This is a genomic window from Diaphorobacter oryzae DSM 22780 (genome assembly GCF_059568935.1).
The window spans coordinates 300,500-356,685 of record NZ_JCANUL010000002.1 but is presented as its reverse complement, the minus strand read 5'-3'; the positions used below and the strand labels follow the sequence as shown (position 1 = coordinate 356,685).

General features: G+C 70.0%; 50 protein-coding genes (2 of these 50 running past the window's edge). 24 read left to right on the top strand and 26 right to left on the bottom strand.

Translation table 11 applies throughout. The features are described from left to right. Together BP68_RS04855 and BP68_RS04850 are read left to right on the top strand one after the other, a co-directional pair. On the top strand, positions 1 to 426 hold the 3' portion of the coding sequence (locus tag BP68_RS04855) for a chalcone isomerase family protein (RefSeq protein ID WP_496369488.1). The gene continues 177 nt to the left of window position 1, outside the view; the window shows 426 of its 603 coding nt (coding positions 178-603); the start codon falls outside the window, past its left edge; it ends in the stop codon at positions 424 to 426. Between the two features lie 126 nt (positions 427 to 552). Then, positions 553 to 2,313 (top strand): methyl-accepting chemotaxis protein, encoded by a 1,761-nt coding sequence (locus tag BP68_RS04850; RefSeq protein ID WP_496369487.1) that lies wholly within the window; start codon positions 553 to 555, stop codon positions 2,311 to 2,313. 28 nt (positions 2,314 to 2,341) lie between these two features. Here the strand turns inward: BP68_RS04850 and gph are convergent, their stop codons facing one another. After that, positions 2,342 to 3,067, bottom strand: a complete 726-nt coding sequence (gene gph, locus BP68_RS04845) for a phosphoglycolate phosphatase (protein WP_496369486.1) — start codon at positions 3,065 to 3,067, stop codon at positions 2,342 to 2,344. Between the two features lie 198 nt (positions 3,068 to 3,265). Here gph and BP68_RS04840 point away from each other — a divergent pair, with 198 nt between their 5' ends. Then, positions 3,266 to 3,610, top strand: coding sequence for a hypothetical protein (locus tag BP68_RS04840; RefSeq protein ID WP_496369485.1), 345 nt, complete (start codon positions 3,266 to 3,268; stop codon positions 3,608 to 3,610). Positions 3,611 to 3,629: 19 nt separating this feature from the next. Here the strand turns inward: BP68_RS04840 and rpe are convergent, their stop codons facing one another. Then, complete coding sequence (rpe, locus tag BP68_RS04835; protein ID WP_496369484.1) at positions 3,630 to 4,310, bottom strand: ribulose-phosphate 3-epimerase; 681 nt, start codon at positions 4,308 to 4,310, stop codon at positions 3,630 to 3,632. Positions 4,311 to 4,355: 45 nt separating this feature from the next. Here rpe and apaG point away from each other — a divergent pair, with 45 nt between their 5' ends. The 5 genes from apaG (at position 4,356) to thiL (ending at position 10,300) form a co-directional block, all read left to right on the top strand. Continuing rightward, the gene (gene apaG / locus BP68_RS04830; protein ID WP_496369483.1) at positions 4,356 to 4,763 is read left to right on the top strand and encodes a Co2+/Mg2+ efflux facilitator ApaG/CorD; all 408 of its coding nucleotides are present in this window, start codon (positions 4,356 to 4,358) and stop codon (positions 4,761 to 4,763) included. Then, complete coding sequence (gene tlpB / locus BP68_RS04825; RefSeq protein ID WP_496369482.1) at positions 4,760 to 6,742, top strand: transporter-like protein TlpB; 1,983 nt, start codon at positions 4,760 to 4,762, stop codon at positions 6,740 to 6,742. The genes apaG and tlpB overlap by 4 nt, the downstream gene beginning before the upstream one ends. Positions 6,743 to 6,910: 168 nt before the next feature. Then, positions 6,911 to 8,176 carry a cation:proton antiporter gene (locus BP68_RS04820; RefSeq protein WP_496369481.1) on the top strand — a complete coding sequence of 422 codons (1,266 nt, stop codon included), beginning with the start codon at positions 6,911 to 6,913 and terminating at the stop codon, positions 8,174 to 8,176. After that, positions 8,166 to 9,290: a YbdK family carboxylate-amine ligase gene (locus tag BP68_RS04815; protein WP_496369480.1), complete on the top strand. Its 1,125-nt coding sequence runs from the start codon at positions 8,166 to 8,168 to the stop codon at positions 9,288 to 9,290. The genes BP68_RS04820 and BP68_RS04815 overlap by 11 nt, the downstream gene beginning before the upstream one ends. Before the next feature lie 23 nt (positions 9,291 to 9,313). Beyond that, positions 9,314 to 10,300, top strand: a complete 987-nt coding sequence (gene thiL / locus BP68_RS04810) for a thiamine-phosphate kinase (RefSeq protein ID WP_496369479.1) — start codon at positions 9,314 to 9,316, stop codon at positions 10,298 to 10,300. A 14-nt stretch (positions 10,301 to 10,314) separates the two neighbouring features. Here the strand turns inward: thiL and BP68_RS04805 are convergent, their stop codons facing one another. Then, entirely contained in the window at positions 10,315 to 11,721 is a 1,407-nt protein-coding gene (locus BP68_RS04805; RefSeq protein ID WP_496369478.1) for an esterase-like activity of phytase family protein, read from the bottom strand. Between the two features lie 59 nt (positions 11,722 to 11,780). Between BP68_RS04805 and BP68_RS04800 the strand changes: the two genes are divergently transcribed. From BP68_RS04800 to BP68_RS04785, 4 genes are all read left to right on the top strand, one after another. After that, positions 11,781 to 13,526: a DUF4139 domain-containing protein gene (locus BP68_RS04800; protein ID WP_496369477.1), complete on the top strand. Its 1,746-nt coding sequence runs from the start codon at positions 11,781 to 11,783 to the stop codon at positions 13,524 to 13,526. Positions 13,527 to 13,597: 71 nt separating this feature from the next. Beyond that, a complete protein-coding gene (locus tag BP68_RS04795; RefSeq protein WP_496369476.1) occupies positions 13,598 to 14,125 on the top strand; it encodes a phosphatidylglycerophosphatase A family protein in 528 nt (175 codons plus the stop codon). A 5-nt stretch (positions 14,126 to 14,130) separates the two neighbouring features. After that, on the top strand, positions 14,131 to 14,646 hold the full coding sequence (locus BP68_RS04790; protein WP_496369475.1) for a CinA family protein: 516 nt from the start codon (positions 14,131 to 14,133) through the stop codon (positions 14,644 to 14,646). A 254-nt stretch (positions 14,647 to 14,900) separates the two neighbouring features. Next, a complete protein-coding gene (locus BP68_RS04785; protein ID WP_496369474.1) occupies positions 14,901 to 17,075 on the top strand; it encodes an IPTL-CTERM sorting domain-containing protein in 2,175 nt (724 codons plus the stop codon). Between the two features lie 333 nt (positions 17,076 to 17,408). Here the strand turns inward: BP68_RS04785 and BP68_RS04780 are convergent, their stop codons facing one another. Further along, complete coding sequence (locus BP68_RS04780) at positions 17,409 to 18,242, bottom strand: YecA/YgfB family protein (RefSeq protein ID WP_496369473.1); 834 nt, start codon at positions 18,240 to 18,242, stop codon at positions 17,409 to 17,411. A gap of 443 nt (positions 18,243 to 18,685) precedes the next feature. Beyond that, positions 18,686 to 19,987: a UDP-N-acetylglucosamine 1-carboxyvinyltransferase gene (locus BP68_RS04775; RefSeq protein WP_496369472.1), complete on the bottom strand. Its 1,302-nt coding sequence runs from the start codon at positions 19,985 to 19,987 to the stop codon at positions 18,686 to 18,688. A gap of 95 nt (positions 19,988 to 20,082) precedes the next feature. On the opposite strand from BP68_RS04775, the gene BP68_RS04770 reads away from it, so the two are divergent. Continuing rightward, a complete protein-coding gene (locus BP68_RS04770; RefSeq protein WP_496369471.1) occupies positions 20,083 to 21,012 on the top strand; it encodes a nitrilase-related carbon-nitrogen hydrolase in 930 nt (309 codons plus the stop codon). Positions 21,013 to 21,090: 78 nt separating this feature from the next. Continuing rightward, positions 21,091 to 21,588 (top strand): GNAT family N-acetyltransferase, encoded by a 498-nt coding sequence (locus BP68_RS04765; RefSeq protein ID WP_496369470.1) that lies wholly within the window; start codon positions 21,091 to 21,093, stop codon positions 21,586 to 21,588. A gap of 13 nt (positions 21,589 to 21,601) precedes the next feature. On the opposite strand, the gene BP68_RS04760 is transcribed toward BP68_RS04765, so the two are convergent. From BP68_RS04760 to BP68_RS04750, 3 genes are read right to left on the bottom strand one after another with little or no spacing between them, the layout of a single operon-like run. Then, entirely contained in the window at positions 21,602 to 22,300 is a 699-nt protein-coding gene (locus tag BP68_RS04760) for an amino acid ABC transporter permease (RefSeq protein ID WP_496369469.1), read from the bottom strand. Beyond that, positions 22,275 to 23,042: an amino acid ABC transporter permease gene (locus BP68_RS04755; protein WP_496369468.1), complete on the bottom strand. Its 768-nt coding sequence runs from the start codon at positions 23,040 to 23,042 to the stop codon at positions 22,275 to 22,277. The genes BP68_RS04760 and BP68_RS04755 overlap by 26 nt, the downstream gene beginning before the upstream one ends. 9 nt (positions 23,043 to 23,051) lie before the next feature. Continuing rightward, the gene (locus tag BP68_RS04750; RefSeq protein WP_496369467.1) at positions 23,052 to 23,888 is read right to left on the bottom strand and encodes an ABC transporter substrate-binding protein; all 837 of its coding nucleotides are present in this window, start codon (positions 23,886 to 23,888) and stop codon (positions 23,052 to 23,054) included. Between the two features lie 145 nt (positions 23,889 to 24,033). Here BP68_RS04750 and solA point away from each other — a divergent pair, with 145 nt between their 5' ends. Beyond that, positions 24,034 to 25,290 carry an N-methyl-L-tryptophan oxidase gene (gene solA, locus BP68_RS04745; RefSeq protein WP_496369466.1) on the top strand — a complete coding sequence of 419 codons (1,257 nt, stop codon included), beginning with the start codon at positions 24,034 to 24,036 and terminating at the stop codon, positions 25,288 to 25,290. A gap of 6 nt (positions 25,291 to 25,296) precedes the next feature. Here solA and BP68_RS04740 read toward each other — a convergent pair whose 3' ends face one another. Together BP68_RS04740 and BP68_RS04735 are read right to left on the bottom strand one after the other, a co-directional pair. Further along, a complete protein-coding gene (locus tag BP68_RS04740) occupies positions 25,297 to 25,815 on the bottom strand; it encodes a putative toxin-antitoxin system toxin component, PIN family (protein ID WP_496369465.1) in 519 nt (172 codons plus the stop codon). Beyond that, the gene (locus tag BP68_RS04735; RefSeq protein WP_496369464.1) at positions 25,812 to 27,083 is read right to left on the bottom strand and encodes a THUMP domain-containing class I SAM-dependent RNA methyltransferase; all 1,272 of its coding nucleotides are present in this window, start codon (positions 27,081 to 27,083) and stop codon (positions 25,812 to 25,814) included. The genes BP68_RS04740 and BP68_RS04735 overlap by 4 nt, the downstream gene beginning before the upstream one ends. Positions 27,084 to 27,251: 168 nt before the next feature. Here BP68_RS04735 and BP68_RS04730 point away from each other — a divergent pair, with 168 nt between their 5' ends. Further along, positions 27,252 to 29,075: a methyl-accepting chemotaxis protein gene (locus BP68_RS04730; protein ID WP_496369463.1), complete on the top strand. Its 1,824-nt coding sequence runs from the start codon at positions 27,252 to 27,254 to the stop codon at positions 29,073 to 29,075. 85 nt (positions 29,076 to 29,160) lie between these two features. On the opposite strand, the gene BP68_RS04725 is transcribed toward BP68_RS04730, so the two are convergent. From BP68_RS04725 to argS, 7 genes are all read right to left on the bottom strand, one after another. Next, entirely contained in the window at positions 29,161 to 33,558 is a 4,398-nt protein-coding gene (locus BP68_RS04725) for an IPTL-CTERM sorting domain-containing protein (protein WP_496369462.1), read from the bottom strand. Positions 33,559 to 33,780: 222 nt separating this feature from the next. Further along, on the bottom strand, positions 33,781 to 35,355 hold the full coding sequence (locus BP68_RS04720; protein ID WP_496369461.1) for an RNA polymerase factor sigma-54: 1,575 nt from the start codon (positions 35,353 to 35,355) through the stop codon (positions 33,781 to 33,783). 52 nt (positions 35,356 to 35,407) lie between these two features. After that, on the bottom strand, positions 35,408 to 36,196 hold the full coding sequence (gene lptB / locus BP68_RS04715) for an LPS export ABC transporter ATP-binding protein (RefSeq protein ID WP_496369460.1): 789 nt from the start codon (positions 36,194 to 36,196) through the stop codon (positions 35,408 to 35,410). Between the two features lie 8 nt (positions 36,197 to 36,204). Continuing rightward, the gene (gene lptA, locus BP68_RS04710; protein ID WP_496369459.1) at positions 36,205 to 36,852 is read right to left on the bottom strand and encodes a lipopolysaccharide transport periplasmic protein LptA; all 648 of its coding nucleotides are present in this window, start codon (positions 36,850 to 36,852) and stop codon (positions 36,205 to 36,207) included. Between the two features lie 155 nt (positions 36,853 to 37,007). Beyond that, on the bottom strand, positions 37,008 to 37,664 hold the full coding sequence (locus BP68_RS04705; RefSeq protein ID WP_496369458.1) for a thiol:disulfide interchange protein DsbA/DsbL: 657 nt from the start codon (positions 37,662 to 37,664) through the stop codon (positions 37,008 to 37,010). A 57-nt stretch (positions 37,665 to 37,721) separates the two neighbouring features. After that, complete coding sequence (locus tag BP68_RS04700) at positions 37,722 to 38,381, bottom strand: SPOR domain-containing protein (RefSeq protein WP_496369457.1); 660 nt, start codon at positions 38,379 to 38,381, stop codon at positions 37,722 to 37,724. Between the two features lie 12 nt (positions 38,382 to 38,393). Next, the gene (gene argS, locus BP68_RS04695) at positions 38,394 to 40,097 is read right to left on the bottom strand and encodes an arginine--tRNA ligase (protein ID WP_496369456.1); all 1,704 of its coding nucleotides are present in this window, start codon (positions 40,095 to 40,097) and stop codon (positions 38,394 to 38,396) included. 121 nt (positions 40,098 to 40,218) lie between these two features. Here argS and BP68_RS04690 point away from each other — a divergent pair, with 121 nt between their 5' ends. Next, entirely contained in the window at positions 40,219 to 40,548 is a 330-nt protein-coding gene (locus BP68_RS04690) for a PsiF family protein (RefSeq protein WP_496369455.1), read from the top strand. Positions 40,549 to 40,626: 78 nt separating this feature from the next. Here the strand turns inward: BP68_RS04690 and BP68_RS04685 are convergent, their stop codons facing one another. Both BP68_RS04685 and BP68_RS04680 read right to left on the bottom strand, forming a co-directional pair. Next, positions 40,627 to 41,082 carry a DUF2214 family protein gene (locus BP68_RS04685; RefSeq protein ID WP_496369454.1) on the bottom strand — a complete coding sequence of 152 codons (456 nt, stop codon included), beginning with the start codon at positions 41,080 to 41,082 and terminating at the stop codon, positions 40,627 to 40,629. Positions 41,083 to 41,141: 59 nt separating this feature from the next. Continuing rightward, on the bottom strand, positions 41,142 to 42,080 hold the full coding sequence (locus BP68_RS04680) for a LysR family transcriptional regulator (RefSeq protein WP_496369453.1): 939 nt from the start codon (positions 42,078 to 42,080) through the stop codon (positions 41,142 to 41,144). Between the two features lie 229 nt (positions 42,081 to 42,309). Here BP68_RS04680 and BP68_RS04675 point away from each other — a divergent pair, with 229 nt between their 5' ends. From BP68_RS04675 to BP68_RS04655, 5 genes are all read left to right on the top strand, one after another. Next, positions 42,310 to 44,502: a malate synthase G gene (locus BP68_RS04675; protein ID WP_496369452.1), complete on the top strand. Its 2,193-nt coding sequence runs from the start codon at positions 42,310 to 42,312 to the stop codon at positions 44,500 to 44,502. Between the two features lie 103 nt (positions 44,503 to 44,605). After that, positions 44,606 to 44,881, top strand: a complete 276-nt coding sequence (locus BP68_RS04670) for a cysteine-rich CWC family protein (protein WP_496369451.1) — start codon at positions 44,606 to 44,608, stop codon at positions 44,879 to 44,881. Further along, positions 44,857 to 45,045, top strand: coding sequence for a 4-oxalocrotonate tautomerase (locus BP68_RS04665; RefSeq protein ID WP_496369450.1), 189 nt, complete (start codon positions 44,857 to 44,859; stop codon positions 45,043 to 45,045). The genes BP68_RS04670 and BP68_RS04665 overlap by 25 nt, the downstream gene beginning before the upstream one ends. Positions 45,046 to 45,127: 82 nt before the next feature. After that, positions 45,128 to 46,594, top strand: coding sequence for a DHA2 family efflux MFS transporter permease subunit (locus tag BP68_RS04660; RefSeq protein WP_496369449.1), 1,467 nt, complete (start codon positions 45,128 to 45,130; stop codon positions 46,592 to 46,594). 22 nt (positions 46,595 to 46,616) lie between these two features. Further along, positions 46,617 to 47,384 carry a class II glutamine amidotransferase gene (locus tag BP68_RS04655; RefSeq protein ID WP_496369448.1) on the top strand — a complete coding sequence of 256 codons (768 nt, stop codon included), beginning with the start codon at positions 46,617 to 46,619 and terminating at the stop codon, positions 47,382 to 47,384. A gap of 24 nt (positions 47,385 to 47,408) precedes the next feature. Here BP68_RS04655 and holA read toward each other — a convergent pair whose 3' ends face one another. The 3 genes from holA to leuS form a co-directional block, all read right to left on the bottom strand. Beyond that, a complete protein-coding gene (gene holA / locus BP68_RS04650) occupies positions 47,409 to 48,461 on the bottom strand; it encodes a DNA polymerase III subunit delta (protein ID WP_496369447.1) in 1,053 nt (350 codons plus the stop codon). 78 nt (positions 48,462 to 48,539) lie between these two features. Next, a complete protein-coding gene (locus BP68_RS04645) occupies positions 48,540 to 49,052 on the bottom strand; it encodes an LPS-assembly lipoprotein LptE (protein WP_496369446.1) in 513 nt (170 codons plus the stop codon). Positions 49,053 to 49,090: 38 nt separating this feature from the next. Continuing rightward, positions 49,091 to 51,796 carry a leucine--tRNA ligase gene (leuS, locus tag BP68_RS04640; protein WP_496369445.1) on the bottom strand — a complete coding sequence of 902 codons (2,706 nt, stop codon included), beginning with the start codon at positions 51,794 to 51,796 and terminating at the stop codon, positions 49,091 to 49,093. Positions 51,797 to 51,939: 143 nt separating this feature from the next. Between leuS and BP68_RS04635 the strand changes: the two genes are divergently transcribed. Continuing rightward, on the top strand, positions 51,940 to 53,205 hold the full coding sequence (locus BP68_RS04635) for a mechanosensitive ion channel family protein (protein WP_496369444.1): 1,266 nt from the start codon (positions 51,940 to 51,942) through the stop codon (positions 53,203 to 53,205). Positions 53,206 to 53,289: 84 nt separating this feature from the next. Here the strand turns inward: BP68_RS04635 and BP68_RS04630 are convergent, their stop codons facing one another. From BP68_RS04630 to BP68_RS04615, 4 genes are all read right to left on the bottom strand, one after another. Then, the gene (locus BP68_RS04630; protein ID WP_496369443.1) at positions 53,290 to 53,721 is read right to left on the bottom strand and encodes an ExbD/TolR family protein; all 432 of its coding nucleotides are present in this window, start codon (positions 53,719 to 53,721) and stop codon (positions 53,290 to 53,292) included. Positions 53,722 to 53,727: 6 nt separating this feature from the next. Then, positions 53,728 to 54,390 (bottom strand): MotA/TolQ/ExbB proton channel family protein, encoded by a 663-nt coding sequence (locus tag BP68_RS04625; RefSeq protein ID WP_496369442.1) that lies wholly within the window; start codon positions 54,388 to 54,390, stop codon positions 53,728 to 53,730. A 7-nt stretch (positions 54,391 to 54,397) separates the two neighbouring features. Continuing rightward, complete coding sequence (gene dapB, locus BP68_RS04620) at positions 54,398 to 55,219, bottom strand: 4-hydroxy-tetrahydrodipicolinate reductase (RefSeq protein WP_496369441.1); 822 nt, start codon at positions 55,217 to 55,219, stop codon at positions 54,398 to 54,400. Positions 55,220 to 55,283: 64 nt separating this feature from the next. Next, a complete protein-coding gene (locus BP68_RS04615) occupies positions 55,284 to 55,823 on the bottom strand; it encodes an outer membrane protein assembly factor BamE (RefSeq protein ID WP_496369440.1) in 540 nt (179 codons plus the stop codon). A gap of 119 nt (positions 55,824 to 55,942) precedes the next feature. Here BP68_RS04615 and fur point away from each other — a divergent pair, with 119 nt between their 5' ends. Continuing rightward, positions 55,943 to 56,186: the 5' portion of a ferric iron uptake transcriptional regulator gene (fur, locus tag BP68_RS04610; RefSeq protein WP_496369439.1), read on the top strand. The gene runs 176 nt beyond the window's last position; 244 of the gene's 420 nt are visible here — the first part of the coding sequence; the start codon lies at positions 55,943 to 55,945; the stop codon falls past the right edge of the window.

Genomic DNA, 56,186 nt, shown 5'->3' with positions numbered 1-56,186 from the left:
GCCGTCTTCAAGGTGTACGCCGCCGGCCTGTACCTGGAAAAGAAGGCCGCGACCACGGCCGAGGTCTACGCCCTGCGCGGCCCCAAGCGCATCAGCGTGACCATGCTGCGCGACATCGACTCGGCCGAGCTTGGCCGGCTGTTCTCGCGCGGCATGGAGGACAACATGGACAAGGCCGCCTTCTCCAAGCTGATCCCCGGCGTGCTGCGCATGAGCCAGATCTTTTCGGACCACAAGAAGCTGCTGACCGGCGAGGTCTTCACCGTGGACTGGCTCCCCGGCACGGGCACGCAGGTCTCCGTGAAGGGCGTGCCGCAGGGCGAGCCCTTCAAGGAGCCCGAGTTCTTCAACGCCCTGCTGGGCATCTGGCTGGGCCAACAGCCGGCGGACTGGAAGCTCAAGGACGCGCTGCTCGGCAAGGAGTGAGCGCCGCGCGCCTCTGAATGCCGGGAACAGGCCGCCATATCCCTCGCTCACCGCCGCATCGCGCCGTATTCCGCACGGCCGCGCTGGAGATACACTTTCTTGCAATCCGCACAGCAAGGGGCACGCATGAGTCTCAGCAACATCAAGGTGGGCACGCGCCTGGCCTTGTCCTTCGGTCTGGTCTTGCTCATCACGGTGGTCATCGCCGGCGTGGGCATTTGGCGGTTGCAGGAGCTGGCGGACGCCACCGAGCAGCTCACGAGCACCGACAACGAGCGGCTGCGTGCCACGGTGCAATGGCGCCAGGGCATTGACCAGAACTGGGTGCGGACACGCGCCGCCATCCTGGACGCGAACACCGACCACCTGGCCAGCTGGCAGACCGAAATGGCCCAGACCTCGCGCGTGGTCGATGACGCCCGCAAGGTGGTGGAAAGCCTGGTGCGCACCGACGTGGGCCGCGGGCTGCTGGCCGACATCGACAAGGCCCGCGAGGCCTACCGGGCGCCGCGCGCCGAACTCCTCAAGCGCAAGGCAGCGGGCGAGGACGTGACGGCCCAACTCAACAGCCAGCTCAAGCCCCTGGCCGATGCCTATGTCCAGTCCATCCAGGCGCTGGAGCAGCGCCAGCAGACGCTGTATGAGCGCGCCCGCCAGGAGGCCGACGCCGATGCAGCCCTGGGCCGCACGATCCTGCTGGGCGCCACGGTGGTGGCGCTGCTGGTCGGCATCGGCTCGGCCTTCTTGCTGACCCGCTCCGTCACCGCGCCGCTGCAGCTGGCCGTGCGCCGGGCCGGCCAGATCGCCGAGGGCGACCTGACCCAGCCCATCGAGAGCCGCGGCCGCGACGAGGCGGCGGCCCTGCTGGACGCGCTGCGCCACATGCAGGACAACCTGGCCCGCGTGGTCGCCGACGTGCGCACCAATGCCGAAAGCGTGGCCACGGCCAGCGCCCAGATCTCGCAGGGCAACAACGACCTGTCCGCGCGCACCGAGCAGCAGGCCAGCGCGCTGGAGGAGACCGCCGCCTCCATGGAACAGCTCGGCGCCACGGTGCGCCAGAACGCCGACAACGCCCGCCAGGCCAACCAGCTCGCCATGAACGCCAGCACCGTCGCCGCCCAGGGCGGCAGCGTGGTGGCCGAGGTGGTGGGCACGATGCGAGGCATCAATGCGTCCAGCCACAAGATCGCCGACATCATCGGCGTGATCGACGGCATCGCTTTCCAGACCAACATCCTGGCGCTCAATGCGGCCGTGGAGGCCGCGCGCGCCGGCGAGCAGGGCCGCGGCTTTGCCGTGGTGGCCGGCGAGGTGCGCAACCTGGCGCAGCGCTCGGCCGCCGCCGCCAAGGAAATCAAGGACCTGATCACCGCCAGCGTGGAGCGCGTGGAACAGGGCACGCAACTGGTGGACAAGGCCGGCACCACCATGACCGAGGTGGTGAACTCCATCCGCCGCGTGACGAACATCATGGGCGAGATCAGCGCCGCCAGCAGCCAGCAGAGCGCGGGCGTGGGCCAGGTCGGCGAAGCCATCACGCAGATGGACCAGGCCACGCAGCAAAACGCCGCGCTGGTCGAGGAAAGCGCCGCCGCGGCGGACAGCCTCAAGGCGCAGGCCGCGCAGCTTGTGCATGCCGTGGCCGTGTTCCGCCTGGCACAGCACAGCGCGGCCGCACCGGTGCAGCGCACCGCAGCCACCGCGCCCCCCAAGGCCGCCGCGGCCGCAAAACCGGCCGCAAAATCGGCACAACCACCGGCCGCCGCCCGCAAGCCCGCCGGCTCCAGCGCCGCGGTGCTGGCCGCACCCGCGCACAAGAGCACGCGCGCCGGCTTGAACGGCAACGGCGCGGCGCACGACGGCGACGACTGGGAAAGCTTCTGACCCCGGCCGTCCCGCCGGGGCGGCAGCCTCAGGCCGGCAGGAGTTCGGTCAGCGCGTCCACATAGGCATCGGCATCCACCGAGCGCGCGGGCTGGCCGTGGTTGTAGCCATAGGTCACCAGCACCACGGGGCAACCCGCGGCCCGCGCGGCCTGGGCGTCGTTGCTCGAATCGCCGATCATCAACGTGCGCGCGGGCGCCGTGCCCAGCGCCTCGCAGGTCTTCTGCAGCGGCAGCGGGTCGGGCTTCTTGCGCGCGAAGGCGTCGCCGCCGAAGACATGCTCGAAAAAGCCGTCCAACCCCTTGGCGCGCAGCAGCGGCAGGGCGAAGTCCGTGGGCTTGTTGGTCAGGCAGGCCAAGCGCAGGCCGGCGCCGCGCAGCGCCGCCAGGCCTTCGGCCACGCCCGGATAGGTGGCTGCGTACTGGCCGTTGATGGCCAGGTAATGGTGCTGGTAGCGCTCCCAGGCACGCGGGTACAGCGCCTCCACGCGCGCTTCCATTTCGATAGCTGCAAGCACTTGTCCATCAAGCGCCAGCACATGTTTCAGCACTGAGCGCAGCAGGTGCTCGGAGCCCTTGCCCACCATGCGCTCGATCTGCGCGGGCGCGATGGCCGGCAGCTCCAGGTCGCGCAGCATGCGGTTGATGGCCTCGGCAAAGTCCCCCAGCGTATCGACCATGGTGCCGTCCAGGTCCACGATCGCGGCATCCGCGCGCGCCAGCAGCGCGGCCAGGGAGTCTTGCAGCATTACCATCGGTCATCCTTGTTTTCTTGCTTGGTGCGTGCCCGGCGGGCACGCGGCGCGCGCAGTGTACCTGCGGGCTGTCCGCCCTGTCCGACAGGCTGGGGCGCGGCCTGCGGACAGACGGGACCGGGGCCGCGCCCTACGCTGGACCGTCCAGCCCACACCCCATCCAGGAGGTAATACGACATGGTTGCACGCCATCCCACCATGCTTTTGACCGCGGCGCTGCTGCTGTGCGCCGCCACCGCACAGGCGGCCACCGACGCCCGCAGCCAGTACCACGAGGACCGCGCCGCCTGCGCCGGCGTGGCGCAGGAAAGCCGCATGGCCTGCATGCGCGAGGCCGGCGCCGCCGCGCAGGCCGCGCGCACCGGCCAGCTCACCAGCGGCGATGCCGGCGCCTATGAGCGCAACGCCCTGGCGCGCTGCGAGGTGTTCAAGACCGACGAGGACCGCTCGGACTGCGAGGCCCGCGTGCGCAGCGGCGCCACGGTTTCGGGCTCGGTGGAGGGTGGCGGCCTGCTGCGCGAGGCCGTCACACCGGTCCGGTAAGCGACCGGGCAGCCGGCGCTCAGCCCAGCTCGGCGCGCATGGCGCCGATCACGGCCGCGTAGTCACGCTGGCCGAAGATGGCGCTGCCGGCCACGAAGGTGTCGGCGCCGGCATCGGCCACGCGGCGGATGTTGTCGGCCTTGATGCCGCCGTCAACCTCCAGGCGGATGTCCTTGCCCGAGGCCTCGATGCGCTTGCGGGCCACCTCGATCTTGCGCAGCGTGCTGTCGATGAAGCTCTGGCCGCCGAAGCCGGGGTTCACGCTCATCAATAGGATCAGGTCGATGTCCTCGATCACCCAGTCCAGCACGTCCAGCGGCGCGGCGGGATTGAAGGTCAGCCCGGCCTTGCAGCCCTGGGCCTTGATGTTCTGGATGCTGCGGTGCACATGGGTCGAGGCATCGGGGTGGAAGCTGATGAGATCGGCGCCCGCCTTGGCGAACGCGGTGGCCAGCTCGTCGACGGGCTGGACCATCAGGTGCACGTCGATGGGCACGGGCTGGCCGTCCGGCGTCACGGCATGGGGCTTCAAGGCCTGGCACACCATGGGGCCGAACGTGAGGTTGGGCACATAGTGGTTGTCCATGACGTCGAAGTGGATCCAGTCGGCGCCGGCGGCGATCACGTTGTGCACTTCCTCGCCCAGGCGGGCGAAGTCTGCGGACAGGATGGAGGGGGCGATACGGTAGGTGCGGCTCATGCCCGCGATTGTCGCAGCAGCTTGGGGCAACGCTAACATTGCAAGATGCCGAAGTACCAGTTCCAGGTCGAGGTGCAGCCCCAGTACCTGCCCGACCAATCCGCCCCCGAGGATGGCGTGTATGGCTTTGCCTACACCATCACCATCACGAACGTCGGCGACATCAGCGCCCAGCTCATCGCACGCCACTGGATCATCTGCGACGCCGGCGGCCACATGGAAGAGGTCAAGGGCCTGGGCGTGGTGGGCCAGCAGCCGCTGCTGCGGCCCGGCGAGGCCTTCCAGTACACCAGCGGCTGCCGCCTGCGCACGGCCAGCGGCAGCATGCACGGCAGCTACCTGTGCGTGGCAGAAGACGGCGAGCAGTTCAACAGCCCCATCGAACTCTTCGTGCTGGAGGCCACTTCGTCCAGCGCCCCCGGGCAGCCGCTCAGCGGGAGGGTGCTGCATTGAGCCGCAACGGACCCGACCTGGCGCAGCTGCTGGCCGCCATTGACCCGGCCGCGCCCCTGGCGCAACGGCACCTGCAACTCATTGCCCTGCTGGACTGGGTGCGCGGCGACGGCCAGGCGGTGGAAGGCGCCACGGGCCGCGTGGCCCTACTGGTGGAGGCCGCCGAACGCTCCCCCGAGGCCCGCGCACGGCTGCAGGCCTGGTGGGCCACGCTCACACAGCAGCTGGACATCACCACGCTGCTGGCCGACTTCGGCTTTGCGCAGCGCACCTCCATGGCCAGCGAGCTGGCCGAGCGCCTGCGCTACAAGCTCCTGCCCGCCAGCCCCGACACGCTGGACGCCTCCGAACTGTTCATGCTGGCCCTGCCGGACGAGTTCGACGCGCGCTGGCTGGCCGCGCTGGACGAGCCCCTGCTGAACCGCCTGCTGGCGGTGCTGGTGCCCGCGCCGGAGCAGGGCTGCGGCAGCCACTGGCAGCACGCGCTGCTGGACGCCATGACCTACTGCGCCGGCCAGATCCTCTCGACCGGCTTCGCGCCCGAACTGCGCCTGCGCATGAGCGAGGCGGCCCGCGAGGCCCAGCCCTTCCACGCGCTGATCCGCGACGTGGAGAGCCTGCGCGTGGAGGTGCTGCACCCGCTGCGCACCGACGACCGGCGCCAGGAGGCCGTGCAGCGCCTGCGCGAGCGCCTGGATGCCTGTCGCAGCGCAACCAACACCATCTACGCCCACCTTGAGGACAACGGCATCTCGGTGGGCCTGGTGTTTCGCCTGCGCCAGCTGCGCGAGCGCATCCTGCGCGTGCGCGAGCTGCTGGAATGCCTGCTCTCTCCGCGTCCGGCCGTGACCGCCACCCGGCTCATGGGCCGCCTGGTGACCGTGGGGCGCGAGCGGCGCAGCCTGCGCGCGCTCGTCGCCTCCAACTCCTCGCTGCTCGCGGCCAAAGTGGCGGAGCGCAGCGCCGAGACGGGCGAGCACTACATCACCCGCACGGGCGGCGAATACCTGACCATGGTGCGCAAGGCCGCCGGCGGCGGCTTCGTCATGGCCTTCACCACGCTGGTCAAATTCGGGCTCTACGCGCTGGCGCTGTCCGCGTTCTGGGGCGGCTTCATGGCGGGCGTGAACTACGCCCTCAGCTTCGTGCTGATCCAGCTGCTGCACTTCACCGTGGCCACCAAACAGCCCGCCATGACCGCACCGGCCATGGCGGCCAAGCTCAAGAACCTGGACGAAACCGAGGCCGTGGAGTCCTTCGTGGACGAGGTCTCGCACCTCGTGCGCTCGCAGGTCGCGGCGGTGCTGGGCAACGTGCTGCTGGTGTTTCCCGCGGCGCTGGGTCTGGCGCTGCTCATCGCCCAGGCGCTCGACCGGCCGGCCATCAGCGTGGAGCAGGCCGAGCATGTGCTGGACTCCCTGCACCTGCTGGGCCCCTCGCTGCTGTTTGCCGCCTTCACCGGCGTGCTGCTGTTCGCGTCGAGCATCCTCGCGGGCTGGGTGGAAAACTGGTTCGTGCTGCACCGGCTGGACTCCGCCATCCAGTACAACCCGCGCATCACCGGCTTCCTGGGCCGGCAACGCGCCGCGCGCTGGGCGCACTTCCTGCGCGGCAACATCTCCGGGTTTGCCGCCAACATCTCGCTGGGCTTCATGCTGGGGCTCACGCCCGCCTTCGCGGCCTTCTTCGGCCTGGGGCTGGAAGTGCGCCACGTCACGCTGTCCACGGGGCAGATGGGCGTCGCGTCCGCCACGCTGGGCTGGGACGTGCTGCACCAGCCCGCCTTCTGGTGGGCCGCGGCCATGATTCCGTTCAACGGCGCGCTCAACGTCATCGTCAGCTTCTACCTCGCCTTCCGCCTGGCCCTGCGCGCGCACAATGTGGGCAAGGTGGACCGCTCGCGCATCTACCGCGCATTGCTGGCGCGCTGGCGCCGCGCTCCGCTGGGCTTTTTCCTGCCCCCCCGCCGCACCGTCTGATAAGGTGCAGCCACCCCGGGCTGCGCACCGTCCTACAGGGACAGCGACACGCCAACAGATACATTTGGTTGACAAACCCTCCTGAGGGACAGGCGGCGGGCGCACCGGCTCCCGCCGCGCTCCACCATCCAGCGGGCCCGGCCCGCGCGAGACAGAGGACACTCGACAATGAATGAGCTGATGAGCTTTTGGGCGCAGTGGCTGCGCCCATCGGCGGGACTGCCTACCGTGCAATGGTCGCTGCTGCTGGCGGTGGCCGCCGTTGCCGGCTATTTGATGCAACGCTACAGCGGCCTGCCCAAGGTGGTGGGCTACACGCTGGTGGGCACCATCGTCGGCCTGCTGGGATTCAGCGGCGCGGTCTGGCCGCTGCAGGGCATCGCGCTGTTCCTGGTGGAGCTGGGCGTGGCCGTGGTGCTGTTCGAGGCCGGCGGGCGCATTCCGCTGCGCTGGTTCCGCCACAACCCCATGGTGCTGGTGCAGAGCATCGCCGAATCCGCACTCACCTATTTCGCGGTGTACTGGACCATGCTGTGGTTCGACGTGCCCGAGCGCGCCGCCGGCCCGCTGGCCATGGTGGCCATGGCCGCGTCGCCGGCCGTGCTCACGCGCGTGGTGACCGACACGCGCGCGGCCGGTCCCGTGACCGACCGCGCCACCGTGCTGGCCACGCTGTCGTCGCTGTACGCGCTGGCGCTGGGCAGCGCCCAGGCCGAGCTCATCAACCGTCCCCCGTCGAGCCTGAGCGGCACGGTGTACCCGGTGCTGGTGGTGCTGGGTGTGTCCGTCGCGGTGGGCGCGCTGCTGTCGCTGGCGATGCGCATGGCGCTGCGCGTCATGAGCCCGACGAGCGAGAACACCACCATCTTGCTGCTGGCGCTGATCGCCGCCAGCACCGCCGTCGCCGCCCACATGGGCGGCTCGGCGCCGCTGGCCGCGCTGCTGGGCGGCATGCTGCTCAAGCAGCTCCATCCACGCCCCTGGGCCTGGCCGCGCCAGATGGGCACGGCGTCCTCGCTGCTGACCATGCTGATGTTCGTGCTGGTGTCCACCGTGGCGGCCCAGGCCGACTGGAGCGGCCCCGTGGCCGGCGCCGTGGTGGCGCTGATCATCGTGCGCCTGCTGGCCAAGGCCGTGGGCGTGGGCGTGGGCAACGTGGGCAGTGGCGCAAGCTGGCGCCAGGCGCTGTGGGTGAGCTGCGCCATGACGCCCATGTCGTCCATCGCGTTGCTGGTCGCATCGCAGTTCGTGGTGGCGTCGGCCTCCACGGGGCACATGATCGCGCGCATCGCCCTGCCGGCCATCCTGGTGATGGAGGTGCTGGGCGCGGTGATCGCCACCGTGGCCATCTACCGCGCCGGCGAAAGCTCCAAGCCCTGGGCCCCCTTGAGCAGCCGTGGCAACAACACCGGAGAGAGCAGCCGTGAGTCTTGAAGCCTTCCACCATTCCGAACCGCTGACCCTGGGCGTGGAGCTGGAACTGCAGCTCGTGAGCACCCACGACTACGACCTGGCCCCCTATGCCGAGGACATGCTGCGCCTCATGAAGAAGGTACCGCTGCCCGGCAGCGTGGTGCCCGAGATGACCAACAGCATGATTGAGGTCTCCACCGGCATCTGCCACAGCAGCAGCGAGGTGCTGGGCCAGCTCAGCCAGATCCGCGACGCGCTGGTCAAGAGCGCCGACAAGCTCAACATCGCCGTGGTCGGCGGCGGCACGCACCCCTTCCAGCAGTGGCACGAACGCCGCATCTACGACAAGCCGCGCTTCCAGGAGCTGTCGCAGCTCTACGGCTACCTGTCCAAGCAGTTCACCATCTTCGGCCAGCACGTGCACATCGGCTGCCCCGACGCCGATGCGGCCCTGCTCATGCTGCACCGCATGAGCCGCTACATCCCGCACTTCATCGCGCTGTCGGCCTCCAGCCCCTACGTGCAGGGCCAGGACACGGCCTTCGACTCGGCGCGGCTCAACTCGGTGTTCGCCTTCCCGCTATCGGGCCGCGCGCCCTGCGTGCTGACCTGGGACGACTTCGGCAAGTACTTCGACAAGATGACGCGCACCGGCGTCGTCAAGAGCATGAAGGACTTCTACTGGGACATCCGCCCCAAGCCCGAGTTCGGCACCATCGAGATCCGCGTGTTCGACACGCCGCTGACCATCGAGCGCGCCGCCGCGCTCGCCGGCTTCGTGCAGTCGCTGGGCGCCTGGTTTCTGGCCGAGCAGCCCTTCATGCCGCAGGAGGACGACTACCTCGTCTACACCTACAACCGCTTCCAGGCCTGCCGCTTCGGCATGGACGCGGTCTATGTGGACCCGGCCACGGGCGACCACATGCCGCTGCGCGACCACATCCTGCAGACCCTGGACCACATCGCCCGCCACGCGGGCAGCCACGGCGCCTCGGGCGCGCTGCACATCCTGCGCGGCGAGACCGCCCTGGGCCAGAACGACGCCCGCTGGCTGCGCGAGCGCCAGCGCGAAGAGCAGCTGCTGGCCGAGGTCAGCCGCCAGGCCGCGCAGCGCTTTCGCGGGCAGGCCCTCTGAAGCCCACCACGCGGCCCCGCCCCATGGGTGAATTTGACTTGATCGCGCGCTACTTCACGCGCCCCGTGCGCCGTGCTGCGCTGGGCGTGGGCGACGACTGCGCGCTGCTCGCGCCCGCGCCGGGCATGCAGCTGGCCGTGTCCAGCGACATGCTGGTCGAGGGCCGGCATTTCTTCGCCGACGTGGACCCGGCGCACCTGGGCCACAAGGCGCTGGCGGTGAACCTGTCCGACCTGGCGGCCTGCGGCGCGCGGCCGCTGGCCTTCACGCTGGCGCTGGCGCTGCCGCGCATTGATGCGCCCTGGCTGCAGGCCTTTGCCGGCGGCCTGCTGGCGCTGGCCGACGCGCACCAGTGCGAGCTGGTCGGCGGCGACACCACGCAGGGCCCGCTCAACATCTGCATCACCGTGTTCGGCGAGGTGCCCGCGGGCCAGGCCCTGCTGCGCAGCGGCGCGCGCGCGGGCGACGACATCTGGGTCAGCGGCCAGCTGGGCGACGCGCGCCTGGCCCTGGAGGCGCTGCTGGGCCGCATCGCCCTGCCGGCGGACGCCCTGGCGCGCGCGCGCCAGCGGCTGGAGCAGCCCACGCCGCGCGTGCAGCTGGGCCAGGCGTTGCGCGGCATCGCCAGCAGCGCACTCGACGTGAGCGACGGCCTGCTGGGCGACCTGGGCCACATCCTCGCCGCCAGCGGCGTGGGGGCCGAGATCAAACTCGCGCAAACCACAAAATTGATAGCTGCCGGCGCTTTATTCACGGGCGCTGGAGCTATTCTTAATACAGAACTTCTGCACCAATGCACGCTGGCCGGCGGCGACGACTACGAGCTGGCCTTCACCGCCGCGCCCGCGCGCCGCGCCGCCGTGCAGGCCGCCGCACAGCAGGCCGGCGTGGCCGTCACGCGCATCGGCACCGTGCAGGCCGCGCCGGGCCTGCGGCTGGTGGACGCGCAGGGCCGGCCCGTGGAGGGTGGCGCGTTCGCGGCCTTCGATCACTTCCGCGACCGGGCCTGAGCGCCGCCCTGCCCTCAGAACAGCGGCGCCAGCGGCTTGACCACGTAGAGCATGTTGCTCTCGACCTTGCCGTCGTGCAGGTACTTCTGCTTGACGCCGCCGGCGCCGTCGGGCGCGATCATGAAGTCGGCGTCGTTGAGGATGCCCAGGCGGTTGGCGTCAATCACCCACAGGCCTTCCATCTTGTCGTGCGGGTACTTCTGCGCGGCAATGCCGTCATAGGCCAGCGTCTTGGTGGCGGGCTGGATGCCCAGGGCGGCCAGTTGGGACCAGCCCGCGGCGAAGTTGCCGTCCGCGCCGCCGTCCTTGACCACCAGTTCCAGCGTCTTGCCGTCCACCAGCAGGCCGTTGGCCGCGCTCACCGACAGCGACGGCTGGCTGTTGCGCAGGCCGGCGTTGGACTGGTCGATGTTCGTGGCCTTGCTCAGGTCGACCTGGTACACGTTCTTGCGAACCGTGCCGGTGCTGATGCCGTAGAACTTGGTGTCGCGCTCGACCACCAGGAAGCGCGTGGCGCTCAGGGCCACGATCTCGGAGTTGGCCAGGCCCGCCGCATCCTGCTTGTAGAGGTACTGCGCGACGGCGCCGGTGGCGATGTTCACCGTGACGATGCGCGTCAGGTTGATGCTGCCCACGGCGTTGCTGGGGTTGTGCAGGTTGGACTGCATGATGCCCAGCAGCGTCTTGCCGTCGGGCGTGATGGCCAGGCCTTCCATGCCCCGGTTGGGCCAGCGCGTGGCCAGCTCGGCGGGCAGCACGCGGCCCGCCTTGTTGCGCGGATCGGCGGCGAACGGGTTGATGCGCTCGATCTCCTTGCCCGTGGCGTCGAAGTGCACGATGTGCGGGCCGTATTCATCGCTGATCCAGAACGTGCCGTCCTTCAGCGCCACCAGGCCCTCGGAGTCGAGGCCGCTCTCGTCGAATCCCTTGATGCCGTCGCCGTCCGGGTCCAGCGCGACGACGCTGCCGTCCAGGTTGTAGGGCGTTTCGCCGGTGCCGCCGAAGTTCTTGTTCGGCAGACCCGTGATCGCGCGGCCCTTGGGGTCCTTGAGCAGGATGGTTTCCACCAGCTCGGTCTTGCCCTCGTGGGTGAGCTTGAACAGGCCGATGCGCGGCGTGTAGCCGGGCGTGAGGAAGATGATGCCCGAGGGTTTCTTGCCCGCCTCGGTGGCCGCGTTCGGCCCGCGGTCGCTCAGGCCGTAGAAATGGCCCTCGCGCGTGGGGTGCGGGGCCATGGCCGAGCCGTAGCTACCATTGCGGATTTCCGTCTTCTCGGCGTTGTCCACCTTGCTCATCAGCTCGTAGGGCAGGGCCGTGCCCTCGGCGCCGGGAAACTGGAAGCCATCATCGGAGCCACCGCAGGCGGCCAGGCCCAGGCTCAAGGCGAGCGTGGTGAGTACAAGAGGTGCAGACAAATTCATGGTCAGGGAATGCGCGAGTCAAAGAGGCCACAACACTATTAACAATTCGTGACACCCTGATGAACCGCGACCACCGCCCCCCTGCGGCGCATTTGCGCTACAACCCCCGCGTGCGGCCGGCCGACCCGGCGCCGCGCGCCCATCCACCTACCCGCGAGACGCCTGTGAAGCACGCCCCCCTTGCCACCCTTCGGCTCCCCCTCGGAGCGCTCGCCTGCGCGGGCCTGCTCTCCATCCCCGGCGTGGCCCTGGCCCAGGACGCGCCCACGCGCATCACCGGCGTGAAGCTCTACCCCGGCAGCGCCACGGTGGAGCGCACGGCGCGCGTGGCGGCGGGCAGCCGCAGCGTGGTCTTTCACTGCCTGCCGGCGGGCCTGGACGCGCGCAGCCTGCAGGTGCAGGCCGACGCCGCCGTGCGCATCGGCGACACCGGCGTGCAGGTGCGCGAGCGCGCGCTGGCCGGCGGCTGCAGCAGCCCGCTGGACGAGCGCGTGCGCGCCGCGCAGGACCAGGTGGCCGTGGCCGCCGCCGAGGCCGATGCGCTGCGGCTGGCCCACACCTACCTCAAGACCGTCGCGGGCACGCCCCCCACAACGCAGGCCGCGGGCCCGGGCACGCCCGGCTCGGCCGCGATCGGCGCCACCACCGAGTCGCTGCGCCGCTCGGCCCAGGACACCCTGGTGCGGCTGCACCAGGCGCAGCGCCGCCAGGAGCAGCTGGAGCTGGAGCTCAAGGCGCTCACCGCCGAGCGCGACCGCGTGGCGGGCCCGGGCGCGCGCGTGGCCACCGTCACCGTCACGCTGGCCGCCGAGCGCGATACCGACGTGCGCCTGAGCTACCAGGTGCGCGGCCCCAGCTGGTCGCCCAGCTACCGCGCCGCGCTGGACAGCCAGGCCGCCACCATCCGACTGGAGCGCCTGGCCCTGGTGGCCCAGGACACGGGCGAAGACTGGAGCGGCGTGCCGCTCACGCTGTCCACCGGCCAGCCCCTGCGCGCCACCGGCGGCCGCCTGCCACGCCCATGGACGCTGGACCTGCCGCCCGAGCCGCCACCGCCCCCCGCCGCGCCCGCCCCCGTGGCCATGGCCGCGGCCCCCATGGGGGAGGCGCGCGCGCGCGGCGGCGCCATGGCGGAGCCGGCGGCGGCCGAACCCACGTTCGACGTGGCCATCGCCGACACCGCCTACGCCACCGAATTCACCGTGCCGCAGCGCATCACCGTCGCCTCGGGCGGGCAGCGCGTCACGTTGTCGCTGGGCGCGCAGCCGGTTCCCGTGCAGCTGGTCACGCGCACCGCGCCGGCGCAGGAGGCAGCGGCCTACCTGGTGGCGCTGCTGCCGGCCCTGGACGGCGTGTGGCCGACCGGCCCGGCGGCGCTGTACCGCGACGGCACCCTGGTGGGCCAGGGCTATTTCGCCCCCGGCAGCGCCGACTGGGCGCGCAACGGCCTGTCCTTCGGGCGCGACGAGCGCCTGCTGGTCACCGTGGAGCCACCGCGCGAGCACACGGCCAGCAGCGGCCTGACGGGCGCGCGCACCGAACGTACGCTGCAGCACGCCTACCGCGTGGAAAGCCGCCACAGCCAGCCGGTCCGGCTGCAGGTGCTGGACACCGCGCCCGTGTCGCTCAACGAGCAGATCACCGTGGAATCGCGCTACGAGCCCGCCCCCGCCGTCACGGCCTGGAACCAGCAGCCGGGCCTGATCGCCTGGGAGCAGGACCTGGCCCCGGCCGGCAGCGCGCGCTTTGCCGCCACCCATGTGCTGCGCTACGCCAAGGACCTGCGCGTGCGCGAACGCCGCTGAGGCGCGCCGCTTGAACCCCTGACCCGCCACGCCCCGCCGCAGCCCCGACCGACCCTTTCCGCCACGACTTCATGCCCACCCCACCGCCCCACACCCTGCCCCCGCACGCCCTGCGCCGCTTTCTACTGGTGCACCCCGCGCACTTCATCGCCCTAGGCTTCGGCAGCGGCCTGTCGCGCGTGGCGCCGGGCACGGTGGGCACGCTATGGGGCTGGCTGGCGTTTTTGGTGCTGCAGCTGTGGCTCACGCCGCTGGGCATGGGCCTGCTGATCGCGCTGTCGCTGGCGCTGGGCTGGTGGGCCTGCACCGTGACGGCGCGCCACATGGGCGTGGCCGACCCCGGCCACATCGTGTGGGACGAGGTCGTCGCCATCTGGATCGTGCTGTGGCTGGCCATGCCCATGGGCTTCTGGGGCCAGCTGGTCGCCTTCGCGCTGTTTCGCTACTTTGACGCCGCCAAGCCCGGCCCCGTGGCCTGGGCCGACCAGCTGTTCAAGGGCTTCGGCTGGCGCGGCGGCCTGGGCATCATGCTGGACGACCTGGTGGCCGCGGCCTGCACGCTGCTGGTGATCGCGCTGTGGCGCTTCCTGTTCTGGTGAACCGCATGACACTATCAAAAAATGAGCTACTCACGCTTTATGGGCAAGCGCTGCAGGCCGATTTGGCTCAAATTTCAGGCACCCTGCTGGCGCGCGGCTGGATGCTGGCCACGGCCGAGAGCTGCACCGGCGGCATGATCGCCGCCGCCTGCACCGACCTGGCCGGGTCGAGCCAGTGGTTCGAACGCGGCTTCGTCACCTACTCCAACCAGGCCAAGACGGAGTGCCTGGGCGTGCCCATGGCCCTCATCGAGCAGCACGGCGCCGTGAGCGAGCCCGTGGCCCGCGCCATGGCCGAAGGGGCCGTGCGCCACTCCGCCGCCCAGGTGGCCGTGGCCGTCACCGGCATCGCCGGCCCCACGGGCGGATCGCCCGACAAGCCGGTGGGCACGGTGTGGTTCGGCTGGCATGTGGCGGGCCGCACGCACAGCGAACTGCGCCGCTTCGACGGCGACCGGGCCGCCGTGCGCGCGCAGACCCTGCGGCATGCGCTGGCGCGGCTGGCCGCGCTGTGCCGCTAAGAAGGCGCCGAGCAGGCGCTAAAAGCCTACGATCCGCCCCAGCCTAGAGCCTGGCGGAAGGCGGCACGGCGCAAGTGTTGGAATCGTCGCGCACCAGGGCGTGCTCTCATTGACGATTTGCATCATTTTTTTACACTTGCGCGCTATTTCGCCATTATCTCGGCCCCTTCACTCGCATGCCTCGCCCCTACTCTGCCCCCTTGGCCTTTTCACCCTCCGTTGGCCCGGTACACACACACTATCCCCGGCGCCTGTTGGGCTTGGCCATTGGCCTGGCGCTGGCGCAGCAGGCCGTTGCAGCCGACCACTTCACCAGCGCCAGCTCCGCCACCCTGAGCAGCTCGGCCAGCTATGACGAACTGGCCGTGGCCAACACCAGCGACCCGGCCCAGCTGACCATCACCGGGGGCAGCACCGTGATTGCCACCAGCGTGGTCAACGTGGGGCGCGATGCCACGTACGACAACGGCGTGGCGGGCGGCAACCAGGGCACGCTGCAACTGACCGGCGGCGCCCAGCTCACCACGAGCGGCGACGCCACGCTGGCCCTTGGCACCAGCACCCAGGGCACGGTCGATCTGGCAGCGGGCACGCAGTGGCAGGTTGGCGGCCGGCTGAATGTGGGCCGCGAGGGGCTGGGAACGCTCAATAGCGCCGGCACCCTGGTGAGCGCAACCGCCATGGTGGGCGACCTTGCGGGCGGCGTGGGCAGCAGTGTGGCCCTCACGGGCGGCAGCTGGACCAACACCGGTGCCCTGGTGGTGGGGGGCGCAGCCACCGCATCGGCCAGCATTTCCGGCACTGCCACGCTGACCAACACAGGGGGCGTGCTGACGCTGGGCAACAGCAGCGGCGTCACGGGCAGCCTGACCCTGGGGGGTGCCAACAGCCTGAATGCGGGCGAGCTGCGCATCGGCAACTACGGCACGGGCAGCTTCGCGCCCACCAACGCCACCCTGGCCAGCACCGATGCCTTCTTGGGCTACTACGCCGGCTCCACAGGCAATACCGCCACGCTGGATAACAGCACCTGGACCGTGACCGGCAACCTCCATCTGGGCTACGGCGGTGCAGGCACGCTGAACCTGCAAGGCACTAGTGGCAGTGCAATGACAGCCAGCGGCAACGGCGTACTGGGCCACGACCCAGGCAGCCAGGGCACGCTGACGCTTGCGAGCGGCAGCAGCCTGGGCGTGGCCGAGCTGACCGTGGGCCATGGGGGTACGGGCGGCATCACGGCCGACGGCGCCACCCTCAGCGCCACCGGGGCCGTGCTGGGCCGCCAGGCAGGGTCCACGGGCACGGTCACCCTGACAAACAACACGCACCTGAATCTGGGCAGCGGCGTGCTCTACGTGGGCAATACCGGCAGTGGCACCCTGACCCTGGCCAGCGGTGCACACGTCACGGCCAACGATGTCTATGTGGGCTGGGATACCGGGGGCAGCGGCACCTTGCGCCTGAATGCGGGCGCCGGCACCTCGACCATCGGTAACGGCATCTACTTCAACAACGGCTCGGGCACGGTGGCCTTCAATCATGGGGGCACCTACACCGTGGGCCACCAGTTGCAAGGCGCGGGCAGTGTGTCCATCGAAAGCGGCACCACCGTGTTCACGGGCGGTACCACCTACACCGGCACCACCACCATTGCCAGCGGCGCCACGCTGCGCATTGGCAACGGTGGCACCACGGGCCAGCTGCACAGCGACGTCAGCAACAGCGGCACCCTGGTCTTCGAGCGCAGCGACGCCGTCACCTATGCAGCGGCGCTGAGCGGAACCGGCGCGCTCGACAAGCTGGGCGCGGGCACCCTGACCCTGACCGGCAACAGCCCCACCTATACAGGACTCACGCGGGTGCAGGCCGGCGGCCTGATGATTGGCGGCGTGGCCGGTGGCCCCGGCCAATTGGGAGGGGCCGTGCAACTCTCCGCCGGCACCACGCTGGGCGGACATGGATACCTGGGAGCCCTGTCGGGATCGGGAACCGTGGCGCCCGGAAGCTCGATCGGCACGCTCACCGTCACAGGCGCGGCCGATCTCTCAACGTCCACGCTGCAAGCCGAGATCGACGCCGCGGCACCGGCCGCCGACCTGCTGGCAGTGGGAGGGGCGGCCACGCTGACGGGTGGCACGCTCCATATCAACAACCTGGCGGGCACACCCACGGCGGGCCAAAGCTTCACGCTGCTCACGGCGGGCGCCGTCAGCGGCGAGTTCGCCACTGTGACCTTCGCGCAAAGCTACCCAGGTCTCACGCCAAGCGTGCAGTACACGCCCACGGCGGTTCGCGTCGTGTTCGCCGCCACCGCCCCCGCTGCGGGCGGCGTGCGCGGCGTTCCCACGCTGTCCGCAGGCGGGCTGGCCTTGATGGGACTGGTCCTGGCGGGTGCCATGGCCTGGCAGCAGCGCCGTCGGCGGGCTTGAATCCCAGGCGGGCTATGCCCACAGGCACTGCCGCAAGCAGTGCAGATCCGAGGCATTTAGCTATTCAAAATATAGCTGAGGACACAAGCAGCACAAGAAATTTTGCCCGTTTTCGCTGAAATTCCTGCCCCGCACTCACCCTGCGATGCCGGGCCGGGCCACCGCCGCAAGCTCCGCCCTGACCGCCACCCACGGCGGCCCAGAGCGCCAGCATGGGGTGGGCAATTCACTGCCTTGGCGGATGGCGGCCGTGCTGTACTCCCTCGCGCACGCCGACCTTGCCTTCGGCGACACGGCTGCCGCGCCCAGCGCCATGTCAGCCGTTGTGGCGCATCAGGCGCCGCAGCACTTCTTGAACTTCTTGCCGCTGCCGCAGCTGCACGGGTCGTTGCGGCCCGGCTGCTCGCCCTTGACGATGGTTTCCTGGCGCGGGCCCATGCTGCGCCACAGCTGGCGCAGGTCGTACACGCCCCAGATGGCCTCGCCGAACACCTCCAGCCGGTCCTGGCTGGTGCTGGGCGGGCCGTCCTCGTCGTACATGCAGATCTCGGGCTTGCCGGTGTCGTCCTCGGTCAGGGCGACGATGGACTCCAGCGCGCCGTCCAGCCACTGGGCGGCCTCCTTGTCGCGCGGGGCGGCCCAGTCTTCGGGCCAGTTTTCCACGGCGAACATGAAGCCCAGCGCCCAGACCTGGCCGAACGACGGGATCTCCTGCCCCTCCATCTCGGCGCGCTCTTCCTCGGGCAGGCTGGCGATGGCGCCGCGCATGTCGATCACCTCGGGCTGGAAGGCGTTGTCGGCGTCCAGCGACTCGGCCTGCGCGTCGAGCTGCGCCTGCACCTCGGCGCGGCGCAGCTCCCACAGAGCCAGAAAGCGCTGCTGCTGGGCCAGGTCCTGGAAGGTGGGCACCAGCGGCAGGGGCGCACCCTCGACCACGTCCTCCAGCGGCAGGCCGTCGCCCAGCAGCATGGGCAGCCATTCGGCCGCGGGCACGGGGCGGCGGGTGCAGACCAGGGCGGTCAGGAAACCGTCGCAGAACTCCCACTGCGGCACGTCTTCCTCGCGCGTGCGCAGGTCGTCCAGCAGGTCGTCGAGTTCATTGAGTTCGTCCGGACCCAGGGCGGGCGCGGCGGCGCCGGGGGATGCGGTGTCGGTGGTGCTGTTCATGGTGTTCGGGCCGGCGCGGGACCGGCGGGCAGGCTAGGGTTGTCAGGCGCCCCGGGGGCGGGCCGCCAGTGTAGCGGCTGGGTCTTTCAGGCCGCTATTGTTTGAATAGCTATCTGCGCTTGCTGGATGGGCGCCAGTGCCCAATTTGAGCAAAAAAACAAACGCCCCAGGCCGGCGGCCATGGGGCGTGAAGCAAAGGTGTGGGCCGCCTGCGACCCGGGCGCCAATTACTGGCTGGCGATTTCCAGATGGGCCTCGCGGGCGGCCTGGATGAATTCGATGAGGGAGAGGATGATTTCGCGCATGTGGTGGTTCCTGTTCGAGATGCTCATCCGGTGCATGGCGGCATGCATCTCAAGGGCCGCGCATCACCGGGTTAACCACTAAGTGTTAACCCTTAAGGATAAGTATAAACCACAATCGCACGCCGTGCCGCCCGCGCCTCACTCTTCGCTGGTCCACTCCACCTGGGCGCCCAGGCTGCGCAGGTTTTCCACGAAATGCGGGTGCGCGCGGCGGATGGGCATGGCGTTGCGGATTTCCGAGCGCCCCGGGATGCTGGCCGCCACCATGAACAGCGCGATTGCCACGCGGATGATGTAGGGGCTCTCCACCACCGCTGGCGAGAGCTGCCCGCCGCCGAAGCTGATGATGCGGTGCGGGTCGGACTGGTACACATGGGCGCCGAACTTGGACAGCTCGCCCGTCCAGCCCATGGCACCGTCGTACACCTTGTTCCAGAACATGGCGTTGCCCTGTGCGCGCACGCCCAGCGCGATGAAGATGGGCAGCAGGTCCACCGGGAAATAGGGCCAGGGCGCGGCCTCGACCTTGGTCAGCACGTTGGCGGTGAACGGCGTCTGCACCTGGAGCGGCCCGTCCACGAAGGCGCGCGACCAGCCGTCCTCGTGCACCACGCGCACGCCGAACTTGGCGAAGGTGCGGTCGATCAGCGGGAAGTTCTCGGGGGCGCTGTTCTTCACCGTCACGTGGCCGCCGGTGATGGCGCCCAGCGCCAGGAAGGTGGTGATCTCGTGGAAGTCCTCGTCGAAGCGGAACTCGCCGCCGCCCAGCGCCGCCCCGCCGTGCACGGTGAGCCGCGAGGTGCCCATACCCTCGATGCGCGCGCCCAGCATCTGCATGAAGCGGCAGAACTCCTGCACATGCGGCTCCGACGCCGCGTTGGTGAGCGTGGACGCGCCGGGCGCGGCCACGGCGCAGAGCACGAAGTTCTCGGTGGTGGTGACCGAGGCGTAGTCCAGCCAGTGGCTCACCGGCGTGAGCGGCGCGTCCCGCCGCACCAGCAGCGAGCCCTGCGTGCGCTCGACCCGCGCGCCGAAGTGGCGAAACACTTCCACATGCGGGTCGATCTCGCGCACGCCCAGGGTGCAGCCCTTCACGTTGTCCTCCAGCCGCGCCACGCCGAAGCGCGCCAGGAGCGGCGGCACCAGCATGATGGACGAGCGCATCTCCTCGGGCAGGCGGTGCGTGGCGGGGTCGAACTGCGTGTCCCGGTGGTGCAGCTCCAGCGTGGCGCTGGCATGGTTCCAGTGCACGTGGCTGCCCAGGGTGCGGAAGATGTCGAGGATCTTGCGCACGTCGGTGATGTCGGGCACGCCCACCAGGCGCAGCGGCTCGCGCGTGAGCAGCGTGGCGCACAGCACGGGCAGCACGGCGTTCTTGTTGGCGGAAGGGCGGATGCGCCCGCGAAGCGGCGTGCCGCCGTGCACGATGAGGTTGGACATGGCCGGAAATGCAAGAAAGGCAGGCCGGCACTGTAGCGCCAATGCGCGCGCCGCTCGGCACAATGGCCATTGCAGACACAAAAGGAGACAAACCCATGAAGCTCACCGCCGCCGTGGCCCAGGCCGCCACCGTCCTGTTCGACACCCCCGCCACGCTGGCGCGCGCCGAGGCCCTGATGGCCGAGGCCGCGCGGCGCGGCGCGCAGGTGCTGGTGTTCCCAGAGGCCTTCATCGGCGGCTACCCCAAGGGGGCGGACTTCCACATCTTCGTGGGCGCGCGCACGCCCGAGGGCCGGCGCGAGTTCCAGAAATACTGGAGCGCGGCCGTCACGCTGGACGGCCCCGAGATCGCCCAGCTCGCCCAGGCCGCGGCCGCGCACCGGCTGTACGTGTGCGTGGGCATCATCGAGCGCGACGGCGGCACGCTGTACTGCACCGCCGTCTACCTGGGGCCTCAAGGTCAGGTGCTGGGCCACCACCGCAAGCTCATGCCCACGGCGCTGGAGCGCATCATGTGGGGCTACGGCGACGGCTCCACGCTGCAGGCGGTGGACACGCCCTGGGGCAAGCTGGGCGCCGTGATCTGCTGGGAGAACTACATGCCCGCGATGCGCATGGCCATGTACCAGCAGCGCGTGGCGCTGTACTGCGCACCCACGGCCGACGACCGCGCCACCTGGGTCAGCAGCATGCAGCACATCGCCATGGAGGGGCGCTGCTTCGTGCTGTCGGCCTGCCAGCACCTGCGCCGCGAACAGTTCCCCATGGACGCCATGCACAACCGCCTGCCCGATGCCCCCGACACGGTGCTGATGCGCGGCGGCAGTTGCATCGTGAGCCCGCTGGGCAAGGTGCTGGCCGGCCCGGTCTACGACGAGGACGCGCTGCTCACCGCCGAGCTGGACCTGGACGAAATCGCGCAGGGCCAGTTCGACTTCGACCCCGTGGGCCACTACGCGCGGCCCGACGTGTTCAGCCTGCGGGTCAACACCGCCCCGCAGCACGCCGTGCGCCTGGAAGATTGAGATTCAAAACGGGCTGCAGCGCTTTACCACAAAGCGCCAGAAGCTATACTTTTTGAAGCACCCTGCACCACCGCCTCCATGACCCACTCCCCCGGCACGCACGCCTGGCGGATCGCCCCGCTCGATCCTCGCGACGCCCCCTGGCCGCTGCTGCTGGACGCCGACCCGTCGCGCGCCAAGGTCGAGGCCTACCTTGCGCGCGCGACCTGCTTTGCCGCGCGCGCCGATGCCGATGCCGCCGTGCTGGGCCTGTGCGCGCTGCTGCCCACGGAGCCGGGCGCCTGGGAGCTGATGAACATCGCCGTCGCCCCCGCGCTGCAGCGCCAGGGCCTGGGCGGCGCGCTGCTGCGCCATGCCATCGCCTGGGTGCAGGCCCAGGGCGCGCGCCGGCTCGACGTGGGAACGGGCAGCTTTGGCGACCAGTTGCTGTTCTACCAGCGCGCGGGCTTTCGCGTGGTGGGCGTGGAGCGCGACTTCTTTCTGCGCCACTACCTCGAGCCCCTGTGGGAGCGCGGCCTGCGGCACCGCGACATGCTGCGGCTCACGCTCGCCCTGCCCGCCCGGCCCGTCGCATAGCCGCGCCGGCACCTCATGCGCCCGCGCCCCGCGGCGACGGGCCCGGCCGTGCCAGCCAGCGCTGCGCGCCCCAGGCCAGGGCCGAGCACAGCAGCCAGTACAGCAGGCCCACGGCCACGAAGATCTCGGCCGGGTAGATCATGGTGCGCGCATTGACCTGGGCGGCGACGAACGACAGCTCGGGCACGCCCACCACGTAGGCCAGCGAGCTGTCCTTGGTCAGCGTGACCCACTGGTTCACGAACGAGGGCTGCATGATGCGCAGCGCCGGCGGCAGCACCACCCAGCGCAGCGTCTGCCAGCGCGTGAGGCCCAGCGCCAGCCCCGCCGCCCATTGCCCGGGCGGGATGGCGCGGATGCCGGCGGCCACGCCATGGCCCAGGTAGGCGCCGCCGACCAGCGACAGCGCGCACATCACCGACAGCACGCCGGGCACGTCGATGCCCAGCGCATAAGGCAGCAGGAAATAGGTCCAGAAGATCAGCATCAGCACCGGTATGGCGCGCAGCAGCGCCATGGCCCCCTGCAGACCGTGCAGCAGCGCTCCGCGCGCCATCACCAGCCCGATGCCCCAGGCCAGGCCCAGCGCGGCCGCCAGCAGGGCCGAGCCCGCGCTCAGCAGCAGCGTGAGCGCCATGCCGCCCAGCGGCCCTTCGGGGTAGGCGCCCACCAGCAGGTAGGGCAGGCTATCGCGCAGCGTGTCCCAGGCCATGGGGCCTCCGTGCCATGGCCGCGCCGCGCGCGCCCGCTTCCGCCGGGGCCCGCGGCCGCCGCAGGCGCGCCAGCAGCGCCTCCAGCGCGAGGATGGTCGCCACGTACAGCAGCGTGGCTGCACCAAACGACTGGAAGGTGCGGAAGGTCTCGGCCTCGATCTGGCGCGAGACATAGGACAGCTCCACCACGCCCACGGCCATCACCAGCGAGGTGTTCTTGACGATGTTCATGTACTGCCCGAACAGCGGCGGCAGGGCCAGGCGCAGCGCCTGCGGCAGCACCACGGCCGTGAACACCTGGCGCTGCGTGAGCCCCAGCGCCAGCGCCGCCTGCCACTGGCCGCGCGGCACGCCCTGGATGCCGGCGCGTATCTCCTCGCCCACGTAGGCCGTGGCATAGAGCACCAGGCCCAGCGTGGCCGTGAGCACCTCGAACGACGGCCAAGGCCCCTGCCCCGCCACGAGCGCCTCGCGCACGCCCTCGGGCAGCAGGCCGGGCAGGCCGAAGTACCAGAAGAACAGCTGCACCAGCAGCGGCGTGTTGCGAAACAGCGAGAGGTAGGTGCCGGCCAGCCAGCGCCAGCCGCGCCGCCCGCTGCCGCGCGCGGCGGCCAGCCCCACACCCAGCGCGGTGGACGCCGCGATCGCCACGGCCGACAGCGCCAGCGTGACCAGCCAGCCCTGCAGCAGCCACCCCCCGTAGCGCGGCGCCAGCAGCTGCTGCGTCCAGGCCTCCAGCATGGCGCAGACTTACCGTGCGGCCACGCGCTGCTCACCGATCGTGAGCAGGCGCGGCAGCGGTGCCTGGCTTTGCGGGCCAAACCACTGGTTGTAGACGGCCAGGGCCTGGCCGTTCTTCTCGATGCCGTGCAGCCAGGCGTTCAGCGCCTCGAGCAGGCGCGTCTCGCCCTTGGGCACGGCCGCGCCCAGGTATTCCTTGGACACGGTGATCGCCGGGATCTCGTACTTGTCCTTGTCGGGCAGCTGGTTCCACTGCGCCGTGAGCTTGACGCCGTCGTTGGTGATGGCCTGCACGTTGCCGTTGCGCAGCGCGGCCAGCGCGAACGGCGAATCGTCATACAGCACCACCTTGGTGTCGGGGAAGTTGGCGCGCAGGTTGCTCTCCATGGTCGTGCCCTTCTCGGTGCCGACGCGCAGCGTCTTGAGCTGCTCCACGCGGGTGAGCACGCCCTTGCGCGCCAGGAACTGCTGGCCCACCAGGAAGTACGGCGTGGAGAAGTCCACCACCTTGGCGCGCTCGTCGGTGATGGTGAAGCTGGCGAACACCACGTCGGCCTTGCCCGAGGTGATCAGCGGAATGCGGTTGGCCGGGTTGGTGGGAATCAGCTCCAGCTTCACGCCCAGGCTCTGCGCGAAGGCGCGCGCCAGGTCGATGTCGTGGCCCACCTGCTGCTTGCTCTTGGCGTCGATGAAGCCGAAGGGCGGGTTGCCGTCGAACGCCGCCACCCGCAGCACGCCGGCCTTCTTGATGTCGTCCAGCCGGTCGGCCCAGGCCAGGCCCGGCGCGGCCAGGGCGGCCAGCGCCGTGGCGGCCAGCGTGCGGGCCAGGATGTTTCTGCGTTGCATGTGCACTCCTTGCGATATGGGGATGCCCCAATGTAGGCAGCGCGCCGCAGCCGCCCAAGCGCCGATTGGGCGCATGCATATGCGCAAACCGCAGTAGCCGTGCGGGGCCGGCCCGCGTAGGCTGTCGCCCTTTGCCCCGCACCCCATGCCCGCTGCCGCCGCTTCTTCCTACGACACCATCGTCATCGGCCTGGGGGCCCTGGGCGCCGCCAGCGCGCTGCAGCTTGCGCGGCGCGGCCAGCGCGTGCTGGGCATCGACCGCCACCACCCGCCGCACGACCAGGGCTCCTCGCACGGCGACTCGCGCATCACGCGCCTGGCCGTGGGCGAAGGCGCGGCCTACGTGCCGCTGGTGCAGCGCTCGCACCGGCTCTGGCGCGAGATCGAGGCGCACACGGGCGCGCAGCTGTTCACGCAGACGGGCGGGCTCATCCTCGCGCCGCGCGACTGCGTGGCCGCGCACCACGGCAAGGCCGACTTCGTGCGCACCACCGTGGTCACGGCGCGGCGCTTCGGCATCACGCACGAGGTGCTGGGGGCCCACGAGATCCGCGCACGCTTTCCCCAGTTCCTGCTGCGCGGCGACGAGGAGGCCTACTTCGAGCCCGAGGCCGGCTTCGTGCGGCCCGAGGCCGCCATCGCCGCCCAGCTGCAATGGGCCGCCGAGCTTGGCGCCGAGCTGCGTACCGGCGAGACCGTCACCCGCATCGACCCGCTGGGCGCGCACGAGGGCGCCGGCGTGCGCGTGCACACCGACCGGGGCAGCCACCTCGCGGGCCGGGTGGTGCTGGCCGCCGGCCCCTGGGTGCCCGGCCTGCTGGGCGCGGCCGGCGACGCCGCGGCGCGCGCCTGGGGCGCGCAGCTGCGCGTGCTGCGCCAGACGCTGTACTGGTTCGACACCGGCGCCAGCGCCGCGCAGTACCAGCCCCAGCGCTTTCCGGTCTTCATCTGGATCTTCGGCGAGCGCGAGGAGGACTACATGTACGGCTTCCCGACCACCGACGCGCAGTGGCCCGCGCTCAAGGTCGCCACCGAACAGTACGCGCACGCCACCACGCCCGAGCGGATGGAGCGCAGCGTGTCCGAGGCCGAGGTGCGCGCCATGTTCGAGAGCCGCCTGCGCGGACGCTTCGCGGGGCTGGACGCCCAGCAGGGCCGCGTGCGCAAGGCGGCCGCCTGCCTCTACACCGTGACGCCGGACCGCGACTTCCTCATCGACCGCCTGCCCGGCGCCGCGCAGGTGCTGCTGGTGTCGGCCTGCTCGGGCCATGGGTTCAAACACTCGGCGGGGCTGGGCGAGGCCATTGCCGACGCCATCACGCGCCCCGCGCTTGCCTCGCCGCTGCTCGCGCCCTTCGCGCAGGCGCGGCTGGGCGGCGCAGCGCCCGCGCTGGCGGGCTGAGCGCGTTCAGGCCGCGAGCGCGGCCACAGGCAGCGGCGCGCCGGCCGGATCGGCCTCGGGCGCCAGGGCCAGCTGGTTGCCCACCGTGGCGCCCAGCGGCTCCACGCGCTTGCGCAGCTTGAGCACGGCCTTGTCCTTGCTGACCAGCAGGGCCCGGTGGGCCACGGCCAGGTCGAGGAAATGCTGGTCGTCCGGGTCGGTACAGACGAAGCGGATGCGCGGCGCCGTCTCGACATACTGCACGCCCGCGTCGAAGGCCGCGAGCACGCCCTCGGCCGTCTTGCCGTAGAAGGCCACGCGCGGCGCGATCTGGCTGTAGTGCAGCACGCGTTCCAGCTCGATGCGCTGGGCCTGGTCGGCAATCCAGCGCATCTGCCCCTGGGCCAGCAGCGCGCGGATGGTGGGAACCAGCGGGTCGTCGAAGATCAGCAGGTCCAGCACCACGTTGGTGTCCAGCACCACGGGGCGCGGCCCGGGGCAGGCATGGCCGTCGTTGCACTGCGGCCAGCGCAGCACGATCTTCATGGCTGCGCGGGCGCGGCGTCGCCGCCCTTGCGCGGCTGGACCGGGCCCGCCACCAGGTCGAAGCGGAACAGCCGGCATTCGATGGGGCCGTTCCACAGCGGCACGCGGCGCGACTCCTTCAGGCGCATCTTGCCCGGCAGCTTCAGGTCGGGCGTGAGCATCCAGGCCTGCCAGCCGGCGTAATGCTTCTTCCAGTGCGCGGCCAGTTGCAGGAAGAAGTCCACGCCGTCCTCGGTCTGCGCGGTCTCGCGGCCCACGCGCGCGACCACGGCCATGCGCTCGCCGGCCTTGCGGCCCGCGCTGCCCGCCGCGGCGATGCGCTCGCCATAGGGCGGGTTCAGCAGCATCACGCCCGGCTGCTCGCAGGGCGGCATGCGCTGCAGCGCGTCGCCGCCGCGCAGTTGCACCGCGCCGGCCACGCCCGCGCGCTCGGCGTTGCGCTGGGCGAAGTCCACCATGCGGTGCGACACATCACTACCAAAAATGGGCACAGAGGCCGTGGTGACTGCGCCAGCAGCTCCTTCTTTAATAGCATTCCAGACATGAGCCTGGTGCGGCAGGAGCTTCTCGAACGCGAAGCGGCGCGTGAGGCCCGGCGGAATGCGGCAGGCCATCTGCGCCGCCTCGATGACCACGGTGCCGCTGCCGCAGCAGGGGTCGTACAGCGGCAGGGGCGCGTCGCCCAGCGGGTCCCAGCCCGTGGCGGCGATCATGGCGGCGGCCAGGGTTTCCTTGAGCGGGGCGTCGCCCTTGTCCTCGCGCCAGCCGCGCTTGAACAGCGGCTCGCCCGAGGTGTCGATGTAGAGCGTGGCCAGGTCGGTGGTCAGGTGCAGGTGCACGCGCACGTCGGGCCACTGCGTCTCCACGTTCGGGCGGCTGCCGGCCTTGGCGCGGAAGCGGTCGGCCACGGCGTCCTTCACGCGCAGGGCGGCGAAGTTCAGGCTCTTGAGCGGGCTGTGCTGGGCCGTGACCTCGACCTTGAAGCTCTGGCGCGGGGTGAACCAGATCTCCCAGGCCACGTCGCTGGCGGCGGCATAGATGTCGTTTTCGCTGCGGTAGGGCCGCTCGGCCAGCTGCACCAGCACGCGCTGGGCCAGGCGGCTGTGCAGGTTCAGCAGCAGCGCGTCGCGCCAGCTGCCGCGCAGCAGCACGCCGCCACGGCCCACGAGCAGGTCCTGGCCCGTCCGGCCCGTCAGACCATGGACCTCATCGGCCAGAAAGCCCTCGACGCCGGCGGCGCAGGGCAGGAATAGTTGCAGGGTGTTCATAGAGCCTGCGAAGCATAAGGCACGGGCCCTGCCCGGCCCGCCTGTGCGGCCTTGGCCCCGCCCTGCCGCCCGCGCCGTGGCATGTAACAGGCCCGCCGGAGAGGCTATCCGCCTGAAACAAGCCGTAACATAGAAACGCGTTCATTCAACACATTCACAGGAGACCCCATGTTCCAAAGCCTGCGTGCCCGCCTGATCGGCATGAGCATCGCCGTTGCCACCTTGTCCCTGCTGGGACTGTCGTTGGTGGTGTTTGTCGTGGTACGCGGCAACATGCTGCAGGCACTGGACGAGCGCATCGGCGGGCTGACGCGGCAACACGCGGCGGAGCTGACGCAGTGGATCGCCGACAAGCAGCGGCTCACCGGCTCGCTCCAGATCGCGCTGCGCCAGGACAACCCCCTGCCCCTGCTGCAGGCGGCCGAGAAGGCGGGGCTGGACCTGGCCTACTTCGTCATGGCCGACAAGCGCCACGCCTTCACCAAGCCGCGCCCCGAGGGCTATGACGGCACGGCGCGCGGCTGGTACAAGCAGGCGGTGGCGGCCGGCGGGCCCGCCATCACGCCGGTCTACCCCGACTCGGCCACGGGCAACCTCACGGTGAGCCTGGTGCAGCCGGTGATCGAGGCCGGGCAGACGGTGGCCGTGGTGGGGTCGGACATCGAGCTGTCCACGGTGGTGAAGAAGGTCACGGGCATCCGCGCCACGGACAAGAGCTTTGCCTTTTTGCTCGACGGCTCCACGGGCAACATCCTGGCGCACGCCAACAGCGCCCTGGCGCTCAAGCCGGTGAGCACGCTGGCCGCCGGGATCGACAACACGCTGCTCGCGGGCCTGACCGGCCAGCTGGCCCACGCGGTGGTCACCATCGACGGCCAACCGCAGCTGTTGTACGCCGCCAAGGTCGAGGGCACGCCCTGGGTGCTGGCCGTGGCGGCGGACGAGGCCGATGCGCTGGCCGGCCTCACCCGGCTCAGCCAGGCGGCCCTGCTCACCACCGCGCTGTTCGTGCTGGCCGCCGGCCTGGTGATGGCGCTGCTGGTGGCGCGCATGCTGCGCCGCCTGACGCTGGTGCGCGACGCGCTGCAGGGCATTGCCTCGGGCGAGGGCGACCTCACGCGCCGCCTGGACGCCACGGGCCGCGACGAGCTGGCGCAGATCGCGCAGGGCTTCAACCAGTTCGCCGACAAGATCGCCGCCGTGCTGCTGCGCATCCGCGGCTCCGCCGAATCCGTGCGCCTGGCCACCAGCGAGATCGCCAGCGGCAATCAGGACCTGTCGGGGCGCACCGAGAGCCAGGCCAGCTCGCTGGAGGAAACCGCCGCCGCCATGGAACAGCTCACGGCCACGGTGCAGCAGAACGCGGCCAACGCCCAGCAGGCCAACCAGCTGGCGCACCAGGCCTCGCAGGTGGCCAGCCAGGGCGGCGCCGTCGTGCAGCAGGTGGTGCAGACCATGGGCGGCATCCACGGCTCCTCGCGCAAGATCGAGGACATCATCAGCGTGATCGATGGCATCGCCTTCCAGACCAACATCCTGGCGCTCAACGCGGCCGTGGAGGCCGCGCGCGCCGGCGAACAGGGCCGCGGCTTTGCCGTGGTGGCCACCGAGGTGCGCCAGCTCGCCCAGCGCAGCGCCACGGCGGCCAAGGAGATCAAGGCGCTGATCGACGATTCGGTGCAACAGGTGGACGCCGGCAGCCGCCTGGTGCAGGACGCGGGCCAGACCATGCAGCAGGTGGAGCAGAGCATCCGCCGCGTCAGCGCCATCGTGGCCGAGATCAGCACCGCCAGCCAGGAGCAGAGCACGGGCATCGCCGAGGTGGGCGACGCCGTGTCGCAGATGGACCAGGCCACGCAGCAGAACGCCGCCCTGGTGGAAGAGGCCACCGCCGCCGCTCAGTCGCTGCAGCAGCAGGCCCACGACCTGGCCGAGGTGGTTGCGGGCTTCAAGCTGCCGCAGGGCACGGAGGCGCAGCGGCTGCTGGGCTGAGCAGGAGCGTGGGCCCATGCGCCCACGCCAAATGCTCCCACATTGATAGCTATTAGCGCTTATCAGACAAGCGCTACAGCCACTTTTACCTCATAAACCTGCGGCGCCAGCCCAGCAGCCCCAGGCCCGCCGCCAGCAGGGCCAGCGCGATGGGCGACAGCGCCGGGATGGCCGCCGCGCCGCCCGGTCCGGGCAGGGGCGCGGCCAGCACGCGCAGGCCGCCGGGGTCGGTGATGGTGCCGTCGGGCCGCGCATCGGAATCGCCCACGCCGCCATCGGCCAGCGTGATTTCGATGGTGCTCGAGCCGGCACCACCCACCAGCGTCATGGGAATCTGGTGCCAGTGCGGCGCGCCGGCGGGCGTGGTGCGGCCGTACTTCCAGTACTCGGCCCCGCTGGGCACCGGGCCGGGGTACTGGATGCGCAGCGTGACGGCATTGCCCACGCCCACGTTCTCCAGCGCAAAGCCCATCAGCCCGTACGGGAAGCGGTAGCCCGCCATGGCGGGCGCACCGGCCCCGGCCTCGCTGGCAAACAGCGCCTGCGAGAAATAGGCCTGCGCGGTCAGCGGCGTGGTGGCCGACTGCACCGTGGCGGTCACGGTGCCCTGGCCGTTGGGCGATGGGCCGCTGATGGACAGCGCCCCGCCGCCGCCGCCACCGCCCGTGCCCACGGGCGCGGCGGTGTTGCGCAGCGCAAAGCTGGTGCTGCGCCCCAGGGCCGTCGCGGTCACGCTGTAGCTGCCCTGCGTGCCGTTGGCGGTCACGGCCACGGAGGCCTCGCCATTGGCGTCGGTCACCGCCGTGCTGCTTGTCAGCGTGGCCGATGCGCCCGACGCCGGCGCCATAAAGCCCACCGCCACGCCGACCATGGGCGCGTTGCCGGCATCCAGCAGGCGCACGCGCAGCGGCTGCGCGAAGGCAGTGTTCACGGGGGTCGACTGCGGCGTACCCGCCATGACCGTCATGCTGTTGCAAGCCTGCGCATCGCTCACGATCTGCGGGAAAGGCGTGTTGGTGATGCCGGTGAAGACGATGTCGTCCACCTCCCAGCCTTCGGTGCCTACTTCGGGGTCGGTGTGCACCACCCAGGCCAGGCGCACGCTCTGGCCGGCGTAGGCAGTGCCCAAGTTGACGGTGGTGGTGGCCATGGCGGGCCAGCCGGCGCTCTGGCCCACATAGGCCTGCTGGCCCTGGGCCGGATTGCCGCTACCCCCATCCACCGTGCCGTTGTAGCCCGCGGCCGCTGCAGCCACGCTGGCCCAGGGACCGCCGTTGGTGGAGACCATCAGTTGGCCGCCATCCCAGTTCATGCCGTCGGACTGCTCGAAGCGGTAGCGGTGCTTGAACGACACGATGAAGTCGCCCGTGGCAGCCACCTGAAGCACAGGCGTGCGCATCCAGTGCGAGCCGATAGCCGCCGGCGTGCTGCCCGCGTAGCGCTGGTCCTGCGCGCCGTAGCGCTTCATGGCCCATGCGCCCTCCTGCCCTGCAACGCTGCTGCCGAACGCCATGGCGCTGACCAGTGCCTCGGCATCGTCCGATGCCAGCCGCGCGGGCAGCTCATCGCGGTGCAGCGGCATATCGAGCGTGCCCGTGACCGCACCCGCGGGCTGCCCGGCATGCGTCAGGCTGGCGGTGATGCGGGTGCCGCCGGGCACGGTCAGGCCCGCCAGTTGCACGCGCGCCGTGACGGTGACCGTCGCACCAGCAGCACCGACAGGGGGCACGGCCAGCACGCCATCGGGGAACTGCACGCCGGCCACGTCGGCCGAGAGCGTCAGCTGCGCGCCACTGACGGGTTGGAAGCCCTGGTTGCGCAGCGTGATGGAGAGCCCCCCGGTTTCGCCGCTGTCGAGCACGCCGTCGGCGTCGCAACGCTGGGCCGGCGCCGCAATCATCGACAGCTGCAGGCCCTCGATCACCAGCGCACCGTCCGTGGAGAAGCTCTCAACCACGCCGGCGTTGGTGGCGGAGTAGCGGTCGGGCACCAGCGCAAACGCGCCGGCGCCGCGCTTGGCGAAGGCCGCGGCGCAGCGCTGGTAGTCGGCCGGGCCGTTGGCCCCAGCGGCGGCCAGTAGCGCATCGCGCGCCTCGGTTAGCGTGGGGTTGACGGGGGTGAGCTTGTAGCCCGCCACCAGATACCTCTTCATGCGGTCCTGCGCCTCCTGGAAGGGGTGCGCGTTGAGCAGGCTGGCATAGCACTCCCACAGCATGCTGGCCCAGACCTCGCCCGTGTTGTGCACCTCGGCGTTGTTGCCCCCTGCAGCGGGATTGCTCGGCGCCGTGGCGGGCAGGGCCACGCCATCGGTGATGTGCTTGAGCGTGAGCGGGTTCTTGGTCAGGTCGGTGGAATAGGGGTAGCGGCGAATGCCGTAGTACGCCGCGTTGGCTGGATCCAGCGCCGGCGGCTCGACACTGCCCAGGGCATAGGCACCGGTGGCATACACCCCCTGAAAGTTGCCATTGCCGGGCTGGTTGCGGTCGACATCGGAGACCATCATCAGCAGCGAATGGAAGTCCCCCCAGCCCTCGCCCAGGCCGCGCGCGTGGTTGCTGCCCAGGCCGCTGGCGTCGCCGATCAGGCGGTTGCTGATGAAGTGGCCCCATTCGTGGGCGATGATGGTGTTGTCCAGCGCGCTGCTGCGCTCGGCGGCGCCCAGGTCCTTCATGTGCAGCGTGACAGTGCCCACCGCATTGCGCCACACCGTGCCATCGGCCTGTGCAATGTGAATGGACGGGATGGTGACCTGGTCCCCATAGGCGCCACTGCCCATCCGGATGGGCGCTCCAGGCACGTTGTTCACCACCACCACGCCCGCGGCCCCCACGTTCTGTGCGTTCAGAACCTTGCGGGAGTACTCACAGCCGCCCCGGTCAATCAAGGCGATCTTGCCCCCCAGCGCTGCACCGTTGGTGATGGCCGAGCAACCGTCAGCGGGGACTGCCGCAACCACCTCTGCGGTGAGGTCAAAGCCCGTCGGGCCAAACACCGCGCCCATGGCACCGTAAGAACCTGCCACGCTCGCCGGTGACACCAATTCAGCCAGCGACGGCGCAGCGTTGACGAAGCGGTACATCTGCATGCGCGGCGGCGCGCCGTCGGCCGGGGTGGCCATGTTGGCGTTGTTGGTGCCGCTGTAGTCCAGCGCCTGCGCGTGCATGGCATCGCCACCCAGGCCGCCGCGGCCGAAGTTGTTGGCCTGGGCATTGCCGGCGGCCTCGTCGAAACCCGCGTCGTAAAACCAGTCGTGCAGCCAGTTGGTGGCGTAGAACAGGTTGACCACCGAGGCCGCAATCTGGTTGTTGTCCGCCAGCGGCGTCTGGCCGTGGTTGTAGGCGTAGTCGAAGACGCCCGGCGCCGTGGTGGGGGCCACGAGGTCGCCGGCGTTCCAGCCATCGGGCGCGGTCAGGTCGGCGTAGGCGTGCACGTTGTTGCCCTGGGTCTGCGTGGCACCGGCAGGCAGCCAGGGATCGTTCTGGGAGAACGGCGCGTTGCGCAGGTTCACCAGAGTGGCAGCCGTCAGGGGCGAGGCATAGCCATCGGGCGTGCCCGTGGGATGGGGCAGGCCGTTGCGACTCTGGGCGCCGGGCCAGGGCGTGTACGGCGGCGTCGGGTCGGCGAACACGCGGTAGTCATGCTGGTGCGCGGTCTGGTTGTGGCGCAGCAGCAGGCGGCCGTCGTCGGCGGCCACCACGTAGGCGTAGACATGCTCCTCGCCGTCTTCCCGCACCCGCAGCTCCACGTAGTAGGCGCTCACCAGCCCCTGCGGCAGGCGGAACCACACGGGCTTGAGGCGCGCGGGCTGCAGCAGCGTGGCGCCCTCGGCGCCGCTCACGCCTTCCGGCAGCGCCCACCACTGGTACGGGCCCGTGTCGCCCGGCGTGGGCGGCGCGGCCATCTGCAATTGCAGGGCCACGCCGGCGTCAAAGCCATAGTCCTGCAGGGCGCGGGCCACGGCGTCGGCGGCGCCCAGGCCCGTGGCCGGCGCGGCCTTGAGGACAGGCGCCGGCGCGGTGCTGCCCAGGTAGCCGCCGATGGCCGTGGCCTGTGACTGTGCGTTGAGCAGCACGGTGGCCTGGTCGCGGAACACCTCGATGCCGTCGCGCTGGTTGGTCAGCCGCACCAGGCTGGCGCCGCCCGGCAGGGTCTGCACATGGTGCAGCGGGGCGGCATCCACCTCTTGCGGGGTGACCCCGTACAAGGGCGCCAGCGCCTTGAGTTGCGCCCGCGCGGCATCGACCGGGCTGGCCGGCACGGCCTTGGCCATGCTGGAGGGGCGCAGCTGCACGAAGGTAGGCAGGCCCAGCCGCTCCTCGCGCGACAGGCTCTGCACGTTCGCGGGCAAGGCCGCGGCCTTGGGCTGGATGGCCAGGGGCGCGCTGCCCAGTGCGTCGATGGGCGCAAGCTCGCGGGCCTGTGCAAGCGGCAGGGCCAGCGCGGCGGCGCAGACCAGCGCGCCGACGGCAGCAATCCGTGACAAAGGGGGCATGGCGTGGTGAATTATCAAAATTGATAGCTGCAAGCGCTTGCCACGCAAGGGCTGCAGGCCAAAACGCCCATGAACCCGGCTGGGCATTGGGACGTTGCCGCGCCATCCTAGCCATTTGTTGCTTTGTGCAACATCCCTGAAATTGGGTAATTTGCAGCCGTGGCGACGCCTTTGTGGCGGCCGCGCCACACGCCGCTGCGGCGGCCGTACGGCCTACAGCGCCTTGCGCAGGTTGGCCGGCGCGATCTTGAGGGCCTCGCGATATTTGGCGACGGTGCGGCGCGCGCACTCGATGCCCTGCTCCTTGAGCATCTCGGCGATCTGGCTGTCCGACAGGGGCTTGTGGGGGCTCTCGGCCGCGACGAACTGCTTGATGAGGGCGCGCACCGCGGTGCTCGACGCGTTGCCGCCCGTCTCGGTGCCCAGGCCCGAGCCGAAGAAGTACTTCAGCTCGAACGTGCCCTGCGGCGTGGCCATGTACTTGGCCGTGGTCACGCGGCTGATGGTGGACTCGTGCAGGCCCAGCTCGTCGGCGATGTCGCGCAGCACCAGCGGGCGCATGGCCAGTTCGCCGTGCACGAAGAAGTTCTTCTGCCGCTCCACGATGGCGCGCGACACGCGCAGGATGGTGTCGAAGCGCTGCTGGATGTTCTTGATGAACCAGCGCGCCTCCTGCAGGCGCTGCTGCAGGCCCTGGTGGCCGTCGCCTTTGCTGCCGCCGCCCTTGTGCCCACGCAGGGCGCCGGCGTAGATGTCGTGCACGCGCAGGCGCGGCATCACGTCGGGGTTGAGCTGCACGCTGAAGGCCTGCTGCGCGCCGCGCCCGGTCTTCTTGACGATCACGTCGGGCACGATGATGTTGCGGTCCACGTCGGCAAAGCGCCGGCCGGGACGCGGCTCCAGGCGGGCGATGAGCGCCATGGCGGCGCGCGTGGCCTCCTCGCTGGCGCCGCAGGCCTGGGTGAGGCGGCGCACGTCGCGCCGCGCCAGCAGTTCCAGCGGCTGCTGGCAGATGCGCAGCGCCGTCTGCACCACGGCGGGGTCGCCCTCCTCGTCCTGGTCCATGGCGCGCAGCTGCAGCGTGAGGCATTCCGCCAGCCCCCGCGCGCCCACGCCCGCGGGCTCCAGGCTTTGCAGCAGGCGCAGGGCGACGGTGAAGCGGTGCACCAGCTCCTCGAGCTGCTCGGGGTCTTCGGCACCGGCCAGGCTGGCGGCCAGGGATTCCAGCGGCTCGTCCAGGTAGCCGTCGTCGTTCAGCGATTCGATGAGAAAGCGCAGCGCGGCCATGTCCAGCTCGGACAGGCGCAGCGCCAGGGCCTGGCGGTGCAGGAAAGCGGTGAGCGACTCGTGGCTGCGGGCCAGCTCGGTGGCATCGGTCTCGTCGCCGTCGCCGCCGCTGCGCGCGGGCGCGTCGCCGCCCCATTCGCTGTCGTCGGGCGCCATGTCCACCGTGCCGTCGCCCTCCCAGTCGGGGGCCTCGGCGGGGGCGGAGGTTTCGGCATCATTTTGGGCCTCAGAGCCCGTGGAATGAGCGTCACCAGCTATTGAATAAGCAGCATCATCGACCCGCCGGTCGTCCTCGCTCACGGGGGTGTCGGCCTGCGCCAGGCCGAACTCCTCGCGCGGCGCCTCCTCGGCCGTGCGCTCCAGGAAGGGGTTGTCGTCGAGCATCTGCTCGACCTCCTGGGCCAGCTCCAGCGTCGAGAGCTGGAGCAGGCGGATCGACTGCTGCAGCTGCGGCGTGAGCGCCAGGTGCTGCGAAACGCGCAGTGACAGGCTGGGCTTCATGGCCTGCCGCCCGCTGCCCGTGCCTGCGTCGTGCGGTGGCGGCCCATCACTCTCACATGCGGAAGTGCTCGCCCAGATAGACCCGGCGCACTTCCGCGTTGTCGACGATGTCCGACGGCGTGCCCTGCGCGAGCACATGGCCGTCGCTGATGATGAAGGCGTGGTCGCAGATGCCCAGCGTCTCGCGCACGTTGTGGTCGGTGATCAGGACGCCGATGCCGCGCGCCTTCAGGAAACCGATGATGCGCTGGATCTCGATCACGGCGATCGGGTCGATGCCCGCGAAGGGCTCGTCCAGCAGGATGAAGCGCGGCTGCGTGGCCAGCGCCCGGGCGATCTCCACGCGGCGGCGCTCGCCGCCCGACAGTGCCAGCGCCGGCGACTTGCGCAGGTGCTGCACGCGCAGCTCCTCCAGCAGCTCCGTGAGCCGGCGCTCGACCTCGGCGCGTGCCAGCGGCCGCCCGTCGGCGTCCCGTTGCAGCTCCAGCACGGCGCGCACGTTGTCTTCCACGTTGAGCTTGCGGAAGATGGAGGCCTCCTGCGGCAAGTAGGACAGCCCCAGGCGCGAGCGCCGGTGGATGGGCATGTGGGTGACGGTCTGACCGTCGATGCTGATCTGCCCGCCGTCGCAGGGCACCAGGCCCACGATCATGTAGAACGACGTGGTCTTGCCCGCGCCATTGGGGCCCAGCAGGCCGACCACCTCGCCCTTTTGCACGACCACCGACACGTCCTTGACCACCTTGCGGCTGCCGTAGGACTTCTCCAGGTGCAGCGCCTCCAGCCGGCTGACACCCTCGCGCGCCTCCTGGGGCGCGGCAGACACGCGCGCTGCGCTCACGGCCGCGCTCACTTGGCGCCGCCGCCCAGGCTGGTGCTCGGGCGCAGCACCGGCGGTTCGGTGCGCACGGGCGCGGGGGCCTTGCCCACGGCGGGCTCCTTGGGCGAGAGCACGGCGCGCACCCGGCCGCCCGGCGTGCCCGCGCTGGAGCCGGCAGGAGCCGCCTTCTGCCCGTCCACGGTGAACACGTCCGTGAGGTTGTTGTAGACGATGAGCGCGCCCGCTAGCTCGTCGGTGAGCTGTGCCTCGCGATAGCGGCGCAGCTCGGCGCGGCGGATGAACTTCACGTTGTCGGCGCGGCCGTCGTATTCGATGACCTCGCCCTCGCCCTCGACGAACTCGTCGGGCGCACCCGGCGGGGTGTCGCGCTTTTGGCGGAAGAAGGCGCGCTTGCCCGGCTCGGCCGTCACCACGCCGTACTGGAAGCCGTCGGCATCCTGGCGCACCTCCAGCTGCGTGCCGCGCAGCACGATGGTGCCCTTGGTCATGACCACGCGGCCGGTGAACACGCTGGTCTGCTTGAGCTCATCGTGGCGCAGCGCGTCGGCCTCGATGTTCATGGGCTTGTTGCGATCGGCCTTCTCGGCGTGCGCACCCGACGACAGGGCCAATGCCAGGGCGCCGAGCAAAAGGAGGGAGGGCAGTCGAGTTCTCATAGGGCACGAATCTTGCGGTCATTGTACTGACGCGATGGGCATCGCCAGCGGCACTTTGCCACGATGGTCGCGCCGGGCCCGCGCGGGGACGAAAAAAAAGGCGCGCCACCGGGGCGCGCCTCGTGCGGTGCAGCCGGCCAGGCCGCGCAAAAGCCTCAGCCCTTGCGCGCCAGCCCCGCCAGGTATTCGACGACCTGCAGCACGTTCTGCATGTTGCCGGCCATGGTGCCGTCGGTGTAGTAGCGGCCGGCCACGCCCATGGAGGGCACGCCCTCCACCTGGTAGGCCTCCTGCATCTGCACGGCCTTGCGCGCCTGGTTGGAGACGGTGAAGGAGTTGTAGACCTCCTTGAACTTGGCCACGTCCGCGCCCTGCTTGCCGATCCAGTCGAAGATCAGCTCGTCCTTGTTCAGCGGCTGGCGCTCCACATGTACGGCGCGGAACACCTTGGCATGCAGCTCCGGCAGCTTGCCCATGCCTTCGAGGGCGAAGTACAGCTTTTGCTGCGGCACGAAGCTGGCGTTGAAGGCCACCGGCACGCGGCGGATCTGCAGGTCCTTGGGAGCGGCCTTCATCCAGGCCTCCAGCGCGGGCTCGAAGGTGTTGCAGTGGGGGCAGCTGTACCAGAAGAACTCGACCACCTCGATCTTGCCGGCCGGCGCGTCGGGCGCCACGGGCTTGCCCAGCTTGACGTAGTCCTTGCCTTCCTTGAACTGGCGCGCCTGCGCCAGCGCGGGCGCGGCCACGGGCAGGCTCAGGGCGGTGGCGGCAGCCGCCGAGGCGGCGGACAGGGAAAACTCACGGCGTTTCATGTAATGGACACTCCTAGGACGGTATGGAGGGTTGTGAGCATCAGCCCGGGGAAAAGTTCAGCGCTGCACCCGCACCAGCGCGGCCTCGACGCCCGCGCCGTCAAGTTTCTCCTTCAGCGATTCGGCATCGTCGCGCTTGGCGAACGGGCCCACGCGCACGCGGAACACCGTGCGGCCGTTTTGCTCGCGCTCGCTCACGCGGGCCTCCCAGCCCAGCATGGCCAGCTTGGCGCGCTGCGCGTCGGCGTCCTGCTGGGTGCGGAAGGCCCCGGCCTGCACGAAGTACTCGAACGGGTCGGCGCCCACCGCGGGCGCGGCATTCGCCTTGGCGCGTGCCAGATCGCCCAGCGGGTCGGCCGATGGCGGGGTGGCCGCCGGCTTGCTGGCGGCCGCGCGCGTAGCGGGGGCCGCGGCGGTGGCGAGGGGCGTGCCGGCCACGGCCGGCGCGGCGGGCGCCTCCGTGGTGGCGGAGGCCTCGGGCGCGGGAGCCGGCGTCACGGGGCGCACCGGGTTCTTGCCGTACAGCGGCGCGTTCGGATCCCAGTTCTTGTTGCGCTGCGCCTCGTCCTGTTCGGAGGAGGCGCGCGGGCCGGTCTTGTTCAGGAAGGGCACGGGCACCTTGGTCACGTAGACGGCCACGGCCAGCGCGGCCCCCAGCCCCACGATCACCCCGAGAATGAAGCCCACGACGGTTCCGCCGCGTTGCTGTTTCTTCATATCAGTTATCACTCACATTCTGGCTGGCGCAGACACACCCAGCACCGCCAGGCCATTGTGCAATACCTGGGCCGTGGCCGCGACGAGCGCCAGGCGCGCCAGCTTGACGGCCTCGTCGTCCACCAGGATGCGCTCGGCGTCGTAGTAGCTGTGGTAGGCGGAGGCCAGGTCGCGCAGGTAGAACGTGACGTCGTGCGGGGCGTTGCCGGCGGCGGCGGCCGTCAGCATCTCGGGGTACTTGGCCAGCAGCAGCATCAGCGCCTGGGCCTGCGGGCCGTCGAGCGGGGACAGGTCCACGCCCTTCAAGGCGGCCACGTCGTAGTCTTCCTTCCAGCCGCGCAGCACCGAGCAGATGCGCGCGTGGGCGTACTGCACGTAGTACACGGGGTTGTCGTTGTTCTGGGCCACGGCCAGATCCACGTCGAAGGTGTACTCGGTGTCGGGCTTGCGACTCAGCAGGAAGAAGCGCACGGCGTCCTTGCTAGTCCACTCGATCAGGTCGCGCAGGGTCACGTAGGAGCCAGCGCGCTTGCTGATCTTGACCTCTTCGCCGTTGCGCACCACACGCACCATGGTGTGCAGCACGTAGTCGGGGTAGCCCTGGGGGATGCCCACATTGGCCGCCTGCAGGCCGGCGCGCACGCGGGCGATGGTGCCGTGGTGGTCCGTGCCCTGGATGTTGACGACCTTGCCGTAGCCACGCTGGAACTTCTGGATGTGGTAGGCCACATCGGGCAGGAAGTAGGTGTAGGTGCCGTCGGACTTGCGCATCACGCGGTCCTTGTCGTCACCGAACTCGGTGGACTTGAGCCACAGCGCGCCGTCCTGCTCGTAGGTGTAGCCGCTGGCGATCAGGCGCCGGACGGTGTCCTCCACATGGCCGTTGGTGTACAGGCTGGACTCGAGGTAGTACTCGTCGAACTTCAGGTTGAAGGCCTGCAGGTCCTTGTCCTGCTCGTTGCGCAGGTAGGCCACGGCGAAGTTGCGGATGTTGTCGTAGTCCTCCACGTCGCCGTTGGCGGTGAACGCGCGGTCATCGGCCTGGATGGTTTCCTTGGCCAGGAAGGCCTGGGCAATGTCGGCGATGTAGTCGCCGTTGTAGAAATTCTTGGCCAGCGGGTTCTCGCTGTCCGTGGGCCAGCAGTCGTCGCCGGGCTTGAAGCCCTTGGCACGCAGCTGCGTGCTCTTGGTCAGGGTGTCGATCTGCACGCCCGCGTCGTTGTAATAGAACTCGCGGTGCACGCTCCAGCCCTGGGTGGCGTAGAGGTGGCTGATGGCGTCGCCGATGGCCGCTTGGCGGCCATGGCCCACGTGCAGCGGGCCCGTGGGGTTGGCCGAGACGAATTCCACCAGGATCTTCTCGCCACGCGCTGGTTGGAAGCCGAAGCTTGCGCCTTCGGCCAGCACCTCGCGCACCACTTCCTGCTTGGCGGCGGGCTTGAGGCGGATGTTGAGAAAGCCGGGGCCGGCGATCTCGATGGCATCGACCCAGCGCTGGAAGGCCGGCGTAGCCTCCAGCGCGGCCTTGAGCTGCTCGCCCAGCGCGCGCGGGTTGAGCTTCAGCGGCTTGGCCAACTGCATGGCGGCCGTGCAGGCGAAGTCGCCATGGGCGGCCACCTTGGGGGATTCGAACGCCGCGCGGCTACCGGCGCCTGGCGACAAGGTTTCCAGCTCGCCGGCCAGCGCCGCGAGCAATTCCTGTTTGACGGAGAGCATGGGGCGAATTCTACGGGTCGCCCCGTCATCCAACAGTGCGGCTCCCGCGTTATCCTGCATAGCCCGTGCGGCGCCCTGGCGCCGGCGGGCGCTTCACCATCCTTTTTCGCAGGAGCATTACATGAAGAAACTGCTTCCCCTGCTGGCTGCCGCCGGCCTCGCCTTCTCGTTTGCCGCGCATGCCGCCGACGCCCCCGCGGCCGGCGCATCCGCCCCCGCCAAGGCACCCACGGCCCAACAGAACAAGATGAAGACCTGCAACACCGAGGCGGGCGGCATGAAGGGCGATGAGCGCAAGGCCTTCATGAAGGATTGCCTGAGCGGCAACAAGCAGGCCACGCAGCAGGACAAGATGAAGGCCTGCAACGCCGACGCCGGCACCAAGAACCTCAAGGGCGACGCGCGCAAGGCCTTCATGAAGGAATGCCTGAGCGCCAAGCCGGCCGCCTGACCCAGAACCGCCTCGGCCCGCAGCACGGGCCGGCCAGCCACCCCGCACGCCGCGCGCCGGCTTGCGGGGTTTGTTTTCTCAGCGCGTGCCCACGCCGCGCGCCAGGAACACGGCCAGCAGCGGGATCACCGCCAGCAGGTGGGCCTCGATCATCACCAGGCGCCGCGTGCCGCGCACCTCGTCATCGGTGGGCAGGGCGCCGCCAGCGCGCAGCGCGCGGCGCCAGCGCAGAAAGCGCAGGGTGGGAACGATGGACAGGAGCCCGATCACCACAAACAGCGTGACCTTGGCATGCAGCAGCGGCTGCGACCAATACCAGGCCACGCCCTTCATGCCCCACCAGGCGCGCGCCAGGCCCGTGACCAGCACCAGGGCCGCGGAGATGCCATACAGCAGATCCAGCCGCGCCAGCCGCTCGACCACGGCGGGGCTCATCCACTCCTTGCGGCACAGCGCGGCCTCGCTGGCCAGGAAGGTGGCGGCCATGAGGATGGCCAGGATGTGGGCATAGGCCAGCAGGGCTTCGGTGGTCACGCGGTCTCCTTTCAGGGCAGGCGCCCATTGTGCGCGAGAGCCGCGGCCAGGGCCCGGCGTCAGTCGTGCGCCGGCCGGCCCCAGAACGCGGGCTGGGCGTAGTGGTGCTTGAGGTAGTCGATCCACAGCCGCACCCGCAGGGGCAGGTGCTTGCGCTGCGGGAAGACCACGTAGATGCCGTTGGGCGGGGCGGCGAAATCCTCCAGCACGGCCACCAGGCGGCCGGCCGCGATCTCGGACTCCACCTCCCAGGTGCTGCGCCAGGCGATGCCCCAGCCGCCCATGCACCAGTCGTGCAGCACTTGGCCGTCGGAGCAGTCCAGCGGCCCGCCGGGCTTGAAGTGCACGACCTCGGTGGCGCCGCCGCCGTCCGCCACCGGCACGCGAAAGGCCCAGCCGCGCGTCTGCGAGGCGTCGCTGGACAGCGTGAGGCAGTCGTGCTGCGTGAGCTCGCCCGGGTGCTGCGGCGTGCCGCGCCGCTCCAGGTACTGGGGCGTGGCCACGCACAGGCGCCGGTTGTCGGCCATGCGCACGCTGACCAGGGACGAATCGGGCAGGTCGCCCACGCGCACGGCGCAGTCATAGCCCTCGCCGGCCAGGTCCACCACGCGGTCGCTCAGGTTCAGCGAGATGCGCACCTCGGGGTGCAGGTCGCGAAAGCGCGGCACCAGCGGCGCCACATGGCGCCGGCCGAAGCCCGCGGGCGCCGTGATGCGCAGGTGCCCCGTGGCCCGCACGCCGCCGGCGGAGACGCTGGCCTCGGCGCTGGCCACGTCGGCCAGCAGGCGCTGGCAGTCCTCCAGGAAGGCGCTGCCCTCGTGCGTGAGCGAGATGCGCCGCGTGGTGCGCACCAGCAGCTTCACGCCCAGGTGCTCCTCCAGCGCGTCCAGCCGCCGGCCCATGATGGCGGGCGCCACGCCCTCGGCCTTGGCGGCGGCCGTGAGGCTGCCCCGGGTGGCCACCGAGACGAATGACTCGAACGCTTTGAGTTTATCCATGAGTACAAGCCAAAAATGGCTTCAAGGCTTACACAGCAAGCGCTGATAGCTATCAATTCTGCACCACCCGAGACTTCGGGCGAATGCCGTGAGTGTGGCCAATCTTTGCAAAAAAGTCATTGGTTTAGGGATATTGGCGCAATTTATTAATGGAAATATTTCTAATACAGTGGCATGCAAGGCTCCTTCATGGGCCACGGCTTTGTCAATTACCGCTAGGGGGTTTCTCATGACCGCACGTACCCAAGTCCACGGCCTGCAGGTGGCCAACGAACTGCACGCCTTCATCAACGAGCAAGTGCTTCCGGGCACCGGCGTCGAGCCGGCGGCCTTCTGGAAGGGCTTCGACGCCATCGTGGCCGACCTCGCGCCCAAGAACGCCGCCCTGCTGGCCGAGCGCGACCGCCTGCAAAAGGAACTGGACACCTGGCACCAGGCCAATCCCGGCCCGATCAAGGACATGGCGGGCTACCGCAACTTCCTTTCGCAGATCGGCTACCTGGTCGAGCCCCCGAAGGACGCCAAGGCCACCACGACCCACGTGGATGCCGAACTGGCCATCCAGGCCGGCCCGCAGCTGGTGGTGCCGATCCTGAACGCGCGCTACGCGCTGAACGCCGCCAACGCGCGCTGGGGCTCGCTGTATGACGCGCTGTACGGCACCGACGTGATCGGCGAGGACGGCGGCGCCGAGAAGGGCAAGGGCTACAACCCCATGCGCGGCGCCAAGGTGATCGCGTTCGCGCGCGACTTCCTGGACCAGGCCGCGCCGCTGGCCGCGGGCTCGCACCAGGATGCCACCGGCTACCGCGTGGAGGGCGGCAAGCTGGCCGTCGCGCTCAAGAATGGCTCCGCCACCGGTCTGAAGAACCCCGCCCAGTTCGTGGGCCACCAGGGCGACGCGGCGACGCCCTCGTCCGTGCTGCTGGTGAACAACGGCCTGCACATCGACATCCGCATCGACCGCGCCACCGCCATCGGCCAGACCGACGCCGCCGGCGTGGCCGACGTGGTGCTGGAGGCTGCCCTGTCCACCATCCTGGACCTGGAAGACTCCGTGGCCGCCGTGGACGCCGAGGACAAGGTGCTGGGCTACGGCAACTGGCTGGGCATCCTCAAGGGCACGCTGACCGAGACCTTCGACAAGGGCGGCAAGCCCATGACGCGCGGCCTGAACGCCGACCGCCAGTACACCGGCGCCAACGGCCAGCCGCTCACGCTGCACGGCCGCTCGCTGATGTTCGTGCGCAACGTGGGCCACCTGATGACCAACCCGGCCATCCTGTGGGGCGCCGACGGCAAGGAAATCCCCGAGGGCATCCTGGACGCCGTGGTGACCACGGCCATCGCCATCCATGACCTGAAGGGCGGTGGCGCGAACGGCATCAAGAACAGCCGCACGGGCAGCGTCTACATCGTCAAGCCCAAGATGCACGGCCCGGCCGAGGTGGCCTTCGCCGACGAGCTGTTCGGCCGCGTCGAACAGGTGCTGGGCCTGGCCGCCAACACCGTGAAGCTGGGCATCATGGACGAGGAGCGCCGCACCTCCGTCAACCTGCAGGCCTGCATTGCCGCGGCCCGCAGCCGCGTGGCCTTCATCAACACCGGCTTCCTGGACCGCACCGGCGACGAGATGCACACCGCCATGCACGCCGGCCCCATGATCCGCAAGGGCGACATGAAGACCAGCGCCTGGATCCAGTCCTACGAACGCAACAACGTGCTGGTGGGCCTGTCCATGGGCCTGCGCGGCAAGGCCCAGATCGGCAAGGGCATGTGGGCCATGCCCGACCTGATGAAGGCCATGCTGGAGCAAAAGATCGCCCACCCCAAGGCCGGCGCCAACACCGCCTGGGTGCCCAGCCCCACGGGCGCCACGCTGCACGCCCTGCACTACCACCAGGTGAAGGTGAGCGACATCCAGGCCGAGATGGAGAAGATCGACGCCGCCGCCGAGCGCGACAACCTGCTGACCGGCCTGCTCACCGTGCCCGTGAGCAGCAACCCGAACTGGAGCGACGCCGAGAAGCAGCAGGAGCTGGACAACAACATCCAGGGCATTCTGGGCTACGTGGTGCGCTGGGTGGACCAGGGCGTGGGGTGCTCCAAGGTGCCGGACATCAACGACATCGGCCTGATGGAAGACCGCGCCACGCTGCGCATCTCCAGCCAGCACGTGGCCAACTGGCTGCTGCACGGCGTGGTGACCGAAGCCCAGGTGCGCGCCACGTTCGAACGCATGGCCGCCAAGGTGGACCAGCAGAACGCCGGCGACCCGCTGTACCAGAAGATGGCCGGCCGCTTCACCGAGTCCATGGCCTACCAGGCCGCCTGCGACCTGGTGTTCAAGGGCGTGGAGCAGCCCAGCGGCTACACCGAGCCCCTGCTGCACGCCTGGCGCCTGAGGGTGAAGGCCGCCTGAAGCTATCAATTCAATAGCTGCCAGCGCTTGATGTACGGGCGCTGGAGGCCAATCCAATCACAAAGGCACCTGCGGGTGCCTTTGTGCTTCGTACACTGTCCCCATGGACCCCACCGACACCACCCGCTGCCCGCTGTGCGGCCAGGCCAACCAATGCGCCGTTGCCGCGGGCCGGCCCGCCGGGGAATGCTGGTGCATGACCCAGCCCGTCTCGCGCGCGCAGCTGGCGCGCCTGGCGCCCGAGGACCGGGGCCGTGCCTGCATCTGCCCGCTGTGCGCACGCGAAACGCCTGCGCCGCCGTCCCCTACCGATATGATTTCGACTCCCCCATTTCCCCCCACCAAGGAGTCCCCATGCCCACCTACCACATCGAAATGATGGAAGGCCGCACCGCCGAGCAAAAGCGCAAGCTGGCCGAAGAGATCACCCGCGTGTCCGTCGAAATCCTGGGCGGCTCGCCCGAGTCGGTGGACATCCTGATCACCGACGTCAAGCGCGAGAACTGGGCCACGGGCGGCAAGCTCTGGCTGGACAAGCAGTGAACAACCCCCTGCGCAACTGCGCCGCCTCCCGCTAGTCTCGGGCGCGCCAGTTTCAAGGGCCGGGGAGCATGTAGGACACGCCATGACCGATTCCGCCGCCGCGCTCAAGGCCCGCTACGGCGAACGCTATCGCTGGCTGCTGTTGCTGACGGTGATGGTGGGCACCATGGCCTCCATCATGTCGTCCACCATCGTGAACGTGGCCATCCCCGACATGAGCCACCACTTCGCGCTGGGCCAGGAGCGCGCGCAATGGGTCACGTCCGGCTTCATGGTGGCCACCACGGTGGCCATGCTCACCACGCCCTGGCTGCTGTCGCGCTATGGCTACCGCGCCACCTACGTGGGCGCGGTGCTGCTGCTCATGGCGGGCGGCATCGGCGGCGGCCTGGCCGGCCAGTTCTGGCTGGTGCTGGCCGCGCGCGTGGCCGAGGGCCTGGCCGCCGGCGTGGTGCAGCCCATTCCCGCCGTCATCATCCTCTACGCCTTCCAGCCCCATGAGCAGGGCCGCGCCAGCGGCATCTTCGGCATGGGCGTGGTGCTGGCGCCCGCCATCGGCCCCAGCATCGGCGGGCTGCTGGTCGACTGGTTCGGCTGGCGCTCGATCTTCTTCATGGTCGTGCCGTTCTGCCTCGCCTCGCTGTGGCTGGCCTACAAGTTCGTGCCCGTCACCGCGCCCGGCGGCGTCGCAACGGCGCGCGACGGCGCGGGACTCGACTGGCGCGGCCTGCTGCTCGGCGCGGGCGGCACGCTGTGCCTGCTCAACGGGCTGGTGGCGCTGCACGGCGGCCCCGCGGGCGAATCGGCGGCGCTGCTGGGCGCGGCCCTGGCCGCGCTCGTGCTCTTCGTCTGGTGGCAGCGCCGGCAGCTGGCGCGCGGCGGCAAGCCGCTCATGGACCTGCGGCTGTTCCAGTACCGCCCGTTCGCCATGGGCAGCGTGGTGGCCTTCATCTACGGCACGGCGCTGTTCGGCTCCACCTACCTGCTGCCCGTGTTCATGCAGCTGGGGCTGCATCTGTCGGCCTCGCACGTGGGCGCCATCATGCTGCCGGCCGGCATCGCGCTGGCCGCCACCATCCCGCTCGTGGGGCGCCTGGCCGACCGGCGGCCCACGCATTGGCTCGTGGCCACGGGGCTCGCGCTGCTCGCGGCCTCGTTCGCGCTCATGGTGTTCGTGGGGCCCGGCTCGCCGCTGTGGATGCTCGTGGCCTTCGCCATCGTCGGGCGTATCGGCCTGGGCTTCATCCTGCCGTCGCTGAACTTGGGCGCCATGCGGCCGCTCGACAAGTCGCTGATCTCGCAGGGCTCGAGCGCCATCGGCTTTATCCGCATGCTCGGCGGCGCGGCCGGCGTGAGCCTGTGCGGCATCGTGCTCGAATGGCGCATGGCGGCGCACGGAGCCTCGCTGGCCGCCACGGCCGGCGGCCCGAACCGCGCCGCGGCCTTCGCCGAGACCTTCCTCATGCTCACCGGCCTGTGCCTGCTCGCGCTCGTCGCGGCCTGGCAGCTGCGCGAGCCCCGTGCCATCACCCCGGGCCACGCGGCCTGATCTTCCCCTCATCGAAACCGCCATGTGCCAGCTGCTCGGTATGAACGCCAACACGCCGACCGACGTGACCTTCAGCTTCAGGGGGTTTGCGCAGCGCGCGGGCCACACGGCCGACCACACCGACGGCTGGGGCATCGCCTTCTTCGAGGGGCGCGGCCTGCGCCACTTCGTGGACCACGAGCGCGCGGTGGACTCGCCGGTGGCCGAGCTGATCCGCCGCTACCCCATCAAGAGCCGCAACGTCATCGCCCATATCCGCAAGGCCACGCAGGGGCAGGTGAGCCTGGAGAACTGCCACCCCTTCGTGCGCGAGCTGTGGGGGCGGTACTGGGTGTTCGCGCACAACGGCGACCTGAAGGACTTCCGCCCGCGCCTGCACGCCCACTTCCACCCCGTGGGCAGCACCGACAGCGAGCACATGTTCTGCTGGATCATGCAGGAGCTGTCCAAGTCCCACGCGGGCATGCCCAGCATCGAGGAACTGACCCTGACGCTGCGCGAGCTGGCGGCGCACATCGCGCCGCACGGCACGTTCAACTTCCTGCTGTCCAACGGCCAGGCGCTGTGGGCGCATGCCTCCACGCACCTGTACTACATCGAGCGCCGCCACCCGTTCGCGCAGGCCCAGCTGTGCGACGAGGACCTGTGCGTGGACTTCTCGGCCCATACCACGCCCAGCGACAAGGTGGCCGTGGTGGTGACGGCGCCGCTCACCTCCAACGAGCAGTGGACGGCCTTCCAGTCGGGCGAGATGCGGGTGTTCGTGGACGGGGAGTGCCGCGCGGCGTGACGCCCCCGCGGCCCGGCCGGTGCGCTACGCCCGGGCCCCGAGCCGGCTCAGCTGCAGCGCCAGCCGCTGCAGGGCCTGCCAGGCGTCCTGCGGCCAGTCGGGCACCTTCAGGCCCTTGACGATGCCGTCCACCTGGTGCGCCGACTGCAGCAGCCGCGCCAGGGCGGCGTCGCTGGCCTGCGGCAGCAGGCGCTCGAACAGGCGCTCCTTGGCGCCCCAGACGCGGTTCTCGCGCAGCGCCATGGGCAGGGGCTTGCCGGCGTTCATGGCGTCCTTCACGCGCTTCAGGGCGCGGATGTCCTCGGCCAGCGCCCAGTGCACCAGCACCGGGGCCTCGCCCTCGGCCTGCAGGCCGTCGAGCATGCGCTGCATGCGCGCCACCTGGCCCGACAGCACGGCCTCGGACAGCTTGAACACGTCGTAGCGCGCCACGTTGAGCACGGCGGCCTCCACCTGCGCCCAGCCCAGCTCGCCCGCAGGGTGCAGCAGCGCAAGCTTCTGGATCTCCTGGTGCGCGGCCAGCAGGTTGCCCTCCACGCGGTCGGCGAAGAACTGCAGCGTGCGCTGCCCCTCCTCGCCCGCGGCCACGCGCTGGCCCTGGGCGGCCAGGCGCTGGGCGATCCACTGCGGCAGCTGGGCGCGCTCCACCGGGTCGATCTGCACCGTGGCGCCCTGCGCCTCCAGCGCCGCAAACCAGGCGCCCGTGCGCGTGGCCTTGTCCAGGCGCGGCAGCACGACCACGGTGAGCGTGCTGTCGTTGCCCGCCGCGGCCTGGGCGATCTGCTGCAGCGCGGCGCTGCCGTCCTTGCCCGGCTTGCCCGAGGGGATGCGGATCTCCACGATCTGCTTGTCGGCGAACAGCGACAGCGAGCCGCCCGCGGCCAGCACGCCGCTCCAGTCGAAATGCGCGCCGGCCACGGTGAAGCTGCTGCGCTCGGTGTAGCCCTGGGCGCGCGCGGCCGCGCGGATGGCGTCCAGCGCCTCCTGCTGCAGCAGCGGCTCGTCGCCGTGCAGCGTGTAGAGCGGGCGCAGGCCTTTGTGCAGTTGCGCACCGAGCTGGTTCAAAGCGATTTGCATGCGACCGGATCAAGCATCAAATTGGCATGTAGCGCCCATGTATGAAGCGCAAATAGCTATAAATACAATAGCAACCACTCAGCCCGGCCTGACCGAGGCCAGGCGGCGCATGAGCTGCTGGACGAGGTCCGTGCGCATGTTGCGAAACAGCATGGCCTCCTCGCCCTCCTTGGACAGGGCGATGGTCTCGTTGTAGCTGATGTCGCGCTGCTGCAGCAGCTCGGTGTCCGGAATCCACTCCTGCCCCTGCTGGCCGCGCAGGCGAAAGCGCACGCGCAGGCGCAGCTGCAGCTCGCGCACCTGGCCCGAGGCGTTCAGGCCCACGACCACGCGCTCCTGCTGCTCGGACAGCAGGTCCAGGATGGCCTCGGCCTGCGTCATCTGGGCGGGCTCGGTCAGCACCGTGAGCGCGCCGCCAGCGCCCTGCAGCGTGCGCCGCAGCTCGCGCGCCAGCAGCGAGCCGGCCGGCGCCTGCACGTAGAGCGAGCGGAAGGCGAACTCCGGCGTGCCACGCAGCCGAAAGCCGCAGGCCGTGCCCAGGCCGGCGGCGGACGCCGCGGCCAGCCAGGTGAGAAAAGTACGCTTGTGCATGCGAAAAGCCTTTGCTGCGGACCTGTTGGCGGCCCGGGTCAGACCACGACGTTGACCAGGCGCCCCGGCACGATGATGACCTTCTTGGGCGCCTTGCCTTCCGCGAACTTCTGGAAGTCCTCGCTGGCCAGGGCCGCCTGCTCGATGGCGGCCTTGTCGGCAGTGGCGCTGACGCGGATCGCGCCGCGCAGCTTGCCGTTGACCTGCAGCATCAGCTCCAGCTCGTCCTGCACCAGGGCCTGCTGATCCACCTGGGGCCAGGTGGCGTCCAGCAGGTCGCCCAGGGTGCCGGCGTAGCCCAGCTCGCTCCACAGCGTGTGGGCGATGTGCGGGGTGGCCGGGTAAAGCACGCGCAGCAGGATGCCGAAGCCCTCGATCAGCGCCACCTGGGCGCCCGCGGTGTCCATGGCCTTGAAGTCCTCGAGCGCGTTGATCATCTTCATCGCGCCGGAGACCACGGTGTTGTACTGCATGCGCTGGTAGTCGTAGTCCACCTGCTTGAGCACGGTGTGGATCTCCAGGCGCAGGGCCTTGGCCTCCTTGCCGAACTCTACGTCCTTGAGGCTGGTGGCGCCCGCCACGCTGGCGAGGGCCGCATCCTTGTCGATGGCGGCCAGCTTCACGCCGAAGTTCCACACGCGGCGCAGGAAGCGGTAGCTGCCCTCCACGGCGGCGTCGTTCCACTCCAGCGTCAGCTCGGGCGGCGCGGTGAACATGGTGTACAGGCGCGCGGTGTCGGCGCCGTACTTCTCGATGAGCTGCTGCGGGTCCACGCCGTTGTTCTTGGACTTGGACATGGTGCCCACGCCCTCGTAGTCGATGGGCGTGCCCACCGGCAGCAGGCCGTCGCCACTCTCGGCCGGGTTCTTCAGCTTGGCGCCGATGACCTTGCCGCCCTCATCCAGCACATGCTCCACGTCGTGCGGCCAGAAGTAGTCCTTGGCCCCCTTGGCGGTGCGGCGGCTGTAGATGTGGTTGAGCACCATGCCCTGCGTGAGCAGCTTGGTGAAGGGCTCGTCCACCTTGACCAGGCCCAGGTCGCGCATGACCTTGGTCCAGAAGCGCGCGTACAGCAGGTGCAGGATGGCGTGTTCGATGCCGCCGATGTACTGGTCCATGGGCATCCAGTAGTCGGCGCCGCCGGCCACCATCTGCTCGGCGTTCTTCGCGTCGCAGTAGCGCATGAAGTACCAGGACGAGTCCACGAAGGTGTCCATGGTGTCGGTCTCGCGGCGTGCCGGCTTGCCGCAGCAGGGGCAGGTCACGCCGGCGTGGAAGGCCTCGCTCTTGACCAGCGGGTTGCCGGAGCCATCGGGCACCAGGCCCTCGGGCAGCACCACGGGCAGGTCCTTCTCGGGCACGGGCTGCGGGCCGCAGTCCTGGCAGTGGATGATGGGGATGGGCGTGCCCCAGTAGCGCTGGCGGCTCACGCCCCAGTCGCGCAGGCGCCAGGTGGTCTTGAGTTCGCCCAGGCCCTTTTCCTGCAGCGCGTGGGCCACGGCGGCCACGGCCTCCTTGTGGCCCAGGCCGCTGAAGTTGTCGGAGTTGACGGTGACGCCGCGCTCCTTGTCGCCATACCAGTCCTGCCAGCGGTGGTAGTCGAAGTGCTCGCCGTCCACCAGCACCACCTGCTTGATGGGCAGCTGGTACTTGAGCGCGAAGGCAAAGTCGCGCTCGTCGTGCGCGGGCACGCCCATCACGGCGCCGTCGCCGTAGCTCATGAGCACGTAGTTACCGACCCAGACCTCGACCTGCTCGCCCGTGAGCGGGTGGGTGACGAACAGCCCCGTGGGCTGGCCTTCCTTTTCCTTCAGCGCCAGCTCGGCCTCGGTCGTGCCGCCCTTCTTGCATTCCTCGATGAAGGCGGCCAGCTTCGGGCTGGAGGCGGCGGCATGCTGGGCCAGCGGGTGCTCGGGCGCCACGGCGCAGAAGGTCACGCCCATGATGGTGTCGGCGCGCGTGGTGAACACGTACATCCGTCCGTCCTGGATCAGTTGGCCATCGGCGCCCCGGATGTCGTGCGTGAACGCGAAGCGCACGCCGGCGCTCTTGCCGATCCAGTTCTCCTGCATCAGCCGCACCTTGTCGGGCCAGCCGGTCAGCGTGGCCTTGTCGCCGCCGACCTGCACATGGTCCAGCAGCTCCTGGGCGTAGTCGGTGATCTTCAGGTAGTAGCCGGGGATCTCGCGCTTCTCGACCGGCGCGCCGGTGCGCCAGCCCTTACCGTCGATGACCTGCTCGTTGGCCAGCACGGTCTGGTCCACCGGGTCCCAGTTCACCACCTGGGTCTTGCGGTAGGCGATGCCCTTTTCCAGCATCTTCAGGAACAGCCACTGGTTCCACTTGTAGTAGTCGGGGTCGCAGGTGGCGAACTCGCGGCTCCAGTCGATGGCCAGCCCCATCGCCTGCATCTGCTGCTTCATGTAGGCGATGTTGTCGTAGGTCCACTGCGCGGGCGGCACCTTATTCTTCAGCGCCGCGTTCTCGGCCGGCAGGCCGAAGGCGTCCCAGCCCATGGGCATGAGGACGTTGTAGCCCTTCATGCGCAGCTGGCGCGTGAGCATGTCGTTGATGGTGTAGTTGCGCACATGGCCCATGTGCAGCTTGCCGCTGGGGTAGGGCAGCATGGAGCAGGCGTAGTACTTCGGCTTCGCCTGGTCCTCGGTCACGCGGTAGGCGTCGTTGGCATTCCAGTGGGCGTGGGCGGCGCGCTCCACCTCGGTGTGGTTGTATTTGTCTTGCATGGAACCTGGGAAAAGGGAACTGCGCACCGGCGCAGTGGTCACAATGGGCTTCACTGCGCCCGATTCTAGGCGCTCATCCCCCCACCCCTTTGTGCCGCCGACCCGCGTGGGCCGGCTGGTTTCTTCATTTCCGGAAAGTTGTCTTGACCGTGACCGCCCTCACGCTGTTTGCTGAATTGGAACCCTGGCTGCAGGCCAGCCTGGGCCTGAGCGGCCTGCTCTTGCTGGCCTTTGCCATCCAGGCCGTGGCGCAGTACGTGCTGCTGCACACGGTGCCGCGCATCCGCGACCACATGGGCGTGCAGTGGGCGCGCGTGGTCTGGCACGACCAGGTGCTGCGGCGCCTGGCCCATGTGGTGCCGTCGCTGGTTATCCAGGCCGGCATCGACGCCGTGCCCCACCTGCACGCCGTGGCGGCCACGGTCATCGGCAACGTGGCCGTGGCGCTGACGGTGCTGCAGCTGGTGCGCACCCTGAACGCCCTGCTCGACGCCACGCTGCAGGAGCACAACCGCACGCCCGGCGACGCCCCCACGGCCACGCGCTCCATCAAGAGCTACGTGCAGCTGGCCAAGCTGCTGCTGACACTGGTGGGCGCCATCGTCATCGTGGCGACGCTCATCGACCGCTCGCCGCTGATCCTGCTGTCGGGCCTGGGCGCCATGTCGGCGGTGCTGATGCTGGTGTTCAAGGACACCATCCTCTCGTTCACCGCAGGCCTGCAGCTGTCGTCCAACGACATGCTGCGCGTGGGCGACTGGATCGAGATGCCCCAGGTCGGCGCCGATGGCGACGTGGTGGACATCGCGCTGCACACGGTGAAGGTGCAGAACTGGGACAAGACCATCACCACCATCCCCACCTGGCGGCTGATGAGCGAGAGCTACCGCAACTGGCGCGGCATGGCCGAGTCGGGCGGGCGGCGCATCAAGCGCACGCTGCGCCTGGACGCCGCCAGCGTGCATTTCCTGACCGACGAGGAGACCGACCGCCTGGCGCGCATCGCGCTGCTGGCGCCCTACCTGCAGGAAAAGCGCCAGGCCGTGCGGGCCAGCAACGCCGCCCTGGGCGAGCACGCCGCCGCACCCGCCAACCTGCGCCGGCTGACCAACGTCGGCACCTTCCGCGCCTATGTGCAGGCCTACCTGCAGGCCCACCCCCACATCCACCAGGGCATGACGCTGATGGTGCGCTCGCTGGAGCCCACGGCCGAGGGCGTGCCGCTGGAACTGTACTGCTTCACCTCCACCACGGCCTGGGTGCAGTACGAGGCCATCCAGGGCGACATCTTCGACCACCTGATCGCCGTGCTGCCCGAGTTCAACCTGCGCCTGTACCAGAGCCCCACGGGCCACGACATCCGCACCGGGCTGCGCCAGACCGCGCAGCAGGCCAGCGTTTCGCCATAAAAACAGGAGCTGCTTACGCTTGACTACTGGCGCTTTCAATACGTTTTATACTGAAAACGGCCTGCAGAAAAGCGCTGAGCGCTCCTATTTTTTAGGATTGTCCTGCGGCGGCTGGGTGACGAAGCCCATGCGCCGCAGCCCCGCCGCCTGGGCCGCGCCCATCACCTCCACCACGCGGCCGTAGGGCACGGCCGTGTCGGCGCGCAGCTGCACCTCGGTGTCGGGCGCCTCGGCGGCGATCTGCGCCAGCCGCAGCGCCAGCGCCTCGGCGCCCACGGGTTCGTCGTCCAGATAGGCCTGGCCGGCCACGTCCACCGCCAGCACCACCGCGTGCGCCGGCGTGCCCGGCTGGGCGCCCTCGGCGCGCGGCAGCTCCAGCCGCAGGCTGCTGGCCAGCAGCGGCGCCGTGAGGATGAAGATCACCACCAGCACCAGCATCACATCCACCAGGGGCGTGACGTTGATCTCGCTCATGGGCTGCGGCCCCGGGGTGCGTTCCAGTCGGCCGAATGTCATGGCGGGTCAGTCGCTGGCGCCGATGTCGATGACCAGCTCGCGCAGATCGCGCGCGAAGCCTTCCAGGTCGGCCTCGATGCGGCCGATGACGCGGCCGAACCAGTTGTAGGCCAGCACGGCGGGAATCGCCACCACCAGGCCGGCGGCCGTCATGATCAGCGCCTCGCCCACGGGCCCGGCCACGCGCTCGATGGTGATCTGCCCCGCCCCGGCCATGGCCGTGAGCGCATGGTAGATGCCCCACACCGTGCCCAGCAGCCCCACGAAGGGCGCCGTGGAGCCCACGGTGGCCAGCAGCACCTGGCCGAACTGCAGCTTGCCCAGCACGCCGTGCAGGGCGTCACGCAGCACCCGCGTGAGCCGCTGCGACAGGCCGCCCTGGCCGGCCAGCGTGGCGCCCGCTTCGGCCTGTGCCAGCTGCGCGGCCGCCCGCACCAGGGGCAACACCAACGCCTCGCGGTCCAGGGGCTGCAGGCGCTCGGCCGCGGCGGCCAGCGTGCCCGCCTGCCAGAACGCGGCCGTGCAGCGCGGCACGTCCACATGGGCGCGCCGCATCAAGCGCAGCTTCCAGAAAATGACGACCCAGCTGGCCACCGACATCGCCAGCAGCAGCAGGGCCGAGGCCTGCGTCACCGCATCGCCCTGGCGCAACCAGTGCAGGCCGTCCATGGCGCGGTTACCGGAGGTTCAGCACGTCGAACATGTCGAACAGGCCCGCGCGCTGCGTGGCCAGGTAGCGCACGGCACGCAGGCTGCCCTGGGCGTAGCCGGCGCGGCTGCTGGACTTGTGCGAGATCTCGACCCGTTCGCCGGTGCCGGCGAACAGCACCGTGTGGTCGCCCACGATGTCGCCGCCGCGCACGGTGGCGAAGCCGATCGTGTCCTGCTGGCGCTCGCCCGTGTGGCCGTAGCGCTCGTACACGGCGCGGTCGGCCAGGCGCGTGCCCTGCGCCTCGGCGATCACCTCGCCCATCTTCAGGGCCGTGCCCGAGGGTGCGTCCACCTTGTGCTTGTGGTGGGCCTCGATGATTTCGATGTCGTAGCCCGTGCGCAGCGCCTGGGCGGCCATCTGCAGCAGCTTGAGCGTGACGTTCACGCCCACGCTCATGTTGGGCGCGAACACCACGCCCACCTTCTGCGCGGCGGCGTCGATCTCGGCCTTCTGCGCATCGGAAAAGCCGGTGGTGCCGATGACCATCTGCACGCCCATCTCGGCGCAGACCGCCAGGTGGGCCAGCGTGCCCTCGGGGCGCGTGAAGTCGATCAGCACATCGGCGTCCTGCAGCCCGGCGCGCAGGTCTGCGGTGATGTGCACGCCGCTGGTGCGGCCCAGGAAGGCGGCGGCGTCCGTGCCCACGGCGAGGCTGGACGGCAGGTCGAGCGCGCCGGCCAGAGTGCAGTCGTCACTGGCCAGGATGGCCTCGATGAGCATGTGGCCCATGCGGCCGGAGGCGCCGGCCACGGCCACGCGACGGGGTGCGGAGGAAGAAGTTGTCATGTCGGCAGACCAAAAGGGGAAGACGGGTTACGCGGCCACGCCCGCAAGCCACCGGCGGCGCACGTCAGCGGCGCGTGGATTCCAGCGGGGGGTAGCTGGTGGTGGGCGGTGCAGCCGGCACAGCGGACGGCTCGGCCTCGGGCGTGGCCTTGGGGAAGCGGGCCAGCTGTGCCTCGGTGGCCTCCAGCTGCGGCACCTTGGGAGTGGTCACCTTGGTGGTGAGCGAGGCCACGAACTCGGACTCGGAGGGCATCTCGTCGCCCTCGACGCGCTCCATCACGTTGTCCTTGAACAGCACGGTGAGCTTGCGCGTCTGCACCTCGACGCCCGGACGCTTGAGGGTGAAGACGTATTCCCAGCGGTCGGCATGGAACACGCTCACCATGAGCGGCGTGCCCAGGATCTCGCGCACCTGCTGGCGTCCCATGCCGGGCTGGAGCATCTCCACCTGCTCACGCGAGACGAAGTTGCCCTGCACCACGTCCACCTTGTAGGGCGTCACCATGCCCGCCAGGCGGTCGCTGGTGCCAGCGCAACCAGCCAGCCCGGCACCAATCAACACAATGGCGCCCCAGCGGGCGCCCCAACGGGCGGGAGCAAACATGGGTTTATACATAGGGGATATGATCCGGCCCATTGTAGCGGCTGGATTCTCCGGGCCTTGCGCGCAGCCTTCAGGGCGCGTCATCCTTGATTTCGCCCTGGCACACGAAAGACCTTGTCATGACGAACATCGACGAACTCAAAAGCACCGGCCTCAAGGCGACACTGCCGCGGCTGAAGATCCTGGAAATCTTCCAGAAGGGTGCACAGCGCCACATGACGGCCGAAGACGTGTTCCGCGTGCTGCTGGACGAGCGCTCCGACATCGGCTTGGCCACCGTGTACCGCGTGCTGACGCAGTTCGAGCAGGCCGGCATCCTGATCCGCAGCAATTTCGAGAGTGGCAAGGCTGTGTACGAGCTCA

Excerpts from the sequence above, each read along its gene's own strand:
- BP68_RS04840 (WP_496369485.1), top strand. The coding sequence starts at position 3,266 with ATGCTTTTGACCGCGGCGCTGCTGCTGTGCGCCGCCACCGCACAGGCG.
- BP68_RS04675 (WP_496369452.1), top strand. The coding sequence starts at position 42,310 with ATGACCGCACGTACCCAAGTCCACGGCCTGCAGGTGGCCAACGAACTG.
- rpe (WP_496369484.1), bottom strand. The coding sequence starts at position 4,310 with ATGAGCCGCACCTACCGTATCGCCCCCTCCATCCTGTCCGCAGACTTC.
- BP68_RS04735 (WP_496369464.1), bottom strand. The coding sequence starts at position 27,083 with ATGAACACCCTGCAACTATTCCTGCCCTGCGCCGCCGGCGTCGAGGGC.
- BP68_RS04645 (WP_496369446.1), bottom strand. The coding sequence starts at position 49,052 with ATGCACAAGCGTACTTTTCTCACCTGGCTGGCCGCGGCGTCCGCCGCC.
- BP68_RS04705 (WP_496369458.1), bottom strand. The coding sequence starts at position 37,664 with ATGAAACGCCGTGAGTTTTCCCTGTCCGCCGCCTCGGCGGCTGCCGCC.
- BP68_RS04850 (WP_496369487.1), top strand. The coding sequence starts at position 553 with ATGAGTCTCAGCAACATCAAGGTGGGCACGCGCCTGGCCTTGTCCTTC.
- BP68_RS04770 (WP_496369471.1), top strand. The coding sequence starts at position 20,083 with ATGAAGCTCACCGCCGCCGTGGCCCAGGCCGCCACCGTCCTGTTCGAC.
- BP68_RS04625 (WP_496369442.1), bottom strand. The coding sequence starts at position 54,390 with ATGGACGGCCTGCACTGGTTGCGCCAGGGCGATGCGGTGACGCAGGCC.
- dapB (WP_496369441.1), bottom strand. The coding sequence starts at position 55,219 with ATGACAACTTCTTCCTCCGCACCCCGTCGCGTGGCCGTGGCCGGCGCC.
- BP68_RS04730 (WP_496369463.1), top strand. The coding sequence starts at position 27,252 with ATGTTCCAAAGCCTGCGTGCCCGCCTGATCGGCATGAGCATCGCCGTT.
- BP68_RS04805 (WP_496369478.1), bottom strand. The coding sequence starts at position 11,721 with ATGAATTTGTCTGCACCTCTTGTACTCACCACGCTCGCCTTGAGCCTG.
- leuS (WP_496369445.1), bottom strand. The coding sequence starts at position 51,796 with ATGCAAGACAAATACAACCACACCGAGGTGGAGCGCGCCGCCCACGCC.
- BP68_RS04775 (WP_496369472.1), bottom strand. The coding sequence starts at position 19,987 with ATGTCCAACCTCATCGTGCACGGCGGCACGCCGCTTCGCGGGCGCATC.
- BP68_RS04800 (WP_496369477.1), top strand. The coding sequence starts at position 11,781 with ATGAACCGCGACCACCGCCCCCCTGCGGCGCATTTGCGCTACAACCCC.
- BP68_RS04700 (WP_496369457.1), bottom strand. The coding sequence starts at position 38,381 with ATGAAGAAACAGCAACGCGGCGGAACCGTCGTGGGCTTCATTCTCGGG.
- BP68_RS04665 (WP_496369450.1), top strand. The coding sequence starts at position 44,857 with ATGCCCACCTACCACATCGAAATGATGGAAGGCCGCACCGCCGAGCAA.
- BP68_RS04670 (WP_496369451.1), top strand. The coding sequence starts at position 44,606 with ATGGACCCCACCGACACCACCCGCTGCCCGCTGTGCGGCCAGGCCAAC.
- BP68_RS04655 (WP_496369448.1), top strand. The coding sequence starts at position 46,617 with ATGTGCCAGCTGCTCGGTATGAACGCCAACACGCCGACCGACGTGACC.
- gph (WP_496369486.1), bottom strand. The coding sequence starts at position 3,067 with ATGGTAATGCTGCAAGACTCCCTGGCCGCGCTGCTGGCGCGCGCGGAT.
- BP68_RS04660 (WP_496369449.1), top strand. The coding sequence starts at position 45,128 with ATGACCGATTCCGCCGCCGCGCTCAAGGCCCGCTACGGCGAACGCTAT.
- BP68_RS04755 (WP_496369468.1), bottom strand. The coding sequence starts at position 23,042 with ATGCTGGAGGCCTGGACGCAGCAGCTGCTGGCGCCGCGCTACGGGGGG.
- BP68_RS04750 (WP_496369467.1), bottom strand. The coding sequence starts at position 23,888 with ATGCAACGCAGAAACATCCTGGCCCGCACGCTGGCCGCCACGGCGCTG.
- BP68_RS04740 (WP_496369465.1), bottom strand. The coding sequence starts at position 25,815 with ATGAAGATCGTGCTGCGCTGGCCGCAGTGCAACGACGGCCATGCCTGC.
- BP68_RS04630 (WP_496369443.1), bottom strand. The coding sequence starts at position 53,721 with ATGACATTCGGCCGACTGGAACGCACCCCGGGGCCGCAGCCCATGAGC.
- thiL (WP_496369479.1), top strand. The coding sequence starts at position 9,314 with ATGGGTGAATTTGACTTGATCGCGCGCTACTTCACGCGCCCCGTGCGC.
- BP68_RS04780 (WP_496369473.1), bottom strand. The coding sequence starts at position 18,242 with ATGAACAGCACCACCGACACCGCATCCCCCGGCGCCGCCGCGCCCGCC.
- BP68_RS04720 (WP_496369461.1), bottom strand. The coding sequence starts at position 35,355 with ATGAAGCCCAGCCTGTCACTGCGCGTTTCGCAGCACCTGGCGCTCACG.
- solA (WP_496369466.1), top strand. The coding sequence starts at position 24,034 with ATGCCCGCTGCCGCCGCTTCTTCCTACGACACCATCGTCATCGGCCTG.
- lptA (WP_496369459.1), bottom strand. The coding sequence starts at position 36,852 with ATGAGAACTCGACTGCCCTCCCTCCTTTTGCTCGGCGCCCTGGCATTG.
- BP68_RS04820 (WP_496369481.1), top strand. The coding sequence starts at position 6,911 with ATGAATGAGCTGATGAGCTTTTGGGCGCAGTGGCTGCGCCCATCGGCG.
- BP68_RS04765 (WP_496369470.1), top strand. The coding sequence starts at position 21,091 with ATGACCCACTCCCCCGGCACGCACGCCTGGCGGATCGCCCCGCTCGAT.
- BP68_RS04790 (WP_496369475.1), top strand. The coding sequence starts at position 14,131 with ATGACACTATCAAAAAATGAGCTACTCACGCTTTATGGGCAAGCGCTG.
- apaG (WP_496369483.1), top strand. The coding sequence starts at position 4,356 with ATGCCGAAGTACCAGTTCCAGGTCGAGGTGCAGCCCCAGTACCTGCCC.
- BP68_RS04615 (WP_496369440.1), bottom strand. The coding sequence starts at position 55,823 with ATGTTTGCTCCCGCCCGTTGGGGCGCCCGCTGGGGCGCCATTGTGTTG.
- BP68_RS04690 (WP_496369455.1), top strand. The coding sequence starts at position 40,219 with ATGAAGAAACTGCTTCCCCTGCTGGCTGCCGCCGGCCTCGCCTTCTCG.
- BP68_RS04795 (WP_496369476.1), top strand. The coding sequence starts at position 13,598 with ATGCCCACCCCACCGCCCCACACCCTGCCCCCGCACGCCCTGCGCCGC.
- argS (WP_496369456.1), bottom strand. The coding sequence starts at position 40,097 with ATGCTCTCCGTCAAACAGGAATTGCTCGCGGCGCTGGCCGGCGAGCTG.
- holA (WP_496369447.1), bottom strand. The coding sequence starts at position 48,461 with ATGCAAATCGCTTTGAACCAGCTCGGTGCGCAACTGCACAAAGGCCTG.
- BP68_RS04680 (WP_496369453.1), bottom strand. The coding sequence starts at position 42,080 with ATGGATAAACTCAAAGCGTTCGAGTCATTCGTCTCGGTGGCCACCCGG.
- BP68_RS04760 (WP_496369469.1), bottom strand. The coding sequence starts at position 22,300 with ATGGCCTGGGACACGCTGCGCGATAGCCTGCCCTACCTGCTGGTGGGC.